Source organism: Alloprevotella sp. OH1205_COT-284, assembly GCF_003859795.1.
Classification (GTDB): domain Bacteria; phylum Bacteroidota; class Bacteroidia; order Bacteroidales; family Bacteroidaceae; genus Alloprevotella.
In genome coordinates this window covers 1-40,876 of record NZ_RQYI01000022.1, presented here as the reverse complement: position 1 = coordinate 40,876, position 40,876 = coordinate 1, and the positions used below count along the sequence as shown (strand labels likewise).

The 40,876-nt window shown below is 48.3% G+C and carries 29 protein-coding genes and 4 tRNA genes; 13 read left to right on the top strand and 20 right to left on the bottom strand.

Annotated elements, in window-relative coordinates; genetic code table 11:
- The first annotated feature begins 306 nt into the window (after positions 1-306).
- Positions 307-1,644, top strand: a complete 1,338-nt coding sequence (gdhA, locus tag EII14_RS06590; protein WP_124931754.1) for an NADP-specific glutamate dehydrogenase — start codon at positions 307-309, stop codon at positions 1,642-1,644.
- A gap of 118 nt (positions 1,645-1,762) precedes the next feature.
- Here gdhA and EII14_RS06585 read toward each other — a convergent pair whose 3' ends face one another.
- The 8 genes from EII14_RS06585 to mltG all read right to left on the bottom strand — a co-directional run bounded on the left by EII14_RS06585 (position 1,763) and on the right by mltG (position 11,041).
- Positions 1,763-2,635: a glycosyltransferase family A protein gene (locus EII14_RS06585; RefSeq protein WP_124931753.1), complete on the bottom strand. Its 873-nt coding sequence runs from the start codon at positions 2,633-2,635 to the stop codon at positions 1,763-1,765.
- A 97-nt stretch (positions 2,636-2,732) separates the two neighbouring features.
- The gene (locus tag EII14_RS06580) at positions 2,733-3,290 is read right to left on the bottom strand and encodes a DUF4924 family protein (RefSeq protein WP_124931752.1); all 558 of its coding nucleotides are present in this window, start codon (positions 3,288-3,290) and stop codon (positions 2,733-2,735) included.
- Between the two features lie 3 nt (positions 3,291-3,293).
- The gene (locus EII14_RS06575; protein WP_124931751.1) at positions 3,294-3,986 is read right to left on the bottom strand and encodes a LysE family translocator; all 693 of its coding nucleotides are present in this window, start codon (positions 3,984-3,986) and stop codon (positions 3,294-3,296) included.
- 107 nt (positions 3,987-4,093) lie between these two features.
- Positions 4,094-5,254: a galactokinase gene (gene galK, locus EII14_RS06570; protein WP_124931750.1), complete on the bottom strand. Its 1,161-nt coding sequence runs from the start codon at positions 5,252-5,254 to the stop codon at positions 4,094-4,096.
- Positions 5,255-5,350: 96 nt separating this feature from the next.
- Positions 5,351-6,619, bottom strand: a complete 1,269-nt coding sequence (locus tag EII14_RS06565) for an MFS transporter (protein ID WP_124931749.1) — start codon at positions 6,617-6,619, stop codon at positions 5,351-5,353.
- A 49-nt stretch (positions 6,620-6,668) separates the two neighbouring features.
- On the bottom strand, positions 6,669-7,766 hold the full coding sequence (locus tag EII14_RS06560; RefSeq protein ID WP_124931748.1) for an aldose epimerase family protein: 1,098 nt from the start codon (positions 7,764-7,766) through the stop codon (positions 6,669-6,671).
- An 875-nt stretch (positions 7,767-8,641) separates the two neighbouring features.
- The gene (locus EII14_RS06555; protein ID WP_158608342.1) at positions 8,642-9,964 is read right to left on the bottom strand and encodes a DUF3078 domain-containing protein; all 1,323 of its coding nucleotides are present in this window, start codon (positions 9,962-9,964) and stop codon (positions 8,642-8,644) included.
- Between the two features lie 51 nt (positions 9,965-10,015).
- Entirely contained in the window at positions 10,016-11,041 is a 1,026-nt protein-coding gene (gene mltG / locus EII14_RS06550; protein WP_124931746.1) for an endolytic transglycosylase MltG, read from the bottom strand.
- Positions 11,042-11,324: 283 nt separating this feature from the next.
- On the opposite strand from mltG, the gene EII14_RS06545 reads away from it, so the two are divergent.
- The 10 genes from EII14_RS06545 to EII14_RS06500 all read left to right on the top strand — a co-directional run bounded on the left by EII14_RS06545 (position 11,325) and on the right by EII14_RS06500 (position 27,580).
- Positions 11,325-13,001: an AMP-binding protein gene (locus EII14_RS06545; RefSeq protein ID WP_124931745.1), complete on the top strand. Its 1,677-nt coding sequence runs from the start codon at positions 11,325-11,327 to the stop codon at positions 12,999-13,001.
- A gap of 344 nt (positions 13,002-13,345) precedes the next feature.
- Positions 13,346-15,091, top strand: a complete 1,746-nt coding sequence (locus EII14_RS06540; RefSeq protein ID WP_124931744.1) for a phospho-sugar mutase — start codon at positions 13,346-13,348, stop codon at positions 15,089-15,091.
- A gap of 75 nt (positions 15,092-15,166) precedes the next feature.
- Positions 15,167-15,949 (top strand): NAD(+) diphosphatase, encoded by a 783-nt coding sequence (nudC, locus tag EII14_RS06535; protein WP_233569400.1) that lies wholly within the window; start codon positions 15,167-15,169, stop codon positions 15,947-15,949.
- Between the two features lie 369 nt (positions 15,950-16,318).
- The gene (locus tag EII14_RS06530; protein ID WP_124931742.1) at positions 16,319-18,565 is read left to right on the top strand and encodes an inorganic phosphate transporter; all 2,247 of its coding nucleotides are present in this window, start codon (positions 16,319-16,321) and stop codon (positions 18,563-18,565) included.
- 1,342 nt (positions 18,566-19,907) lie between these two features.
- The gene (locus tag EII14_RS06525) at positions 19,908-21,416 is read left to right on the top strand and encodes a TolC family protein (protein WP_124931741.1); all 1,509 of its coding nucleotides are present in this window, start codon (positions 19,908-19,910) and stop codon (positions 21,414-21,416) included.
- A 34-nt stretch (positions 21,417-21,450) separates the two neighbouring features.
- Positions 21,451-22,443: an HlyD family secretion protein gene (locus EII14_RS06520; protein WP_370242086.1), complete on the top strand. Its 993-nt coding sequence runs from the start codon at positions 21,451-21,453 to the stop codon at positions 22,441-22,443.
- A gap of 82 nt (positions 22,444-22,525) precedes the next feature.
- Positions 22,526-23,677, top strand: a complete 1,152-nt coding sequence (locus tag EII14_RS06515; protein WP_124931739.1) for an ABC transporter permease — start codon at positions 22,526-22,528, stop codon at positions 23,675-23,677.
- A 12-nt stretch (positions 23,678-23,689) separates the two neighbouring features.
- Complete coding sequence (locus EII14_RS06510) at positions 23,690-24,985, top strand: ABC transporter permease (protein WP_124931738.1); 1,296 nt, start codon at positions 23,690-23,692, stop codon at positions 24,983-24,985.
- Positions 24,986-25,267: 282 nt separating this feature from the next.
- Entirely contained in the window at positions 25,268-26,281 is a 1,014-nt protein-coding gene (gene pta / locus EII14_RS06505) for a phosphate acetyltransferase (protein WP_124931737.1), read from the top strand.
- 102 nt (positions 26,282-26,383) lie between these two features.
- Positions 26,384-27,580: an acetate/propionate family kinase gene (locus EII14_RS06500; RefSeq protein WP_124931736.1), complete on the top strand. Its 1,197-nt coding sequence runs from the start codon at positions 26,384-26,386 to the stop codon at positions 27,578-27,580.
- An 805-nt stretch (positions 27,581-28,385) separates the two neighbouring features.
- Here the strand turns inward: EII14_RS06500 and EII14_RS06495 are convergent.
- From EII14_RS06495 to nagA, 7 genes are all read right to left on the bottom strand, one after another.
- Positions 28,386-28,718 (bottom strand): hypothetical protein, encoded by a 333-nt coding sequence (locus EII14_RS06495; RefSeq protein WP_124931735.1) that lies wholly within the window; start codon positions 28,716-28,718, stop codon positions 28,386-28,388.
- Positions 28,719-28,751: 33 nt separating this feature from the next.
- Positions 28,752-29,066, bottom strand: coding sequence for a thioredoxin (trxA, locus tag EII14_RS06490; protein ID WP_124931734.1), 315 nt, complete (start codon positions 29,064-29,066; stop codon positions 28,752-28,754).
- 352 nt (positions 29,067-29,418) lie between these two features.
- Entirely contained in the window at positions 29,419-30,147 is a 729-nt protein-coding gene (locus EII14_RS06485; RefSeq protein WP_124931733.1) for a tRNA 2-thiocytidine biosynthesis TtcA family protein, read from the bottom strand.
- Between the two features lie 87 nt (positions 30,148-30,234).
- The gene (locus tag EII14_RS06480; protein WP_124931732.1) at positions 30,235-31,944 is read right to left on the bottom strand and encodes an acyl-CoA dehydrogenase family protein; all 1,710 of its coding nucleotides are present in this window, start codon (positions 31,942-31,944) and stop codon (positions 30,235-30,237) included.
- Between the two features lie 15 nt (positions 31,945-31,959).
- A complete protein-coding gene (locus EII14_RS06475; protein ID WP_124931731.1) occupies positions 31,960-32,982 on the bottom strand; it encodes an electron transfer flavoprotein subunit alpha/FixB family protein in 1,023 nt (340 codons plus the stop codon).
- Positions 32,983-32,984: 2 nt separating this feature from the next.
- Positions 32,985-33,857: an electron transfer flavoprotein subunit beta/FixA family protein gene (locus EII14_RS06470; protein ID WP_124931730.1), complete on the bottom strand. Its 873-nt coding sequence runs from the start codon at positions 33,855-33,857 to the stop codon at positions 32,985-32,987.
- A gap of 93 nt (positions 33,858-33,950) precedes the next feature.
- The gene (gene nagA, locus EII14_RS06465; RefSeq protein WP_124931729.1) at positions 33,951-35,108 is read right to left on the bottom strand and encodes an N-acetylglucosamine-6-phosphate deacetylase; all 1,158 of its coding nucleotides are present in this window, start codon (positions 35,106-35,108) and stop codon (positions 33,951-33,953) included.
- Between the two features lie 258 nt (positions 35,109-35,366).
- Between nagA and EII14_RS06460 the strand changes: the two genes are divergently transcribed.
- On the top strand, positions 35,367-37,421 hold the full coding sequence (locus EII14_RS06460) for an OmpA family protein (RefSeq protein ID WP_233569398.1): 2,055 nt from the start codon (positions 35,367-35,369) through the stop codon (positions 37,419-37,421).
- A 61-nt stretch (positions 37,422-37,482) separates the two neighbouring features.
- Here the strand turns inward: EII14_RS06460 and EII14_RS06455 are convergent, their stop codons facing one another.
- Both EII14_RS06455 and EII14_RS06450 read right to left on the bottom strand, forming a co-directional pair.
- Positions 37,483-38,451: a D-2-hydroxyacid dehydrogenase gene (locus EII14_RS06455; protein WP_124931727.1), complete on the bottom strand. Its 969-nt coding sequence runs from the start codon at positions 38,449-38,451 to the stop codon at positions 37,483-37,485.
- 63 nt (positions 38,452-38,514) lie between these two features.
- Positions 38,515-39,702, bottom strand: a complete 1,188-nt coding sequence (locus EII14_RS06450; protein ID WP_124931755.1) for a Gfo/Idh/MocA family protein — start codon at positions 39,700-39,702, stop codon at positions 38,515-38,517.
- Positions 39,703-39,853: 151 nt separating this feature from the next.
- Here EII14_RS06450 and EII14_RS06445 point away from each other — a divergent pair.
- Positions 39,854-39,940: transfer RNA gene (locus EII14_RS06445), tRNA-Ser, on the top strand.
- A gap of 192 nt (positions 39,941-40,132) precedes the next feature.
- On the opposite strand, the gene EII14_RS06440 is transcribed toward EII14_RS06445, so the two are convergent.
- The 3 genes from EII14_RS06440 to EII14_RS06430 form a co-directional block, all read right to left on the bottom strand.
- Positions 40,133-40,206: transfer RNA gene (locus tag EII14_RS06440), tRNA-Arg, on the bottom strand.
- Between the two features lie 33 nt (positions 40,207-40,239).
- Positions 40,240-40,313, bottom strand: a tRNA-Arg gene (locus EII14_RS06435).
- A 23-nt stretch (positions 40,314-40,336) separates the two neighbouring features.
- Positions 40,337-40,410 (bottom strand) — tRNA-Asp (locus EII14_RS06430).
- Between the last annotated feature and the right edge of the window lie 466 nt (positions 40,411-40,876).

The window sequence follows — 40,876 nt, the reverse complement described above, 5'->3', positions numbered from 1 at the left end:
TACTCGTTACTTAGAATTTTCTACTCGTTACTTAGAATTTTCTACTCGTTACTTAGAATTTTCTACTCGTTACTTAGAAAACTCTACAAGCCACCTAAATTTTCCTACGAACCGAGTAGTGAAAACATGCCGAGAGGCAAGTATGCTCCCGATGAAAAATGGTTTCATTTTTCGTCATGAAGGCATATTTGCCTCTCAAACCCACATCTTTCCTCAAATAAAGAGGAGAAAAACTTGTGTCGTTGTTTTTTTTTACTAAATTCGCCTCATCAACACATTGTTAATCCTTCCTCTATATTGAAAGACATGAACATCGACCTTTTTATGAGTCGTCTGGAATCACAGCATCCCGGCGAGTATGAGTATTTGCAAGCAGTGCGCGAAGTGTTGCTTTGCGTGGGCGACGTGTATAACGAACATCCGGAATGGGAGCGTGCGTCGCTCCTCGAACGCCTTGTCGAACCGGAGCGCATCATCACTTTCAGAGTGCCTTGGGTGGACGATAGTGGAAAAGTACAAGTAAACATCGGCTATCGTGTGCAGTTTAACTCGGCCATAGGCCCTTATAAAGGCGGACTGCGTTTCCACGCTTCGGTCAATCTGAGTATCCTTAAATTCCTCGGATTTGAACAAACGTTCAAAAATGCTTTGACCACACTCCCCATGGGAGGAGGCAAGGGAGGAAGTAATTTTTCACCGAAAGGAAAGAGCGATGCCGAAATCATGCGCTTTTGCCAAGCTTTTATGAGTGAATTGTATCGCCATATCGGCCCCGAAATAGACATTCCTGCCGGAGATATTGGTGTCGGTGGTAGAGAAATCGGCTATCTGTTCGGCCAATACAAGAAACTGACCCGTGATTTTTCGGGCGTATTGACCGGAAAGGGCTTGGAGTTTGGCGGCAGCCTGATTCGTCCCGAAGCAACGGGATTTGGCGGCTTGTATTTTGTGAACGAAATGTTGCAAACGGCCGGCTTATCCATAAAAGGCAAAACCGTGGCTCTTTCCGGATTCGGAAACGTGGCATGGGGAGCCGCTTTGAAGGCTACCGAACTGGGAGCTAAGGTCGTGACGATCAGCGGTCCCGACGGATATGTCTACGACCCCGACGGCATTTGCGGAGAGAAAATAGACTATATGCTCGAATTGCGCGCTTCGGGCAACGACGTGGTGGCACCTTACGCAGAACGGTATCCCGAAGCCAAATTCGTGCCGGGACGACGTCCGTGGGAAGTGAAAACAGACATCGCTCTGCCCTGTGCGACGCAAAATGAACTGGACGGGAAAGATGCTTTGCAGCTGATCGAAAACAAAGTGCAATGTGTCGGGGAAATTTCCAACATGGGTTGCACACCCGAAGCGATCGAACTCTTCTTGGAGCATAAAATTCTTTATGCACCGGGCAAAGCCGTGAATGCAGGAGGTGTGGCTACTTCCGGCCTCGAAATGAGTCAAAATGCAATGCATTTGGGCTGGACGGCTGCCGATGTGGATGCACGTTTGCATCAGATTATGCACGGCATACACCAACAATGTGTCAAATTCGGAAAGACCGAAGACGGATACATCAATTATGTGAAAGGGGCGAATGTTGCCGGATTTATGAAGGTGGCAAAAGCCATGATGGCCGAAGGGGTTGTGTAAAACAAAAAAGACCCCCGAAAAACGTAAGCTCCAATGTTCGGATATGTGTGGGAATAGCGCAGATGTCTGAACATTGGAGCTTACTTTTGTCGGGGAGAGAGCATGAAAGCGGCTTTTGTCACGGGAGGTTTCGGAAATCCATAGTTTGAAAGTCCAAAGGAATCTCGTCGGCCATGCCTTCGTTGAGAGGATTACGAAAAATGTAGATGATGCCGTCCAGCATGTCTTTCCAAAATTTCCAACGATCGCACGAAGAGGGGAGCAGGAGAGCATGTTTGGTGATGCGCAAAAAAGCCCCCAAGAAGCCAAACATCATGTAGAAAACGGCTCCCTTTGAACGCCGGACTTTGGTGTCTGAAAAGAAACGCTTACCGGTTGTTTCACGACCGGAGATCAAACAGAGCACTTCGGGAAAATAAACGATTCGAGCCCCCCAGCGGTGGGCTTGATGCAAAAAGACTTCCTCTTCTCCGCAAGACAGATAGGACGCTCCGAGGCCGAAGCGGGTGTCGAAGGCCGGAAGATGAGCATCGGTGCGAAAGGCGATTTCAAAACTCGTGAAATAAGAGCCTTTCGGACGGTTTGAATATTCGAAAGAAAAGGAGGGGTAGGCTTTGAGAGGCGTTCCGTCCATCTCTTGTGCCTGAAAGCACATGATGTCGATGTCGGGATGTTGTGCGAAATGTCGAAGCACCATGTCGATGCGGTCATTGGAATAACGCACATCGTCGTCGGCGATCAGTGCCAGTTCGGTGGTGCAATGGCGAAAGGCATTGTTGCGATTGGCAGACAGTCCCGAGGAGAGAAAGGGCACGAGCTTGACGTCGTCGCGTTCTTTCAACGAAGGGGGAATCATGTCGAGAAAGACAGAGGCCGTGTATTGAAACGAAACGACATACAACAAATCTGCCCGAGGGGGCAGCAGCAAATCGGGAACGTTTTTGATGCGATCGTTGATTGTACAGACGAGGACGGAAAGCCGAGGCGACATATCGAAAATCGGAAAAAGGAAGCAACAAAAAGCCAGGAGCAAGTCGGCTCACAGCCGTCAAAGGCTTGTCGGGGTGGAAAAATGTCGTGGCGGAAAGCTATGTCTCAAACAGCTGTCCTTCTTGATCCTTTTTCCAATAATCGGAGAGCTGTCCCAACAAGGCAGACACGTCTTTGGCGGCATTTTGCGTTTCGGGAAAAACTTCTTTCTTTTGAAACCGCAGCAACATCACTCCATAGAGGAACTCGAAGCAGGTTTCCAGTTCTTTTTCGTTGCCGCCGGAGGTCTTTTCCTGTTTCTTGGCACGAAGCTCGACGATGTAGGGGAGAACTTTGTAATACAATTCTCTATAATAGGGATACTGAGAGGAAGAAAGAAGTTTATTGTGAGTTTCCGACAAACTTTCGAGCACGTTTTTATTGATCTGTAAATGCCCATGGAGCGTTTTGCCTTCTTCTTTGAGCATAACACAGAGGTTTTCATACCACTCTTCCAACTCTTTGCGCTCTTCGGCGGTGAGATCGAATTGGGAGAGATAGCCGTTGCGCAGAGCTTCGATGTCGCAATGATGGGCTCGAATGATGTCTTCTACTTGCCACATATATAGCAAGTATTCTGCACGATTTTTGTTTCGCAGTTGTCGGGCTATAAACATGGCTTAATAGAAAGTTAGAGAGATGCGAAATACGGTGGTCATGGCATAAAAGACGCTCACGACCACAACAATGGTGCCGATTGTGCGATTGAGAAAAAACATGCCTCTCAAACCGAACGTGGTTTTCATTCTTGTTACAAGATAGGTCAGACCCAGCCACCAAAGCATCGCACCGCCGATGATAGAAAGATAACCGCAGGCCACACCAAAGGGGTTGGAGGGAACGGTGAAGGTAAGCTGTGCATAGAGGGCTATGAACAGCAATATGATGAGGGGGTTGGAGAGGGTGACGAAAAAGGAGGTGATGAAGTTGTGAAAAAGCGTGCCTTTCTTGCCGGAGGGTTGGCGTATGGCCTTTATGGGATTGGAAAGAAGGGTGTGCAGACCGAAAATGAAGAGAATGATGCTTCCGCCGAGCTTTAACCAAAAGATGATTTCCGGACGTTCAATGAAGTCCATTACAAAAAGCATTCCCGAACCGGTGATTAATGCATAAAGGAAATCGGACAAAGCGGCTCCGGCACCTGTGGCAAGCCCGAAGTTGCGGCCTTTGTGCATCGTGCGTTGAATGCACAATATACCCACAGGTCCCATCGGGGCAGAAACGACAATGCCGATGATGATACCTTTGATGACCAATTGCAGCGTGCTGCTAAACTCGGCCCAAATTGTTGCTATGGTTGGATCGATTTGCATAGTGATGGCAAAGTTCGCAAATAATTAGGAAATAAAAAAGCACCGCACGAATAATTCGCGCGGTGCAGAGATTTTCGTAAGGAGCTTTGACAGCTCGTCGTATCGGTTTAGCAGAGTTTGCGAGAACCGTCGCCGATAACGACGTCGATGATCACGGGGTCTTTTCCGAATTTGGCCGCAAATTTTTCTTTCACCACTTTGCAGAAGTTTTCGTAGAGTTCTTCGGGTACGAGGTTGATTGTGCATCCGCCGAAGCCGCCGCCCATAATGCGAGAACCGGTCACGCCTTCTTCTTTGGCAATGTCGTTGAGGTAGTCCAGCTCTTCGCACGACACTTCGTATTCTTTCGACAATCCTTCGTGAGTGGCATACATCATTTGGCCAACGGTTTCGTAATCGCCCTTTTCGAGTGCATCGCACACGGTGAGCACGCGTTCGCGTTCGCCGATCACATAGTGTGCACGGAGAGCATCTTCTTCGGAAACCTGTCCGCGAACCTCATCGAGATGTTCGTAGCTGGCGTCGCGCAAAGATTTCACTTCCGGGTGTAGTTTATTGATCGCTTCGGCCACACGTTCGCAGCTGCGACGGCGATCGTTGTAGGGAGAACCGACAAGCTCGTGTTTCACTTGGGAGTTCACCAACACCAGTTTGTAGCCTTGGGGATTGAAGGGGAAGTATTCAAATTCGCCGCTGCGGCAGTCTAAGCGCATGAGCGATCCTTTTTTGCCGTGTACGGAAGCAAACTGGTCCATAATCCCGCAGTTGCAGCCTACGTATTTATGTTCGGTGCGTTGTCCGACGCGTGCCAATTCCATTTTCTCGATTTTGTTGTCGCCCCAAATGTCGTTGATAGCGAAAGCATAAACCGATTCAAGGGCAGCCGAAGAGCTCATGCCGGCACCGAGAGGAACGTCGCCTGCAAAAGCGGTATTGAAGCCTTCGACGGGGACGCCGAGAGCCATCATTTCCCGGCATACGCCGAAGATGTAGCGTGCCCAACTTGCAGAAGGCCCTTGTTCGTCGTCAAGCGAAAATTCGGTGTAATCTTTGAGATCAATGGAGTAGGCGCGTACGTTGCGAGTGCCGTTGGGCTTGATCTCGGCAATCATGCCTTGCTCTACGGCACCGGGAAATACAAAGCCGTCATTATAGTCGGTGTGCTCACCAATGAGGTTGATACGACCGGGAGAGGCGTAAACAGAGCCTGTGCTGCCATCGAAGTGCTTTTGGAAGCGACTGCGAACGTCTTCGATTGTGAGTTTCATGGGATTTAGTTTTTGAGGGATTAAATGATTGAAGAAGAAAAGTGTCGGGGCATTGCAAAGCCGAAAGCCCGACACTTTCCTTTATGAATTTCTTATTTATTCTTCGCGATGAGTGACGCGACTACCAATCAAAGCATAGAAGAGGATGTAGGCGGCGCAGAATACCACCACCCAGAAGCTGTTGATATAGCCTGCTTTGTCGGCTACAAAACCTTGAACAGCCATCATGACGGCACAACCGAATACCATGGTCATGAAGATGCCGCTCGCAATGGCCGTGTATTTGCCGAGGCCTTCAACGGCCATGTTGAAGATAGCTCCCCACATCACGGAAGTGCAAAGACCTACGAGAAGGAAAGAGAAGATGCCGAGGGGAATGGGTTGCCAAATGAGTTCGAGTTTGCTCCAATCCACACCGGGGAACTTCACCAAAATTCCGTCGGGGGCAAACATTCCGAACAACACAAGTACGAGCGTGGCAATAGATACCGTGGTGATCATGGCGCGGCTGCTGACTTTGCTGCCGATACTTGCACCGACAAAGCGGCCGATCAGCATCATGAACCAATATACGGCCACCAAAAGACCGACCGTGCTGGCGGGGATGCCGTCGGCTACAAGCATTTGTTGAACGAAATTGGGAACTCCTACCTCAATACCCATATAAAGGAAAATGGCCAAGGCACCAAGGGCAAAGTGGCGATGCTTCAAAGCTCCGGAGATGAGATCCACGCGTACGGGAGCTTGTTCGGGTTCTTCGATTTTGGTGAAAAGGATGACGATGAATGCCACTACAAAAATGGCCAAAGCAATCATCAGAGCGGGAGTAGCGTCTGCAATTTTGGCTTTGCTGGCATCTGCAATCAGCGCACCCATCAGGATGTAGCAGGCTACGGCTGCCGAAGAGTTGAACACACCTCCGATTTGGATGAGCTGATTACCGGAGTTTCCGCCGCCGCCGAGAAGGTTGAGCATCGGGTTTACCACGCAGTTGAGAATGGCCATGCAAAGACCGGCGATGAAAGCACCGATAAGATAAACACCAAATACGAGTCCCAAGTTTTCTTGGGCGTTGAGCTGACCGCTGAACCATTGGATAAGAATACCAATGCTACCTACCAACAGACCGATGAGGGCTGTTTTCTTATAACCGAATTTGGAGATGAGCATTCCCGCGGGAATTCCCATGACAAGATAGGCAATGAAGTTGCCATAGTTTCCGATCTGAGATAAAACGTTGGAGATGTCCCCTTGGTTTTTAATGATGGTTGCCATCGGGGTGCAAAGGTTGGTTACGAACGCAATCATTGCGAAGAGGGCTATCATCACGATGATTGCGCCCCATTGTTTCGACTTTTGTGCCATTAGATGTTGTGTTTGAGTTTATTGTTTGTTGTTTTGTGATGTCGGAATATCAAGAGGGATTGTTTTGCTCGTCCGTGCCAAATTTATAAATGGTTTTTTGTGTGTAGACTTCTCCGGGTTTGAGCACGACGCTGGGGAAATGGGGTTTGTTGGGGCTGTCGGGGAAGTGTTGTGCTTCGAAGCAGAGTGCGGAGCGTTTTCCGAATGTTGCGCCAAACTGTCCTTTGTAGCCATCAGCCCAGTTGTCGGAATAGAACTGCATGCCGGGCTCTGTGGTGTAGACCTCCATGGTGCGCCCTGTGGTGGGTTCGGTGATTTTGGCTGCAAAAGAGAGTTCGCCAACTTCGTTTTTGTTTAAGACATAGCAATGGTCATATCCTGCACCGTTTTTGATTTGCTCGTTGTCGGTGGCGTCGATGCGCTCTCCTACGGCATGGGGCTTGCGAAAATCAAAAGGAGTGCCTTCTACTTTTAGGATTTCGCCCGTGGGGATGCAGTTTTCATCAATAGGAATGAAAAAATCTGCGTTGATTTCGCAAATCGTGTCCATGGCGGAAGGCGTGGGGTTGGCAATGCCTTGCAATGAGAAGAAACCATGGCTGGTCATATTGACAACCGTTTTCTTGTTGGTCGTGCCGCGGTAGTCGATGATCAGCTCATTGTCGTCTGTCCAAGTGTAGCGCACGGTCATAGACAATTCGCCGGGAAAACCCTCTTCATAGTAGGCGGAAACATATCTCAGCACGAGAGTTTTATCTCCGATTTGCTCTGCATCCCATACGCGTGCATGGAAACCGGTCGGGCCACCGTGCAGATGATTGGCACCATTGTTGACCGAGAGGTGATAGGCTTTCCCGTTCAGATGAAAAGTGCCTTTACAAATGCGATTGCCGTATCTGCCGATCAAAGTGGAGAGGAAGGGTTCGGGCGAGTTTATGCAGTCGTCTATATTGTCGTGACCTTGGATGACATTGGCGATGTTGCCGTCGCGATCGGGTACCATAATGGCTACGATTGAACCGCCATAGTTAGTGACAGCCACTTCGTAGCCATTTGTATTACGCAAAAAATATAAATTTATTTGTTTCCCGCCGATTTCCTTTTGGAAGTCGACGGCTTTCAGACCGCTGATTTTCGAGATTTCCATAATGTGTAGATTTTAGGCTTTGAGTCTATTTATTAGAGAGTTATGATTTTGAAAACAAGAACTCTTTTCTTTCTTGTGGCTTTATAATGCAAAACTACAAAAAAACTTTTGCTTTTACAAGTCCCCAACAAAAAAACATAAATAATCTCGGCGCGATTGGGAATAATAGCTGCCGGCCAAAGGGTATCCCCCCACGACAAAACTTCTGAAAACCGCCTCTTTTTTTCGCGAGGTGGCCGAACGCACATCCGGCTGCACGTCAAACGTGTTTTTAGGTGAGGGGAGGATCAATGATGTGGCTTCCCCAATGATCATTTTGTGAAAACGGCGAAAAACATACACTACGCCTATCATGTTTTTGAATTTCAGTGAAATGAAAGTGTAGACAAGCGACTTACCTACCTACACTGAAAGGAGTCAAGTAGATGACAATCAGATAGAAACGAATGTAGACAGATTTTCCCGAAACCTACACTGCCTACATGGACGATTTCGGGCATCTGCACGCCTTCCCGATAACGTGTGTAGGTTGTAACAACGAATGTAGTTAATTCGTCGTGTTGTCTACATTCGCAACTGCTTATATATCTGATGTTTAAGGAGGGTAGTGTAGACAATGTAGATAAAAATGAGAAAAACTCTTGGTAGAGGCTGAAAGTTGCTTTCGTTACGAAGAGCGGCCGCGCTTCCCCTTCGGCTTGTCCGGATATGCTTTGATGCGTCGGAGTGTTTCTTCCTCTAAGGAGTAGCGTAAACGGAGTAACGAGTAGAAAATTCTAACTAAGACTTAGAATTTTCTACTCGTTACCTTTTTTGCCCGGTGGCATTGCCGTGGTATGGCGGACGGTTGGAGAAGTGAGGAGAAGCGGAGTGTTTCAAAAACTCAAATCAAGACCAACGGACAGGTATTCGTTGAATTGAAAATAGCTCACTCCTTTTTTTCTTTTGGCACCGTCGTCAAAACGCGGGTAGAGGAAGAGTTTCGACGAAAGGTATTTATTGACTTTCAGAGAAAAACTGTTTTCCCACTCGGCTTGCACACGTTTATAGCTACTGAAATAGTAAAGGCGCGAAGACCAATGGATGTCTTTCGTGATGTTCCACTTGGTGTTGACCGTGAGTGTCGAACCCAAATCTATTTTGGAATGCTTTTCTTTATCCACACCGTAGCGTGGGGCGAGGTGAAGCCTATCCACATATTTGAAGTTGGTGGCAATGGGCGATATGGTAGCGATGATTTCGAAGTTCTTACGAGAATATTTGTAGTCCATACCGATAGAAAATACCGATTCGAAAGGCGACATGAAGTCGCTATGGACTTTGGGATCATTGGTTTTGTGTCCGGGATAGAATTGAGTCCACGATTGAAGCATCAAGGTGTAATACCAACGTTTGGTGGCACGGAGTCCGAATTTGTTGGTCATGCGAAGCAGGTCTGTATTCGTTTTATAGCGGTGTTGGGTGTCGGAATTGGAAGTCTGAAACCCGAGTTTCATTTCCCATTTGTTGTTGAAAGTCACCTTTTGCTTGTTGTCGTAGTTGGCCTCGAAGTTAAGGGAGGCCAAGAGCGAATTGTGGTTTTCGCCCCCTTTATGCCAATTGTCCGAAACATGATATTGCATGAATTGCAAGGAGAAATTGCCTCGAAATTTCCAAAAGTTGGGGCGTCTGACAAAAAGCTCGAAAGAATCAGGATCTTCAAACTCTTCCTTTTGTGTGGGTGGAATTTGTGGAGATGCGAGTGCTTTTTTCTCGGTTTCAACGGATTTTTGTTGAGGCGAGGGAGAAAGGGGAGAGGGGGCAAACTCTTTTTGACGATAGTAGATGAGTTCGGGGTGAAAGGCGTAAGTGTCGAGCAGCACTTCTTCTACCTCCGATATGACTTCGGGGGTGAAAGAGTCTTCTTGGCGAGAGGCCAAACCTCCTATTCGGTTTTTGATAGGGAAATCATAAAAAGTGGGTGCGGCAAAGAGCGGAAAGTAGTAAGGGTTTTCGAGTAAATCCTGCTTGTGGTATTGCCAAGTGGCATACTCTTGGCGAAGGCTGTCGAAAGAGTGGTCGTATTGTTGTCCGATGGCATTGATGCTGTCGGCAAGAGCGTGTGAACGTTTGGTTGGTTCGGAAAGCCCGAAGGTTATTTGTGCGTGGAATGAAAGTAGTAGTAAAAGAGGTGTGGGAAATGAAAAAAAACGAGTCATGATTAGAGAGAAAGAACGTGAAGAAAATAGAAGAGAAGTCATGTGAGGATGTTATCGAATGCCTCTTCGATCAAGAGCTTGAATATATTTCTTGGCATTTTGCAAATGCTCGGCATAGGTGATTGCAAAGTTGTGACTTCCGGAAAAGTCTTCTTTGGCACACATATATATATACTCGTGTCGAACATGGTTGAGCACGGCGTCGATACTTGCCTGCGAAGGAATGCAAATGGGGCCGGGGGGCAACCCTCTGTTTTTATAGGTGTTGTAGGGGCTGTCGGTGGTGAGGTGTTTGTGGAGAATGCGCCGCAGACCGAATTCGCGCAATGCGAACTTAACGGTGGGGTCGGCTTGCAAGGGCATGGATTTCCGCAGGCGGTTGAGATACATGCCCGCCACGGTCGGCTTCTCGGCGTTATCGGCCGTTTCCTGTTCCACAATGGAGGCCAGCGTCAGCACTTCGTCTTCCGACAAACCGGCTTGTCGGGCTTTTTCGAGTCGTCGGTTGTTCCAAAAAATGCGACTTTCCCGGTGCATCTTTTCGATGAGACGTTGCGGTGAGCTGCTCCAATACACTTCGTAAGTGTTGGGAATGAAAAGGCATACGGCCGTTTCGGGACGTTTGCCGTATTGCGCCAAGAGGGTGGAGTCGGTGAGTGAGGCGAGGAATTGTTGGGGGCTGTCGTGCAATGTCTTTCCCAAAAAAACGGACAAGTCTTCGGGGGTGCGCAAAACGGGTATGGTCAGACGAATGGGAGTTTGGCTGCCGTTGCGCAAACGTCGAAAAACGTCGAGCGTCGAATGTCCGCTTCCCACGTCGTAACATCCGACGTGTAGGTGACGCTCGTAGTTGCCCACGGCTGCCAATAGTCTGAAAGCGGAAAAAGAGAGGAAACCGCTGCGTTCCCGCAGTTTGTGATACACGGAGTCTGCGCTGTCGTCCCTGTCGATGTGGAGTATGCTTTCACGACTGTCGGAAAAATTTCCCAAAACCGAAACAACGGACAGAACGATGAGCGCGGCGGCCGAAAGACCGGCGACGGCTCGCTGATAGTGTTTGTTGCAAAGTATGTTCATCGAAAAAACAGATGCTTCTTGTTGTGATCTCTCCTCTGTGGATAGGTGGAAGAAGAAGAAAAGGAGGCTGCTTTCTTTCTGCCGCAAAATTACACAAAAATCCCTTGTTGTGTGCAGTTTCTCTTTCTTTAATCCTTGGCGGTTCTAAAAAAAATCGTACTTTTGCACACAGCGTTTGAAAATGCGCAAGGAGAAACACCGTTTAGTCAGATCAAATTTACTGTGAAAGTTTTCTCATTTGATGGGCTAATTTTTTGACCTTACATAAAACATCTTTCTTTCGATGGACTATCAATATAAAGATTACGTCGGTCTAATTCAAAAAAGCATTGTCGATCATTGGGACATGGATGCTTTGACCGACTATAAAGGGGGCACGCTTCAATATAAAGACGTGGCTCGAAAAATCGAGAAATTACATATCCTCTTTGAAACAGCCGGCATTCAACCCGGCGACAAAATAGCCATTTGCGGCCGCAACAGTGCCCACTGGGCAGTGGCCTTTTTGGCGACGATGACCTATGGCGGCGTGGTGGTGCCTATTCTTCATGAGTTTAAGGCCGATCAAGTACACAACATCGTCAATCACTCCGATGCCCGTTTGCTCTTTGTCGGCGATGTGGTTTGGCCGATGCTTTCGCCCGACGAAATGCCTAATTTGGAGGGAATTATTTATTTGCCGGACTTCATGCTCCAACTCAGTCGCAACGAAGCCTTGACCGATGCCCGCGAGCGTCTGAATGCGCTTTACGGCAAGAAATATCCGAAATTTTTCAGAAAAGAGCACGTCAGCTATCGCCCTGCCCCCGATGGCGAGGCTTTGGCTATTATCAACTACACCTCCGGAACGACTTCCAACTCCAAAGGAGTGCTCATTCCCTATCGAGCCGTTTGGTCGAACTACGAATTTGCGATTGAGGTGTTGGGCGAAAAGGTGAGGCCGGGCAACAGTATTATTTCGATGCTGCCTATGGCACACATGTATGGCATGTCCTTTGAATTTTTGTTTGAGTTTATTTACGGTATTCATGTCTACTATCTGACACGTCTTCCCAGTCCGAAAGTGATTGTTCAGGCTTTCTCGGAAGTTAAGCCCTGTGTGGTGATCAGTGTTCCGCTGATCATCGAAAAAATTATCAAGCGCAACGTGTTGCCAAAACTCGAACGAACTTCCATGAAGCTCTTGTTGAGAGTGCCCGTCATCAGCGACAAAATTTTGTCGAAAGTGCGCGAACAGATCATGAATGTGTTTGGAGGTGAGTTTTATGAAGTCATCATCGGCGGTGCGGCCATCAACACAGAAGTCGAGCAGTTTCTGAAAAAGATAGGTTTCAATTACACTGTGGGCTATGGTGCTACCGAATGTGCACCTATTATTACCTATGAAGATTGGCAGCGATTCGTGCCCGGTTCTTGCGGAAAAGCAGCTCCGCGCATGGAGGTCAAAATTAACAGTGCCGATCCGCAGCATGTGGTGGGCGAGATTTTGGTGAGAGGTGCCAATGTCATGTTGGGCTACTACAAAAATCCCGAAGCCACGGCGCAGGCCATAGACCAAGAGGGCTGGTATCACACGGGGGACTTGGGCATTCTCGACCACTCCGGAAATCTTTTCATTCGCGGCCGTTGCAAAAACATGCTTTTGGGTTCAAACGGACAGAATATCTATCCGGAAGAGATTGAAGACAAGCTCAACACCCTGCCTTATGTCATGGAAAGCATAGTGGTGCAGAAAGGCGAAAAACTCTATGCGCTGATTCATCCCGACTATGAAGAAGCCGAAAAAGACGGCATGGACGAACACGCCATTGCCCACCAAATGGAGCAAAATCGCCGAGACCTCAACGCCATGATCAACGCATACGAACAAATTGTGGGTATCAAGATCTACAAAGAAGAATTTGAAAAAACGCCCAAACGTTCCATTAAGCGTTTTCTTTATGAAAATGTAGAAATCTGATAAAACGAGAGGCTTTCGGCCTTTGCGTGCAACTACCGGAAGCTCCTCGCTTTTCGACGCTCCGTGAGCGTTGGAGAAAGCAAGGAGCTTTCTTCTCTTTGAAAATACATGACGGGCAACGCATCTCTCAAAAGATTTCGGAGTGATGCGGTGCGGTCATGGGGTGCTCGTCGAAAAGAGGGGAACACAGAGTGGTGTGTTTTCAAAGAAAAGTGTTTTGTCCTTTTTCGTGCTTTTTCTCCTCGTGCAAGGTCGAAAACGGAGAAGAGGCTTGGCAGGCTCTTATTTATTCATTATTTTTGCACGGATAAACCCCAATAACTTTCAAAAACGAAATATCCGATATGGAAAACCAAGAACTCATTGCACAGTGTGCACAAGTGGCTCAGCAGTGGATCGATTCTCCGCTTTATGACAAAGAAACCAAAGCGGAAGTGCAGGCCATGCTTGATGCCGATGATAAGACGCCGTTGATCGACGCCTTCTACCAAACGCTTGAATTCGGTACCGGCGGTTTGCGCGGTATCATGGGAGCCGGAACCAATCGCATGAATATTTATGTGATCGGAGCGGCGACACAAGGACTGGCCAATTATTTGCTCAAAAACTTTGCCGACAAGGAGCAAATCTCGGTTGTGGTCGGCCACGATTGCCGAAACAACAGCCGCCTTTTTGCCGAAACAACGGCCAATGTCTTTACCGCCAATGGCATCAAGGTATATTTGTTTGAAGACCTCCGCCCCACGCCCGAAGTTTCGTTTGCCATTCGCCATTTCGGCTGTCAGTCGGGTGTGAACATCACCGCCAGCCACAACCCCCGCGAATATAACGGCTACAAAGCCTATTGGGAAGACGGCTCTCAGGTGCTTTCGCCCCACGACAAAGGCATTATCGAAGAGGTGAACAAAGTGCAGTTGGCAGATGTGAAGTTTGAAGGACGCCCCGAACTGATTCAAATCATCGGAGAAGAAATCGACAAACTCTATCTCGAAGGTGTGCAACAACTCTCCATTGACCCCGAAGTCATCCAAAGACAAAAAGATTTGAGCATCGTCTATACGCCCATTCACGGTGCAGGACGTATTCTCATTCCGGCCTCTCTTAAAAAATGGGGTTTTGAAAATGTGAATTGTGTGCCCGAGCAGATGATCAAGGACGGGAATTTCCCCACCGTGGTTTCTCCCAATCCCGAAAATGCCGAAGCCTTGACCCTCTCGCTCGAACTTGCCAAGAAAATAGACGCAGATATTGTGATGGCCTCCGACCCCGATGCCGACCGCGTGGGAATGGCCTGCAAAAACAACGAAGGAGAATGGGTGTTGATCGACGGAAATCAAACCTGCATGATCTTCTTGTATTACATCATTAAGAATCGCATCGCACTCGGTAAGATGAAGGGCGATGAATATATCGTCAAAACCATCGTTACCACCGAGTTGATCAAAGCCATCGCCGACAAGAACAATGTAGAGATGTACGACGAATACACCGGTTTCAAGTGGATTGCCCGTGTCATTCGCATGCTCGAAGGCAAGAAAACCTATATTGGCGGCGGAGAAGAAAGCTATGGCTTCATGGGACAAGACATTGTCCGCGACAAAGATGCCGTGTCGGCTTGTTCGCTGTTGGCCGAAATTTGTGCTTGGGCAAAAGATCAAGGCAAAACGCTTTATGACGTCTTGATGGACATTTATGTGGAATATGGCTTCTCGCTCAACCACACAATCAATGTCGTGCGTCCCGGCAAGAGCGGAGCCGACGAAATCAAAGCGATGATGAGCAATTTCCGCAATAATCCTCCGAAAGAGATTGCCGGTGAAAAGGTTGTGCTCACCAAAGACTACGAATTGCTCCAAGCCTTTGATTGCGACGGCAAAGTGACACAACTCGATATGCCGGCCAAGAGCAACGTGCTCCAATGGTTCACCGCCGAAGGCAATAAAATCAGTGTTCGTCCCTCCGGAACGGAGCCGAAAATCAAGTTCTATTTTGAAGTGATGGGTAAGATGGAATGTCCCAAATGCCACGCCGCAGCCAAAGCGGCTGCTATGGAAAAAGTGGAAGCCATCAAGAAATGCCTCGGTCTTTGATAGACTGCATCACTTCTGTTCAGCCATGCAGCATTGTCCTATCAAGGGGCAATGCTGCAACTTTTTGAAATCTTTATGTCCGAAAAAAAATGGTTCATCTTTTATCGAGATGAAATTCTGCTTACGCAAGAAAAACGACTGCCTTGTTCTCCGCAGCTTCCCAAAGGACTGGAAACCCCTCATGCGTATCAAGAGCTTCCCGAAGTGGACGGAGTGAAAAACTTGGCCGTCCGAAGCGATGTCTTGCCCGATGAAAAATGGGGATACAGACATGTGGGATTGCGCGCCTCTCATGACGTTTTGCCGTTGTCCGATTTCAGATTGGCGAGCAAAGCGCGCGAGCTTCTCCATTGGGACGAACAAACACGCTATTGCGGCCGTTGCGGTCAGCCCACCGATAGGGGGAGTGTCATATCAAAGATCTGCTCAAACTGCGGCAACGAATTGTGGCCGACAGTGGTGACGGCCGTCATTGTTCTCGTTTATCGACGTTCCGTAACCGGCAATAGAGATGACGACGAACTCCTCCTTGTGCGTGGACGAAACTTTCCGGGAAACTATTTCGGCCTCGTCGCCGGATTTGTCGAAACCGGAGAGTCTATGGAAGAGGCTCTCGTGCGAGAGGTGAAGGAGGAAACGGGGTTGGAGGTGACCGGCATTGAATATCGTGCCTCGCAGCCATGGCCTTTTCCTTCGGTGTTGATGTCGGGATTTTTTGCCGAATATAAAAGTGGCGAATTGACATTACAACGCGAGGAATTGCTCGAAGGCGGATGGTTCAAGCGAAACGCCCTTCCCGTCATACCGGGCAAGGTCAGTTTGGCACGGCGGCTGATCGAGATGTGGCTGGAAGAGTAGGAGAGGCAGAAACGATCCATTGGATATTGCCGTTTCAAAGATTTCGTTTTTGGAGAGAGCATTGTTTTCCTTGTCTTGTATGGAGCGGCAAGCTGCGCGACCAACCAGCGCATGTCTGTACTTTCTAAATTGAAGTGCAACAAATACAGAAGAAAATAAACATAAGTCCAAGACAAAAACTCGATTTTGAAACACCCAAAGCTGAGTCCTACAAAAGAATATCATAATTTTGCACTTGCTGGTTGACTCTACGGGCAGCGAACTTGTGAGAAAAATGCAAAAAAGCATCTTTATCTTATTTGATATGTCCTCTATAAAGAGTATCTTTGCTTCGTAAATGGCTGTTTTACGATTATACCAATACTCTTTATGGATTTTTTATATCTGATAGTCCTCGGTTTTCTGCTTCTTTTAGCTGTTTTTGATCTTAGTGTAGGTGTTGCCAATGATGCCGTAAACTTCATGTCCCCCGCAGTGGGTGCTCGTGCCGCAAGGTTCAAAACGATACTTTTCGTTGCAGCCATCGGTATTTTTCTTGGTGCTTCTACTTCAAGTGGAATGATGGATATTGCGCGACATGGAATATTGCAGCCCTCTTATTATTCTTTTGCCGATGTCATGTGTGTGTTCTTGGCAGTAAGTGCCACAGATGTCATCTTGTTAGATATTTTTAATACGCTCGGTATGCCAACCTCCACGACCGTTTCGATGGTCTTCGGATTATTGGGAGGATCCTCGGCCTTGGCACTGATGAACATCATCGGCACACCCAATTCTTATTCTGATTTGATTAACACAGACAAAGCATTGACCGTAATTATAGGTATATTCCTCTCTGTCGCAATTGCTTTTGTCGTCGGATTGATAGTGATGTGGATCACGCGTGTTATCTTTACGTTTAATTATAAACGACACCTGCGTTGGACTATTGCTCTTTATGGAGGAATGTCAATTACGTTGATTTTTTATTTTCTGATCACCAAAGGGTTGGGTAATTCTCCCATCGTTCAAAATAACCCTTTCGGACATTTCGTACATGAGCATCCTTTCCAAATTCTCATTTACTCGTTGGTGATTTCCACATTGATTGTTGAAATCCTTCACTTGTTTAAGGTGAACATATTTAAGTTGATAGTGCTGTTTGGCACATTCTCGTTAGCCATGGCCTTTGCCGGCAACGATTTGGTGAATTTTATAGGTGTGCCTCTTGCCGGTTTGGAAAGTTTCTTGGATTTTTCGGCAAATGGAGCGGGAGTTTCCGCAGCAGAATATAAAATGACCGCACTCGCAGAAAAATCAACATTACCGGGAGTTAGCTGGTATCTGATAGGTGCGGGTGTGATCATGACGATGGCGATTTGGACGTCCAAAAAAGCCCGACAGGTCGTACAAAACACCATCAATCTCGCCAGCCAAAATGAAAGTGAAGAAGTTTTTTCTTCTTCAAAAGTAGCTCGTAGAACAGTACGCGGAGTTCTTAATTTCAGCAATCGCGCCACGAAATATGTGCCCACTTCCACAAAAGGGTGGATTAACGGCCGATTTGATACGGAGGCATCAGATGCTGATGCCGGAGTCGCCTTCGATCTTGTCAGAGCAAGTGTTAATCTTGTTTTGGCCGGCTTGCTTATTACGATCGGAACAATGTTTCAACTTCCTCTCTCTACGACATACGTCGCTTTTATGGTTGCCATGGGGTCTTCTTTGGCCGATAGAGCTTGGGGACGAGAAACGGCAGTTTATCGTATAACGGGAGTGATCTCTGTGATTGGCGGCTGGTTTATCACAGCCGGCGCGGCTTTCATCATGGCCTTCATCATAGCCTCTCTCAATAGCCTTGGAGGTTTTATTGCCATGCTTGGAGTGATTGCCTTGATTGTTTTCGTGCTGATCAACAATAATCGCCGTTTCAAACAAAAGCAAGCCGAAGGAGAAGAAGTTGATACGCTGTTTAGAGAAATGGTCAACTCTCGTGATAAAAATGAGGTTTGGGCTTTGCTTCGTCGTCATGTGGCTGAAACAGATGCTCATCTGCTGAACTCTGCCTCTAATGTCTTTTCTTCTGTGGCACAAGGTTTAATGGATGACAATATTCGCCCTTTACGAGTAGCGGCAGTAGAATTAAAAAGAGAGAAACAAATGTGGAAACGCTATCGCCGAAAACAAATTCTTGGGATGCGTAAAATTGATACGCTACTGGCGGTAGAAAAAAACACATGGTTTCATCTTGGAGCCAATAGTATTACACAAATTCTTTATGGTTTGAAACGTATGTTAGAGCCCGTGCAGGAGCATGTGGATAACAACTTTTCTCCTCTTCCTCAAGATTATATAGATGAGTTTCGCCCTATAATGGAAAGCACCATCGATTTCTTGACAACTCTTCAACATTCCATAGAAAAGAATTGTTTTGCGAATGGAGATAAAATCCTTGTGCTTGGAAATTCATTAAAAAGTGAGATTTCTCGATGTCGTCATGAATTACAATGTAGAATTCAACGTGAAGACAGCAATCTGAAAGTCGCTTTATTGTATTTGAGCGTGCTTCAAGAAACCCAAGAAATCATTTCACACGCTCGTCATTTGCTTCGTGCCGCAAAACGATTTAATGCTTAGCAACAGTTTGTCCAACAAATAGAAAAGCAACAAGAAAAAAGAAAGAGCGTGTTAAAACTAAACCTCTGAGAAATCACCTTTCATCTTGGCCGTTTTCACGCCTCAACATCAACAAATACAACCGCAACCATAGAGCTTTTCGGCTCTTTGAGTGCGGTTGTTTTTTTACAAGTGATTATTGGTTTATGGGGTTAGTGGATAATCTCGGTGGGTAAGCCTCTTTTGTCATCAAGAGTAAAGAGAGACCAATACACAGGAAAAGGCATTGTAGACAACAATGTCGAAAAACCAAATCGTCGAAAAGAGAAAAATTTAGGAACTTGCAAAATTTAGGTCAGTGATAGATTTTTCTACTCGTTACTCCGTTTGTACTACTCCTTGGGTAAGATGCGTTTCGACGCATCAAGGTATCTTCGGACAAACCGAAGAGAAGTCGAGATCATTCTTCGGTAAAAAACAATATTCAGTCCCTACCAAGAGTTTTTCTTTTTTTTGTCTACATTGTCTACACTGATCTCCTTAAATCACAGATATATAGATTGTTGCAAATGTAGACAATGCGAAAGAATAACTACATTCGTTGTTACAACCTACACTCTATATCGGAAAGGCGTGCAGATGCTCGAAATCGTTCATGTAGACAGTGTAGGTTTTTGGATAGTCTGTCTACATTTGTTTCTATCTGAATATCATAGGCTTAACTTCTTTCAGTGTATATTTGTAAATCACCTGTCTACACTTTCATGTGTCTGAATTTCAGTAAGATGAAGGGAGCTGTGTATGTTTTCCGACAATTTCACGAGATGATCATAAGAGGGTGCTTACATAATGGGCTATCGCCCTAAAAAAACACGTTTGATGTGGGGCAAAGGCGCGTTCGACTACACATAACGAGAGCAGTTGATAAGGCAATTAAGAACCTTGTCGGATGAGGTGAAAGGTTTTCGGGTGTTTCATCATCTCCCAAAGCGCATGAAAGAAAGACCGTATTTGATTTACTGATAAAAAGCAATGATTTTGCAGAGGTCTTTATTATGTTATAACCGCACTTGATAGAGGAGTGAAAAGAGGAGCAAAGTTGCTTTCATGAAGAGGTGGGGATAAAGGTTTATATTTCATTTTTCCCACGAATATTTAAGGATCAACGTAAATAGAGGGACGAAAAATATAACATCTTGGCCTTTGTAATGAAAAAAGAATAATACTTGAATTTTTCCTCTTTGAATTGGTCTATTTTGCGTGTTTATTATTGTTTTTGTGTTCTGTTTCTCTGTTTTTGTTTTGCGCGACAGGTTTTTGTTAGTATCTTTGCCCAAGAATAAGTAATATAATTTATAGACTGATGAAACATTTTTCGATCCTGCCTTTTGTGTTGGTGGGAATGTTCGGTTTTTCGGCAACTGTAATGGCCTTTCCAAAAGAAAAGCTTCTTTTGTCGACCGATCGTGTATCGCTTGATTCTTGCCGTTCAATGGCTTTGAAACATAATAAAAAGATCCGCATGGCCGAGTTGAAGGTAAGCAAGGCCGACTATGAACATCGCGTGGCTCGCACAAACTATTTACCGAAAGTGTCAGGTATGGCCAATTACACGCATATGAGTGAAAACGTGTCGTTGTTGAGCTCTGAGCGTCGTGCCTCTCTTTCTCATATAGGTACGGATTTGGTGGGAGGGATTGCGCCTAAGTTCCAACAAATCGCACAAGGAATTCTTGTTACTCATCCCGAATTGATGCCTTTATTGCAGGGCATGTCCGGAACATTGCCTGCGCTTGGAGCAAAACTTGATGCTACGGGACAACAGCTGTCGGAGGCATTGAATATTGACAATCGCAATCTTTTTGTCGGAGGCATTTTATTGACACAACCCATTTATATGGGAGGAAAAATTCGTGCCTATGATCGAATTACAAGTTATGGGCGTGAACTGGCAAACGAAGGTTTGCGCGCCGAACAACAAACACTATTGCTCGATGTGGATAAGGCCTATTGGCAGGTGGTGAGTTTGGTGAATAAAAAGAAACTGGCCACGGCTTATCGCGATATGCTTGAACATCTGAACGGAGATGTCAATAAAATGATTGCGGCAGGTGTGGCCACTCGCGCCAATGAATTGTCGGTGAGCGTGGAGCTGAATAAAGCAGAGATGACGCTTCTCAAAGTGGACGACGGACTGACTTTGTCGCGCATGCTATTGGCACAATTATGTGGTTGGTCACTTGAAGAACAGCCGATTTTGCTCGATGAACAGCTCGAAGTACTGGCTTCGGAAGAGAAACAAATGGTGGCCGATATCGAGAAAGCTTTTGCCGAACGGCCTGAATTGCGCCAACTCAAACATGCAGCTTCGATTTATCGCGAAAAAGTGAAAATAGAGCAATCCGTTTTCCTCCCCACGGTGGCATTGACAGGCGGTTATACCGTGACCAATCCGTCGTTTCACAATGGTTTTGAAAAGAAGTTCAATGGTTCGTGGCATGTCGGATTGACGATGAAAATGCCACTTTGGAATTGGGGAGAAGGTCGCAATAAAGTGCGTGCAGCCCGTGCGGAAGCCAGCATGGCCGAGTTACATTTCGGAGAAATGAGAGAAAAGATTGAACTTCAAGTCCGACAATGTGCTTTTGCGGTGAATGAGGCCGATAAAAAACTGCATCTTTCCGAAAACAACTTGGCTAAGGCAGAGGAAAATCTGAGAATTTCAAAATTGGGATTTGACGAAGGTATGATTTCCACCACCGACCTTCTCGCTGCGCAAACCGCATGGCTTGCTGCACAAAGCGACAACATAGATGCACAAATCGACACCAAACTCACACGTGCCGCTCTCTCCAAAGCTTTGGGAGAATAAAAATAGCCTAATATCATTATTATCAATAAAATAAATATTCAAAATGAAAAAACAAACTCCCAACTATATGCCCGCCCTCATCCTAATTGTGGCTGTGGTATGCCTGACCGCCTTATTCGGCTTTTATGCTTTCTCGCCTCAGGAAGAAATTTTGCAAGGGCAGGCCGAAGTGACAGAATATCGCGTGTCGAGCAAAGTGCCCGGTCGTGTGGCCAAAATCTTGGTGGAAGAGGGACAAATGGTGCGTGCCGGCGACACCCTCGCCATACTAGAAGCTCCGGAGGTGGAGGCCAAACTCACGCAGGCTCAATCGGCCGAGGCTGCTGCCGCGGCACAGAGCCGGAAGGCAAAAAAAGGTGCTCGCGAAGAGCAAATACAAGGAGCTTACGAAATGTGGCAGAAAGCCATTGCCGGACGTGAGGTGATGGAAAAAAGTTATGCCCGCGTCAAAAGGCTGCACGACGAAGGCGTGGCCACGGCGCAGAAACTCGACGAGATGACCGCGCAACGAGATGCGGCCATTGCCACGGAGCGTGCGGCAAAGTCACAATACGACATGGCCAAAAACGGTGCCGAAGCCGAAGACAAGCAAGCCGCGGCTGCCGTCGAAGCTCGTGCCGCAGGAGCGATAGAAGAAGTGCGCAGCTATTTGCAGGAAACGGTGCTCATCGCAGCTCTTGACGGAGAGGTGACGGATATTTTCCCCTCTGTGGGCGAATTGGTCGGAACGGGAGCACCGGTGATGAATGTGGCCGTGATAAACAAGATGTGGGCTACTTTTAATTTGAGAGAAGATCAAATGACATGGCTCAAAGTCAATGATGTTGTGGAGGCTGTGGTGCCAGCTTTGGGCGAAAAAAGCGTCAAAATTCGGATTACCGGCATGAAAGATCTCGGTAGTTATGCCGCATGGAAAGCCACCAAGGCCACGGGGCAGTATGACATGAAGACGTTCCAAGTGAAGGCTGTTCCGGTTGAGAAGATCGACGGCTTGCGCCCCGGTATGTCGCTCTTGCTCAAACGCTGATGAGCAGGGGGCGTTATGCTTCTCTTCATCTCGTTAAAAACAAATCCGTTTCCCGAATACCTCATGGAATCTTTCATGCTATATGTATAAAATCTTCATTCGAGAATGGCGGCGCATTTTAACTCGCCCGATTTACATTTTCTGTATCGTGGCAGTGCCCTTGTTTTGCGCGTTGTTTTTCACGACAATGATGGACAAGGGATTGCCGCAAGACATGCCTATCGGCATGGTGGATCTCGACAACTCGACCACGACGAGAACCCTTGCACGAAATCTTGATGCGTTCCAAAATACCGACATCGTGGCGAATTACCCCTCCGTGACCGAAGCGCGAAAGGCACTGCAAAGGGGCGAAATTTACGCCTTCTATTACATACCGAAAGGGACAACTCAAAAACTAATCAGACAAGAGTCGCCCACGGTTTCGTTTTACACGAACAACACGTTTCTGATGGCGGGATCGTTGCTTTATAAAGACATGCGTACACTCACCGAATTGGTGGGAGGAGCGGCAGGGCGCACAGTACTCTTTGCACACGGCGCCACCAATCGGCAAGCCATGGCTTTCTTGCAGCCCATCGTACTCGAAACACGCGCCATCGGCAACCCCTCGCTCAATTACAGTATTTATCTTTCCAACATTCTCGCTCCCGGACTGATTTCGCTAATGGTGCTTTTCATCACGGTTTTCTCCATTGGGCAGGAAATCAAAGAAGGCACCGGACGTGTGTTGCTGCGTTTGGCCGACGGATCGGCAGGCAAGGCGCTCATAGCGAAACTCCTGCCTCAAACTTTACTGTTCTCTTTGATGGCCGTTCTCACCGGATTGTATCTGTATGGCTATCTCGGTTATCCGTGTTTTTGCGGCATTCCCACCATGCTCGGCTTGTTGGTGCTTTTTGTCGTGGCCTCTCAGGGGTTGGGTGTGCTTATGATTTGTGCGTTGCCGTCTCCCCGACTGGGATTGAGTTTTGCTTCGTTGTGGGGCGTGATTTCGTTCAGCATCTGCGGCATGTCGTTTCCCGTCATGGCCATGCACCCCACATTGCAGGGGTTGTCATACCTTTCTCCTTTGCGTCACTATTTTTTGCTCTATGTGAATTGCGCACTCAACGGCTACGAATTGTTCAACGCATGGCCTTATTTTGCCGCACTTTGCGGATTTGCCCTGCTGCCTTGCCTGTTTGTCGAACGTTTCCGAACGCTGATGACACGTATCGCCTACGACCCCTAAACTCATCTTTTCATGAACAAAGCTTTCAGAAATGCCATCCGCGACGTGTTCAACGACGGAGGGCTCATCATATTTTTTCTCCTCGTACCGCTCATCTACCCGTTGCTCTATACCTTTATCTACACCAACGAAACGGTGCATGAAGTACCCGTGGCGGTGGTGGATGCCGACGGTAGTTCCATGAGTCGCGAATTTTTGCGTCGGCTCGACGCATCGCCCGATGTGAAAATCGTTTCACATGAGCGATCTCTCGAAGAGGCACGTACTCGCGTGAAGCATCGGGAGGCTTACGGGGTGGTCTGCATTGCCGAAGATTTCACGCGCAACATCATGCGCATGGAACAGGCACATGTCAATCTCTATTGCGACATGAGCGGCATGCTTTACTACAAAGCCATCTTGTCGTCGGCCACGGATGTTTCGCTCGGCATGAATGCCGACATCAAAGTGTCGCGTGCCGGAAACACCACCGATCGCGAAGACGAAGTGACCGTTCAGCCACTACACTATGAGCAAACGGCACTCTTCAATCCACAGAACGGATTTGCGGCTTTCCTGATCCCTGCCGTTTTGATGATCGTTATTCAGCAAACCTTGCTGCTCGGTGTCGGCATGGAAGCCGGAACGCGCCGCGAACGTATGGAAAGCACTCGTCAATTCCCGCAGACAGAAGAATTTACACTGGACGACAGGGCAATGATCGAAACCATCGGAAACGAAGAAAACGGTTTTGCGAAAAAAAAGCATCCTCGTTCGCCGCAACCGCACCATGCTTCGCGCCGTGCCTTGCGCACTCTTCTCGGCCGCTCCACTGCTTTTCTGATGATCTATGTGCCCATTGCGGTGTTTGAAATGGGCGTGGTGCCTCATCTTTTCGATTTGCCGCAGATCGGTAACGCTTGGGAAATCCTCGCCTTTTCGCTGCCTTATTTGTTGGCTTGTATCCTTTTTGCCATCACGCTGAGCGTGTTGCCGCGCAATCGCGAAAGCGTCATTTTGCTCGTTGTGTTTTCGTCCGTTCCCATTTTGTTTTTGAGCGGAGTGAGCTGGCCGGGTTCCGCTTTTCCGTGGTATTGGAAAACCCTCTCTTATTTAATCCCTTCTACGTTCGGCGTGAATGGTTTTGTCCGTCTAAATACAATGGGAGCCGATCTGTCGGCCGTTCGATTTGAGTATTTCGCCCTCTGGACGCAAGTCTTGCTTTATGGACTGACGGCTTGGTGGGTGACACGTAAAAACGAACTCTACAAGATTGATTTGAAGCGATTTTACCGTCGTTGGTCAAAAACGCGAAACAAAGCATCGTAGTCAAAGGAAACGAAAGGGCGATTTTGCGATTTGCAGACGAAGAAACCCGAAAGAAAGAGGAAAAAACAGCTCCGAATACGCCCGACACACACATTTTTTTTGTAATTTTGCGGTGCGGTACGAGTTTTCTCGGCCGCTCCGTTCTTTTTCACTATCGACAAGAAACGCGTGTTTCCGAATCGGAATTTGAGTGTTCTATCCCATTCCCCTAACTTATTCAGGCGTACACCTACTGTCAAGGTGAGATTTCTTATATCGAACAGACTAAATTATTATATCTAAATGGCACTTATTGAACAACTCGTTGCGCGCGCCAAAACTCAAAAGCAGCGCATCGTTCTACCCGAGGGTACGGAAGAACGTACGCTCAAAGCTGCCGACCACATTCTTGCAGAAGAAGTGGCCGACTTAATTCTCATCGGAGATCCCGAACAAATCATGGAGCTTGCCGAAAAACACGAACTTCGACACATTTCAAAGGCAACGCTCATCAATCCCCTCAAACACGAAAAAAAAGAAGAATACGCACGCCTCTTGGCCGAACTCCGTGCCAAAAAAGGCGTGACGATTGAGACGGCACGCAGTGTGGTCGAAAATCCGCTTTATCTCGGTTGTCTTATTATCAAGGCCGGCGATGCCGACGGACAGTTGGCCGGAGCACGAAACACCACCGGCGATGTACTCCGTCCCGCGTTGCAAATCATCAAAACCGTGCCCGGCATCACTTGCGTGAGCGGTGCAATGGTGCTGATCACGAAAGCCAAAGATTTGGGAGAAGACGGCATTGTGGTGATGGGCGACGTGGCGGTTACTCCCGTGCCCGACGTGGATCAGTTGTCACAAATTGCCGTTTGTTCTGCCGATACGGCTCGTGCCGTGGCCGGTGTTGAGCCGCGTGTGGCGATGCTCTCGTTCTCCACTTACGGTTCTGCCAAGCATGAAGATGTGGACAAGGTTGTCGCTGCCCTCGAAAAAGCCAAAGAGTTGCGTCCCGATCTGCTTATCGACGGCGAATTGCAGGCCGACGCCGCGCTTGTTGCGGAAGTGGGTAAACTCAAAGCACCGACAAGCCCTGTGGCCGGACAGGCCAATGTTCTTGTCGTGCCTCGTTTGGAAGTGGGCAACATCGGTTACAAACTGGTGGAACGCCTCGGACAGGCAGAAGCCATCGGCCCCATTTTGCAAGGCATCGCCCGTCCGGTCAATGATCTCTCTCGCGGCTGTTGCGTGGATGACATTTACAAAATGATCGCCATAACCTGCGTGCAGGCCATCGCTGCGAAAGCAACGAAATAAACTGCCTTTGAGCTTCATGTCGTGCGCCTTTTTCTGCTGCGCTTTTATGACATTGAGCACCCTCAAATTTTCTCATTCTTTCTCTTCTAAAAAATAAACTCCATGAAAGTTCTTGTTATCAATTGCGGATCAAGTTCCATAAAATACAAACTCTACAAAATGGAAGATCAGAGCGTGCTCGCCGCCGGCGGCATTGAGCGCGTAGGTCTTGACGGTGCGTTTCTCAAAGCCACTCTCAATGGTGAAAAACGCACGATCCATTTTGACTGCCCGACTCACACAGAGGGTATCAAAATGATGTTCGACACGTTGCTTCATCCGGAATACGGCGCAATCAAAAGCCTTGACGAAATCGTTGCAGCCGGTCATCGCATCGTTGCCGGAGGACGATTTACCGAAAGTCGTCTTGTCACGGATGAAATGATGAAAGAATGGATGACCTATATGGATCTTGCACCGCTCCACAATCCTGCTCACCTCAAAGGCTATGAGGCTGTGAAAGAGATGTTGCCCGAACTCCCCAACGTGTTTGTTTTTGACACCTCTTTCCACCAAACAATGCCTCGCCGTGCGTACATGTATGCCGTGCCTTACAAATATTACGAAGAAAACAACATCCGCCGCTGGGGAGCTCATGGAACGAGCCATCGTTTTGTGGCAAAGCGTGTGTGCGAAGTGCTCGGAAAGGATCCTTCCACGCAAAAAATCATTACCTGCCACATCGGAAACGGAGCTTCCGTATCTGCCATAGACTGCGGAAAGTGTGTGGATACCTCCATGGGACTCACGCCGCTCGAAGGCTTGATGATGGGAACGCGCTCCGGCGACATTGATGCTTCCGTCGTGCTCAGCATCATGAAGCAAGAAGGACTTGACGCAGACCAAATGAACGATTTGCTCAACAAGCAGTCGGGGGTACTCGGCATCACGGGTATTTCGAGCGATATGCGCGAAATCGAAAAAGCCTCCAACGAAGGCGTCGAAAAAGCCGTGTTGGCCATGGAAATGTACAACTACCGCATCAAAAAGTATATCGGAGCCTATGCTGCGGCCATGGGTGGCGTAGACATCATCGTCTTCACGGCCGGAGTGGGAGAGCACCAATGGGATGTGCGCTACGGATCGACCACCGGTTTGGAGTTTATTGGCGTAAAGCTCGACTACGAGAAGAACAAAAAGAACTTTGGCGAAGAAGAGGTGATTTCCACGGAAGACAGCCGCGTGAAAGTTGTTGTCGTACCTACCGATGAGGAATTGCTCATTGCCACCGACACCCTCGAATTGGTGACAAAGCAATAAGTTTTCCTTTATTGCACCTCTGAAACAAGAGGAAGATAGTTTCATCTCTTCTTCCTCAACAATAGCATTCTTCACAAAGTGCCCGCTTCGCAATCTGACAGATCGAGAAGCGGGCACACTTTATATGGTGTGGAAAGGCACTAATGTCAGGATTATTCGCAGACCCGTTATATATGCTTCCCCAATGATCATTTTGCAAAATTGTCGAAAAACATACACAGATCCTTTTATTTCGCTGAATTTCAGTAAAATAAAAGTGTATGCAGACGGCTTTTCAATATACACTGAAAGAGGCTAAGTCAATGATACACAGATGAAAACGAATGTAGACAGATTTTCCCAAAACCTACACTGCCTACACGGACAATTTCGAGCAACTGCAAGCCTTTCCGATACAGAGTGTAGGTTGTAACAACGAATGTAGTTATTCTTTTGCATTGTCTACATGCGCAACGATTTGTATATCTGATGCTTAATAGGGATTGTGTAGACAATGTAGGCAAAAATAAGAAAAACTCTTGGTAGGGGCTGAAAGTTGTTCTTTTACGAAGAATGGCCTCACTTCTTTTTCGGCTTGTCCCAATATATTTTTTATGCGTCGGAATGTATCTTACCAAAGGAGTGGAGTAAACGGAGTAACAAGTAGAACAAACGATCACTGACCTAAATTTCGCAAGCTCCAACTTGTAAAACTTAGGTCAGTGATCGTTTGTTCTACTCGGCATTTGGAATTTTCTAAGTGCCGAGTAGATTTTTCTTCCTAAGAGGAAGAATTAGGAGGTGTCAATGTGAGAGGACGGAGAGGCTATTCTTCAAAATCGTCGCCAAAGGACAGTTCGGCATTGACGATGAAAAACAACTCTTCTTCGGTGAAATCTCCGACTTTCTCTTTTTTAGCTTGCTTTTTGAGATAAGCGGCGATTTTTTCGACATCGACATTGACAAATCCGTCTTCGTCGGGTTCGGCTTCCAAAGTGTCGCTTTCCGCCAAGTATTCTTCCAGCAAGTCGTGGAAGTAGTAAAGAAGATCGTCGTCGAACTTGTCTTTGAGTTCTTGGGGGAGAGAGTTGCGAACGTAGGTGATGACTTCGGCGTCAAATTGGGCGTCGTTCATCAATTCATCATCGAGAATTGCCATAAGCGTGTTTTGAGAAAGAGGGAAAGGGGGAAATTAAAGGAGTGCTTGTATTTTGCTGACGATTTCGGATTTGGGAACCGCACCGACAAATTTGTCTACGATTTGACCTCCTTTGAAGAACAACACGGTGGGAATGGTGCGAATGCCAAATTCGACGGCGAGGTCTTCGCTTTCGTCTACATCGACCTTCACGATAGTGGCTTTTCCTTCAAACTCTTGGGATACTTCATCGAGAACGGGAGCCAACTTTTTGCAAGGACCGCACCAAGTGGCGTAGAAGTCTACGACGAGAAGATTGTCTTTTTGAACGAGTTCCTTGAATGTTTGGGTATTTACTATTGCTGCCATAATGACGATACTGAAATGTGAATAAAATGTTGCTTATTAAGAATTGATTTTCTTTGCAAAGATAATATTTCAAGATAGAAACATTGACAATTATACATATTTTAGTTCAAAAAACATCGTTTTCTCGTGTAGAAACGAAAGTGCTCTTCGGTAGGTCCGAAAAAGTGTATGCCTCCTCTCGTGTTGTCGCTGTCGGCAAATGCAACGCGAGTTGTTGGGGAGAATACCTTGAACGTGCAAAATAAGACTGCCGAAAAACCATACGTTTACTAAAACAAGAAGTCCGAATATCAGATGTTTATTCGTCTCGGTCGGGACGTTTTGGAGGGCGGAAATGGTCTGAAAAAGTGCTTTAACGGTTGCTTTCAACCAATTTTCCTTCTTTTTCGAGGGCGTGCCACAAAGAATAGCGGCTTTCGGGATTGAGGCGTTCCATTGCGGAGAGCACTTCGTCAATGCTGTTTCGTGTGCTTTCGCGATCGTAGGGGCACTCCTTTTGCAGCGGACGAAAATGTTGCAGAGCGGCCAATTCCCTCAAGTCTTGTTCGTGTTGCAGACACAGCGGGCGAATGATCGTAATGGGCATCTTGTCGAGCCGGAGGAGTACGGGCATGGTGGAAAAGGAGCCTGAATAAGTGAGGTTCATCATGGCGGTTTTGAGAATGTCGTCTTGATGATGTCCCAAGGCTATTTTGTTGAAATGCTCCTGTTGGGCATATTCGAACAATGCTTTGCGGCGTGTCCACGAACAGAGGAAGCAGGGCGTGCGCTTTGTGTCGGTGTCGGGTTTGAAACTTGCTTCCAACAACTTGAAGGGCACTTCGGCCTGATCGCAAAAGTTTTTCAGAAAATCGAAGTCGGCTTCATATTTGATGTTGGACATTTTCACATGCACGGCCTCCAAATGAAAGTTGCGGTTGTAGTGTCGTCGCAGTTCGCCGAGCAGTGCCACCAACGCAAGCGAGTCTTTGCCGCCCGACAGTCCGATCAGTACCTTGTCGTCGGGGGCGATGAGCGCGTATTGACGGACGGCTTCGCGCAGTCGTTTGCGGATACGCGTGAGGGTGGGATGTTTTTTCATGGAGAGAAAGAAGAAAAGAATGCAACAGAAAACACCGACAATGAAAGGCCATTGGCGGTGTTTCTCAATGAGGTTACGAAGGGGCGGTCACGCGTGGCGGTAGGCGTCGAGATCTTCGGGTGAGAGCGACATGACAAAGGCGTGATGCTTGGCCACTTCGGTGTGAACGATTCGGCCGTAGACGCGTGCCGACTTCTCGAAAAGTTCGGGAGCCTTTGTGGCATTGTAGAGCAGGAAGTGGAGCATCAGTGTGTCGGCTGCCATTTCCACCAAAGATCGGGCGCAGATGTCTTGATACTCCTGATTGTTCAGCTCTTTCACCCGATTGACGGCTTCTTCGAAGCGGTCGGCCATGTTGCGGGCTTGAAGTTGTAGCGGTTTCATGGCTTCGGATACTTCTGCTGCTTCGTGTTCGCGCATTTGAGCCAGATACGAACCGTTGGTCACAAAGCGTATGGCGGCCACGACTTGGAGTTGTGTCGTGCCCTCGTAGATTGAGGTGATTCGTGCGTCGCGGACATAACGCTGAATGGGGTAGTCCATCATGAAACCCGAACCGCCGTGAATTTGGAGGGCATCGTAGGCATTTTGGTTGCAATACTCGGAATTCATTCCTTTGGCCAAGGGGGTGAGCGAGTCGGCCAGTTTGTTGTAGAGCTTCATCTCATTGCGCTCCTCGGGCGTGAGTTTTCGTTCGCGCGACGTGTCTTCGAGCGTTTTGTAGATGTCTACGCAGCGCGCCGTGTGATAGAGCAGGGCGCGTCCGGCGTCGAGCTTGGCTTTGATGTTGGCCAGCATTTCGTAGACGGCGGGGATCTCAATGATGGGCTTTCCGAATTGTTCGCGCTCGCGAGCATAGGCCAGCCCCTCGTTGTAGACGGCCTGCGAAAGACCTACGGATTGCGCGGCGATGCCGAGGCGGGCCCCGTTCATCAGTGCCATTACGTATTTAATAAGCCCCATGCGCGTCGAACCGCAAAGCTCGGCTTTCGCATTCTTGTAAACCAGTTCGCAGGTGGGGCTGCCGTGAATGCCCAACTTGTGCTCGATGCGGCGCACATCGACTCCGCCGTCGCGTTTGTCGTAGATGAACATCGACAAGCCGCGGCCGTCGGTCGTGCCTTCTTCCGAGCGGGCGAGTACAAGGTGAATGTCGGCATCGCCATTGGTGATGAAACGCTTCACCCCGTTCAGTCGCCAGCAGTTTTCGGCCTCGTCAAACGTGGCTTTGAGCATCACGCTTTGCAGGTCGGAACCGGCGTCGGGTTCGGTGAGGTCCATGGACATCGTTGCACCTTCCGACACGCGCGGAATGAAACGTGCGTGTTGCTCCTCGTTGCCGAATTCATAGAGCGTTTCGATGCAGTCTTGCAGCGACCAGATGTTGCCGAATCCGGCATCGCTCGCGGCGACGAGTTCGGCACACATGGTGTAGGGCATGATGGGGAAGTTCAACCCGTTGTAGCGTCGGGGCATCGTCATGCCGTTCAGTCCGGCACTGACCATGGCGTCCAAATTGCGTTGAGTGCCGGAAGCGTAGCGCACGCGGCAGCCTTCGTGATGAGGCCCTTCGATGTCTACTCCTTCGGCATTGTCGGCAATGATGGTGCCCGATATTTCGCCCACGATGTCCAACACGCGGTCGTAATTGTCCATTGCATCTTCAAAATCGAGCGGAGCCGTGTCGTATTCGTCTTTGTCGCGAAAATCTCTCTCTTTAAGTTCGACGATGCGCTTCATCAAGGGGTGATTGAGCTCGAACCTGAGTTCGGGGTGCTCTGTATAGTGATTTGCCATAGTGGTAGAAGAGGATTATATGCTTTTTTCCTTGTAATACTTAATCATTTTGGGCACGACTTCCTCAATGTTGCCCGTGATGACATAGTCGGCCAAGGCATTGATGGGAGCATTGGGATCGTTGTTTATGGAGATGACGATGCCGCTCTCTTTCATGCCGGCAACGTGCTGAATGGCACCCGAAATTCCACAAGCGATATATACTTTCGGACGAATGGTGACACCCGTTTGACCGATCTGCAATTCGTGTTCGCAATAGCCGGCGTCGACCGCGGCACGGCTGGCGCCGACTTCGCCGTGAAGCTCTTCGGCCAGTTGGCGAAGCAGGTCGAAATTCTCCTTCGAACCGACCCCGTAGCCTCCTGCCACGATAATGGAAGCGCCTTTCAGATTGTTCTTCGACTTTTCTACATGCCGATCAATCACTTGTACGGCATAATCTTCGGCATTCACGTACTCCTCCGCGTCATGATAGATCACCTCTCCCCGATAGGCTTCGTCGCGCACTTCGGCTTTCATCACTCCGGAGCGGACGGTGGCCATCTGCGGGCGGTTGTCGGGATTGATGATGGTAGCCACGATGTTGCCGCCGAAAGCCGGACGAATCTGGTAGAGAAGATTGTCGTAGTGCTTGCCGGCTTTTTTGTCGTCGTACTCGCCGATTTTCAACGCCGTGCAGTCGGCTGTGAGTCCGCTTGTGAGGGCTGAACTCACGCGCGGTCCCAGATCGCGGCCGATGGCGGTTGCTCCCATCAGGCAGATTTGCGGTTGTTCTTTCTCAAAGAGACGAATGAGAATGGAGGCGTGCGGCCGCGTCGTGTATGGAGAGAGCCGGGGAGCGTCGAATATGTGGAGCACGTCGACGCCGTAGGGCATGATCTGCTTCTCGACCGCTCCTTTTACATCGGCACCGACAACAACGGCTTCAAGGCGTACATTCAATTCGTCGGCCAATTTTCGTCCTTTCGTGAGCAGTTCGAAGCTCACTTCTTCGATTTGAGTTCCCTCAATTTCGCAATAAACAAAAACACTATTCATGGCTATCCGATGGTGTGGCTTTCAAGGAGTTCTACAATAAGGTTTTCTATTTCGGCGTCGCTGCTGCCGAGGTGTTTGCTTTCTTTCGTTTTGAACACGACGCTTTGCACCGATTTCACCTTGGTGGGCGATCCGGCCAAGCCGCATTGTGCCAAATCGGCCTCCACCTCCGGCACGCCCCACTGCGTCAGTGTGAGATAAGGCTTCTTCTCGTATTCTTCGGCGTGTGGCAAACCGGTGGCCGGCTTTTCGGAAGGGGCGAGGGCGCGTTTGTATTTCATCAGCAACTTTGCATTGCGCGGACGGCAAGGGGCGGCAGACCCCGTCACCGTGAGCAGAAGCGGCAGCGGAGCTTTCACCTTTTCGACGCCTCCGTCGATGCGCCGCGTGACGATGATGCTGTTGTCTTTCAACTCGTCCACCTGTTCAACGTAAGTCACTTGGTTAAGACCGAGCTTTTCGGCCACTTGCGGCCCGACTTGTGCCGTGTCGCCGTCGATGGCTTGGCGTCCGCAGATGACAAAGTCGGGCACGCCGATTTTTCGGATGGTTTGCGACAAAACGTAGGACGTGGCGAGCGAGTCGGCACCGGCCATGGCACGGTCGGTCACCAAAATGCCGCGGTCGGCACCTCGATAAAGTCCTTCGCGCAAAACTTCGGCTGCTTTGGGCAAGCCCATTGTCACGATGGTGATAACGCTGCCCGGATGACTGTCTTTCAAGCGTAAAGCCAGTTCGAGCGCATTCAAATCTTCCGGATTGACGATGGCAGGCAAGGCCGCTCTGTTTACGGTGCCTTGCGGAGTCATCGCCTCTTTGCCGACGTTTCGGGTGTCGGGCACTTGCTTGGCAAGCACAACAATGTTTAGACTCATGAATGAATGGTTGTGAACGTTGTATTAGACATAAGCCCTTCCAAACGTTTCTTGGGCGAAACGAGGGGAAGGGCAGAGTAGGTTGTGTCGGTGTTAGAGATCGTTACGCTTGACGTTGCCGTTTTGCATCACGAATTTGATTTCGATGTCTTTGTCAAACATGATGATGTCGGCATCGTAGCCTTTTTTAAGATAGCCTTTTCGGTCGTCGATCTTCATAATGCGTGCCGGAATCTCGGAGATCATGCGGCAGGCGTCTTCCATGGGAATATCCGCTTCTTTGACGGCGGTGCGCACCAAGCGGTCCATGGTCGAAACCGAGCCGGCCAAGGCACTGCGGTCGGCCAATTTGCAAACTCCGTCTTCGATGATGACACGAGGGTCGAAGTTGTAGGTCGAACGAGATGCACTGCAAGCCAATGAGTCGGTGACGAAGCACATGTTTTTCACGCCTTTGGCATAATAAATCTGCTTCATCAGCACGGGCGGAACGTGGATGCCGTCGGAAATCACTTCGACCGTGAAATCGGGAATGGCGAAAACGCTTTCTACAACCCCCACCTTCTTATATTCGCGAGCTTTGGTCAAGCTGCTCATGGCGTTGGTGAAGTGGGTGGCGTGGTCGGCTCCGGCCTTATAGGCCATCAGCACATCGTCCCAACCTCCGTCGGTATGGGCAATGGAGGGTTTGCAGCCGTGCTTCACGCAGCATTCGAAAAACTCCTTTGCGCCGGGCAGTTCGGGAGCGGCGTCCCAGCGTTTGACGCAATCGGTGTTTTTCAGAATGTCCTCATATTCCACGGGATCGGGGTTGCGGATGATTTCGGGCATTTGCGCTCCCGCCTTGTTGAGGTTGAAATAAGGCCCCTCCAAGTGCAGACCCATAATGGGGCTTCCGGGTTCTTTCATCAGTTTTTCGCAAGTTTTGATGGCGGCATCGATCATCTCGCGAGTGCTTGACGAAAGGGTGGGGTAAATGGCAGTGGTGCCATATTGCATGTGGGCGTCGACAGCCACGCGGAAAGCCTCTTCGGTGCCTTCCATGAAATCGCGTCCGCCACCGCCGTGAATGTGAAGTTCGATACCACCGGGCACGATGTCGCAACCTTTGGCGTCTATGATTTCGGCATCGGCAATGGGTAAGCGATTATTGGTGATTTCTACTATCTTGCCAGCTTCAACGAGGACGCTGCCCTCTTCGAGCCAGCCTTCGGCCGTCAGAATGCGTCCATTGGTGATTTGTTTGAGCATAAGTTATGAGAGTTTAGAGAGTGGTTAATGAATCGGTTGAGGCAATCGTGAACAGACGGAAATAAATTTCCGTAAATATAAAACAAGAAAACGACCTGCCTCTCAAAGCGAAAAACGAGGTTTTGAGCTTTGGTGATCGGACGAGTCCTTTACGGAGCAAAAATACAACTTATTTTGATAAACGAATGCAGGATAGACAATAATTTGCAAAAAAAGAAGTTATAACTTAGTATGAAAGTGTATTTCAATTCTTTTCTTGTGATAGCAATCGTTATGGGATTGCTTTCCGCTTGCAGCACGCCGGAGAGAAATGTGCGGCGGGCGGAGCGTGCTTTGTCGGTCGGAGAATATGCGGAAGCGGCGGGATTTTACAAAAAAGCCTATCGGCTCACCCCCGCCAAAGAGAAAAAACAAAGAGGAAAACTTTCTTTCCTAATGGGTGAATGCTACCGTAAATATGGCTTTTCGTCGAGAGCCTTGGGGGCTTATCGCACGGCCGAGCGATACAAATATACAGACACCACGACTTTTCTTCGCATGGGAGAGATGTATCTGCTGCAAGGCGATCATAAAGCGGCGGAGCGTGCATATCGCGCCTATTTGGAGATGAAGCCCGATCACGAAGAGGCAAAGCGAGGTTTGAAAAGCATTGTGGCTGCTTCTGAGATGAAAATAAGAGGTTCGCTCTACACGGTGAAACCCGCGGCTGCTTTCAATAGCAATAGGGCAGACTATGCCCCGGCTTTGTTGGGAGAAGGAAAAGACCTTCAACTTTATTTCACCTCCAATCGAAGCTCGGCGACAGGCAATGAAACGTCGGGTATAACGGGGCAGAAAAATGGAGATATATTTGTCGTGAAGCGCGATGAGAAAGAGAAATGGAAAGCCGTAGAGGCGCTTCCGGAAGCTGTCAATACCGAATACGACGAGGGGACACCTGCTTTTTCTCCCGACGGAAAAACGATGTATTTCACGCTTTGCAAAACACACCCCGAATTTCCGAGAATGGCTGAAATATGGAGGTCTGCCCGAACCGATGCTTCGTGGGGTAAACCCGAATTGATGAAGCTGAGTGGCGATACCCTGTCGAGCTATGCACACCCTGCGGTTTCTCCCGACGGGAAATGGCTTTATTTCTCTTCCGACATGCCGGGCGGATTTGGAGGGTTTGACCTTTGGAGGGCTTCCATTCAGTCGGATAAAGGTGTGGGGACGCTTGAAAATCTTGGGGCTTCCGTCAATACGTCGGGTGAAGAGGTTTTTCCTTCTTTTCGCGCCAACGGAGAACTCTATTTTTCTTCTGATGGGCGAGTCGGAATGGGAGGATTGGATCTTTATCGCGCTCTTGAAGATACAATCGAGCATACTTGGGCGGTGGAGCATCTGCCTTTTCCGATGAACTCGAACGGTCATGATTTCGGCATCGCTTTCGAGGGAATGCGCAATCGCGGCTTTTTCTCGTCTTCCCGATCTACGGGAGGCCGCGGGTGGGATAAGCTATATGAATTTTCTTTCCCCGAAGTGTTGCTTACCGTCAAAGGGTGGGTCTACGAACAAGATGGCTACGAGTTGCCTAATGCCCAAGTGCAGATGATCGGTAGTGATGGCACGAACTTGAAACTGCCGGTGAAATCCGATGGATCTTTCGAGCAGAAAGTGGGCGTTGGTGTGGACTATTTGTTTATGGCTTCCTGCAAAGGCTATATCAATCACCCTAATCAGCTGCATGTCGATACTGCCAACGTGGAACATCAATATGTGTTGCAATTTCCGCTCCCGTCGTTGAGTATCCCGGTATTGGTGCGCAATGTGTTTTACGAGTTCGACAAAGCCGACATCACCCCCGAATCTTCCGAGGCTTTGACGCGCTTGGCAAAGCTCCTCACCGAAAATCCTCACATCACCATTGAATTGGGTGCTCACACCGATTTGCGTGGAAGTGATGCCTATAACTTGAAGCTGTCGCAACGGAGGGCGGAAAGTGTCGTGAAGTATTTGAAACAACTCGGCATTTCATCCGAACGTCTTACGCCGAAAGGCTATGGGGAAACCATGCCCAAAATTGTGAATAAGAAACTTGTGGAAACTCATGCCTTTTTGCACGAAGGCGATACGCTCACGGCGGATTATATTGCAAAACTTTCGCCCGAACAACAAGATTCGTGTCATGCACTGAATCGACGTACGGAGTTTAAGGTTTTGCGAACAACTTATGACCTTTTCGGAGAAAAAGGAAAATGGCATCCGACGGAAACGGATGGAGCGGAAAAAGAAAATCTTCGCATGAAAGAAGATGACGACGATGAAGAATAAAGCCGAAGTAAGGCAGAATAAAGGTAAGCACAAAGCATTGTCGCTTCGTCATGTTTCAAACTCAGTGCTCACCGGTCGGCGTAACAACATGAATCGGAGCCCCTTTGATGAAGGCTTCGAGATTGTCGGACATGACGTCGATGATACGCTGTCTGGCTTCGGCACTTGCCCAAGCTATGTGAGGTGTGACCAAGGTATTTGGAGCCAGCAAAATGGGATGATCGTTTGACGGAGGTTCTACGCTAAGCACGTCGCAGGCATACCCACCGAGTCTTCCATCCGAGAGAGCCGCAGCTACGGCAATATCGTCTATCAAACCTCCGCGAGCCGTATTGATCAATAGCATGCCGGGGCGTATCAGCTTCAATAGATCGGCATTGACAAAGCCGCGATTTTGAGCCGTGAGAGGGCAATGGAGCGAAATGATGTCCGACGTGGAAAAAGCCTCCTCCAATGAAATGCGGGTGATCCCGGCAGGCAAACATTCTTGCGACTTGGAGGTGACGGCGCAAACCTCCGCTTCAAGAACTTGAAGAAGCTGGGCCACTTTTTGACCGATATTGCCGAAACCCACCAAGGCCACTCGTTTTCCGGAAAGCTCAACCACCGCTTTGTCCCAAATGCAAAAACTGCTGCTTTTAGACCAATATCCCTCTCGGTTCAAACGGGCATAATGGCCGACGCGATTGGTGTGTTCCAACATCAATGCCAATGTGTGTTGGGCAACAGCCAGTGTGCTGTATGCCGGAACATTGCAAACCGTCACGCCATACCTGTGGGCAGCAATCGTGTCTACCACATCGTATCCTGTGGCCGCCACCAATATAAGGCGTAACTTGGGCAGTTGCTTAAAGATTTCTTCCGACATCCGCTTTTTGTTGAGAATAATGACCTCGGCCTCTTTGGAACGCTCGATCACCTCCGAACTTGGCGTGTGGTCGAAAATGGTGAGATGTCCGAGTTTTTTGAGAGAATCCCAGTTCAATTCTTTCGGATTCAGAGCGTGACCGTCGAGAAAAACAATATTCATAATGGACGTGATGAAGCGGGTATAAACGGAAATATAGAGAAGAAAGAATGATTGTGTGTCGGTTTATGTCATGTCGGAGTTTTTGTCGGCTTCGACCGATAAATTCAAGAAATCCGGAAACTCCACGAGTGCTCCGCCTTGTTGCGCCGAGAGGCGTGTCAGCTCCGATAAGCAAGACCATTCGGCTGCGTCGTAGACGTCAATATCCAAGGGCAATCCTTTCTGCAAACAATAAATAAGGCGGCAGTCCATGGCATAATTCATTTCATTGGGTACACCCTTTGAACGGCCTTCAAGCCAAAGCTCTGCGGCATGCCCTTTCAGGTATTTCTGCAAGAAGATTTCCGCTTCCGCTCCTTCATGAAGTTTTCCTTCATGTTGTAAATGCAGCAACGGATATTTTTGGGCAAAGCCCTGTGTTCCGCAGATGCCTTGGATGCGCGAATAAGGACGTGGGGTAGTGCCGTCGAATTGCAGCAAGACGGTTATTCCGCTTTCGGTGGTGATCAGCGACGTGTTTGTGTGTCCCAACAAGCTGTTTTTTCCGGCAGCTTGTCCTGTGACGGAAACCAAATGCTTAAAACGATCTTTTCGATGAATGCCCAAAAGCTGTGCGATAGGGCCGATGCCATGTGTGGGATAGGGGTTGCCGCCATGAAGACAGCTGCTGCGATACCATGTGCGCGCCGCGTCGTTTTCTGCCGAGAAGAGTTCGCGCCAATCGTGAATGTAGGCTCCTTCGCAATGCGTGATTGTTCCAAAATAACCCTTGGCGTGTAGGGTCTGCGTAGCCAAGGCAAACCAATCATAACAGCAGTTTTCTGTCATGAAACAATGTCTGCGGGTTTGTTCGGCCGTTTTGACCAAAGCCCTGCACTCTTCTATGGTTGTTGCGGCCGGCACTTCCACGGCAACGTGCTTTCCGCAATTCATGGCTTCAATGGCGATTTCGGCATGGCTGTTCCAGTCCGTACAGATATAAATTAAGTCTATATCTTGCTGCCGACAAACTTCCCGCCATGCTTCTTTTCCGATAAAAGGTCGTGCCGGCGGCCGACCGCTTTCTTGCAAAGCATCATTTCCGGCGTCAAGACGTTCTTGTTCAAGGTCTGCCAAGCAACGTATTTCCGCTCCTTTCACAAAAGCATATCGTTGTAAGGTCTGCATACCGCGCTGTCCAAGTCCGATGAGGCCTATCCGCACTAAGGGGATAGGGGGGCATTGCATGCGTAGAGCAAGAGGTTGTTGGATCATTGTTATGGGAGTAAAAGCACAGCAAATATACGAAAATAGAAACGAAAAAGCTCTGTTTTCTCTTTTTTGTTCACTTTTTGTCTTAAATGTTTGGGTGAGTCAAAATAAAAGGCTACTTTTGCATCGCATTTAAGGAAATGCCCCCTATGGAAGGGTGGGTGAGTGGCTGAAACCACCAGTTTGCTAAACTGACGTACGGGTTACCGTACCGGGGGTTCGAATCCCCCTCCTTCCGCAATGAGCCTTAGCTATTAAGGTGTTGAAAAAGTACATGAAAATGTACTAAGAAAAGGAAGCCGCGTCAAAATTCACAAGTTTTGATGCGGCTTATTTTTTTACTGCCCCATTCGATGTTTGTTCTTGGGAGATTTGAAAAAGAAGAAGCCGCATCAAAACTTGTGAATTTTGACGCGGCTTCTTCTTGAAGTGACTCCGACAGGATTCAAACCTGTAACCTTCTGATCCGTAGTCAGATGCTCTATTCAGTTGAGCTACGGAGCCGTCTTTTGTTTTGCTTCATAGACGAGTGAAGTGTGATTCCGACAGGATTCAAACCTGTAACCTTCTGATCCGTAGTCAGATGCTCTATTCAGTTGAGCTACGGAACCGTTTCCCATAAAAGGAATTGGGGCGGTGCGTACGGGACTCGAACCCGTGACCCCATGCGTGACAGGCATGTATTCTAACCAACTGAACTAACGCACCTTGGAGATCTGAAATCATTATTAAAATCCTTGGAGAAAAGGATGTGTTGGTTTTGATTTCGAGTGCAAAGGAAATGCTTTTTTTTGAATTGTCCAAATGTTTTCGGGTCTTTTTCTGAAAAAATAATCGTCAATGCAATATCGTGCCCCCTCATGTGTTTTTGTTTATTTCTTATACATAACCTACATTTTCGATATATCCCTCTCGTACACAAAGAGATACGAATGTATGCAGTCATCACACGGCATCTACATCATACATTTGAACCATACGCCACACATCGCCTGCAACAATTCGTCGATTGCGGCGATTTCTCAAAGACAGTGTAGATGCTGCAAACGGAAAATGCCTCTGCATACATTTGTTATGCTTTCATTATCAGATGATTGATCGTCGAATGTAGACAGTGTAGACACTCAACGCAAACATCTGTGTATATATGTGCAACAATGCTTTCTACACAAAT

Coding starts and splice junctions, on each gene's coding strand:
- trxA (WP_124931734.1), bottom strand. CDS start 29,066: ATGGCAGCAATAGTAAATACCCAAACATTCAAGGAACTCGTTCAAAAA.
- EII14_RS06480 (WP_124931732.1), bottom strand. CDS start 31,944: ATGGCAAATCACTATACAGAGCACCCCGAACTCAGGTTCGAGCTCAAT.
- EII14_RS06510 (WP_124931738.1), top strand. CDS start 23,690: ATGAACAAAGCTTTCAGAAATGCCATCCGCGACGTGTTCAACGACGGA.
- nagA (WP_124931729.1), bottom strand. CDS start 35,108: ATGCTCAAACAAATCACCAATGGACGCATTCTGACGGCCGAAGGCTGG.
- EII14_RS06485 (WP_124931733.1), bottom strand. CDS start 30,147: ATGAAAAAACATCCCACCCTCACGCGTATCCGCAAACGACTGCGCGAA.
- EII14_RS06500 (WP_124931736.1), top strand. CDS start 26,384: ATGAAAGTTCTTGTTATCAATTGCGGATCAAGTTCCATAAAATACAAA.
- EII14_RS06585 (WP_124931753.1), bottom strand. CDS start 2,635: ATGTCGCCTCGGCTTTCCGTCCTCGTCTGTACAATCAACGATCGCATC.
- EII14_RS06555 (WP_158608342.1), bottom strand. CDS start 9,964: ATGACTCGTTTTTTTTCATTTCCCACACCTCTTTTACTACTACTTTCA.
- EII14_RS06475 (WP_124931731.1), bottom strand. CDS start 32,982: ATGAATAGTGTTTTTGTTTATTGCGAAATTGAGGGAACTCAAATCGAA.
- pta (WP_124931737.1), top strand. CDS start 25,268: ATGGCACTTATTGAACAACTCGTTGCGCGCGCCAAAACTCAAAAGCAG.
- EII14_RS06560 (WP_124931748.1), bottom strand. CDS start 7,766: ATGGAAATCTCGAAAATCAGCGGTCTGAAAGCCGTCGACTTCCAAAAG.
- EII14_RS06525 (WP_124931741.1), top strand. CDS start 19,908: ATGAAACATTTTTCGATCCTGCCTTTTGTGTTGGTGGGAATGTTCGGT.
- nudC (WP_233569400.1), top strand. CDS start 15,167: ATGTCCGAAAAAAAATGGTTCATCTTTTATCGAGATGAAATTCTGCTT.
- galK (WP_124931750.1), bottom strand. CDS start 5,254: ATGAAACTCACAATCGAAGACGTTCGCAGTCGCTTCCAAAAGCACTTC.
- mltG (WP_124931746.1), bottom strand. CDS start 11,041: ATGAACATACTTTGCAACAAACACTATCAGCGAGCCGTCGCCGGTCTT.
- EII14_RS06575 (WP_124931751.1), bottom strand. CDS start 3,986: ATGCAAATCGATCCAACCATAGCAACAATTTGGGCCGAGTTTAGCAGC.
- EII14_RS06515 (WP_124931739.1), top strand. CDS start 22,526: ATGTATAAAATCTTCATTCGAGAATGGCGGCGCATTTTAACTCGCCCG.
- EII14_RS06455 (WP_124931727.1), bottom strand. CDS start 38,451: ATGAATATTGTTTTTCTCGACGGTCACGCTCTGAATCCGAAAGAATTG.
- EII14_RS06545 (WP_124931745.1), top strand. CDS start 11,325: ATGGACTATCAATATAAAGATTACGTCGGTCTAATTCAAAAAAGCATT.
- EII14_RS06565 (WP_124931749.1), bottom strand. CDS start 6,619: ATGGCACAAAAGTCGAAACAATGGGGCGCAATCATCGTGATGATAGCC.
- EII14_RS06530 (WP_124931742.1), top strand. CDS start 16,319: ATGGATTTTTTATATCTGATAGTCCTCGGTTTTCTGCTTCTTTTAGCT.
- EII14_RS06495 (WP_124931735.1), bottom strand. CDS start 28,718: ATGGCAATTCTCGATGATGAATTGATGAACGACGCCCAATTTGACGCC.
- EII14_RS06470 (WP_124931730.1), bottom strand. CDS start 33,857: ATGAGTCTAAACATTGTTGTGCTTGCCAAGCAAGTGCCCGACACCCGA.
- gdhA (WP_124931754.1), top strand. CDS start 307: ATGAACATCGACCTTTTTATGAGTCGTCTGGAATCACAGCATCCCGGC.
- EII14_RS06580 (WP_124931752.1), bottom strand. CDS start 3,290: ATGTTTATAGCCCGACAACTGCGAAACAAAAATCGTGCAGAATACTTG.
- EII14_RS06540 (WP_124931744.1), top strand. CDS start 13,346: ATGGAAAACCAAGAACTCATTGCACAGTGTGCACAAGTGGCTCAGCAG.